Source organism: Pseudomonas sp. D3, assembly GCF_029320995.1.
GTDB classification, from domain to species: Bacteria; Pseudomonadota; Gammaproteobacteria; order Pseudomonadales; family Pseudomonadaceae; genus Aquipseudomonas; species Aquipseudomonas paraveronii.
This window is the reverse complement of record NZ_CP119772.1, coordinates 5,933,677-5,991,347: the sequence shown is the minus strand read 5'-3', so window position 1 is coordinate 5,991,347 and position 57,671 is coordinate 5,933,677. Positions and strand designations below refer to the sequence as shown.

Below are 57,671 nucleotides of genomic sequence, written 5' to 3'. Positions count from 1 at the left end.
CCTGGTGCCGAAGTTCATGGTCAATGCCGACGGCAGCCTGGGCGCGCGTAACCCGGTGAGCTGTGGCTCCATCGAACACAAGATGGGGATTCAGGCCTCGGCGACCTGCGTGATGAACTTTGACCAAGCCGTGGGTTACCTGGTGGGTGAGCCGAACCGTGGTCTGGCGGCGATGTTCACCATGATGAACTACGAGCGCCTGGGCGTGGGTATCCAAGGCCTGGCGTCCGGTGAGCGGTCCTACCAGAACGCGATTGAATACGCGCGCGACCGCCTGCAGAGCCGTGCGCCGACCGGCGCGCAGGCCAAGGATAAAATCGCCGACCCGATCATCGTCCACCCCGACGTGCGTCGCATGCTGCTGACCATGAAGGCGTCGAACGAAGGCGGCCGTGCATTCTCCACATATGTGGCGATGCAGCTGGATATCGCCAAGTTCAGCGAAGATACCGCCGCCCGCGAGCGCGCGGATAGCCTGGTAGCCTTGCTGACCCCGGTGGCCAAGGCATTCCTGAGCGATCTGGGCCTGGAAACCACGGTGCTCGGCCAACAAGTCTTTGGCGGCCACGGTTACATCCGCGAGTGGGGCCAGGAGCAATTGGTGCGTGATGTGCGCATCACCCAGATCTACGAAGGCACCAACGGCATTCAGGCCCTGGACCTGATGGGACGCAAGATCGTCGGCAGTGGCGGTGCGTTCTACACCTTGTTCGCTGATGAGATCCGCCAGTTCACCGCCACTGCAGGCGCGGAGCTGGCCGAGTTCACCACGCCGCTCAACGCCGCAGTGGATAGCCTGGATGAATTGACGGCCTGGGTGCTGGATCGCGCCAAGAGCAACCCGAATGAAATCGGTGCGGCCTCGGTGGAGTATTTGCATGCATTCGGATACATGGCCTACGCCTATATGTGGGCAATGATGGCCAAGGCGGCGCTGGGCAAAGAGGCCGAGGAAGACTTCTACGCCAGCAAACTGGGCACTGCGCGCTTCTACTTTGCCCGTCTGCTGCCGCGTATTCACTCGTTGAGTGCGTCTGTAAAAGCCGGTAGCGAATCGCTGTTTTTGCTGGATGAGTCCCTGTTCTAAGGGTGTAGAGGCTTTGTAAGCATTCTCTTACATGACGTGCTGCTAATCGTCCTCTATCGCCAAATTGGATCCACGGATAATCTACTTCACATGGACGTCGCGCAGGAAGCGCAAAGCAACAACACGGACACGTAGGATTCTGCCAGGATGGCGGAGTGAAAGGGATGTCAGGGAAACAGTCTGCAAAACCCCGCCTCGGCGGGGTTTTCTTTTGCCCGCGAAAAAGTCAGGCCGGCACCTGCGGGGCATTCATCACGTCCTCCAGCAAGGTGCGCAGCAACGCCAACGTCGCTTGCTGGCGCTGCACATCGCGGCAGACCAACCCCACTTTCAGCGGCACCCTGGGTTCACTCAAGGGTTTCCACAGCAGCGCCTTGCTGTTGTGTTCGTCCTGGGAGCGTCCCGGTAGCACCGTGGCCAATTTGGTATGAGGCAGGCTGTCGAGAATCCCCACCATGGTATTCAACTCCGCCTGTACCTGCGGGCGCCGCCCGAGGTTGGACAACTGGCTCTGCCAGATCTGCCTGATCTGAAACTCCTCCCCCAGCAGTAACATCGGCAACTCGGCCGCCTGTGTCAGGGAGACTTTCTTGAATTCACGCAGGGGGTGATCCTCCGGGATGACCACCTTCAGCTCATCTTCATACAGCAGCACGCCGTGCAACCCCGGCTGGCGGGGTGGCAGGTAACTGATGCCGATGTCCAGCGAGCCGTTGAGCAGGCGCCGTTCAATTTCAATCCCGGTCAGTTCGTAGATTTGCACCACTAGGTGCGGCTGGGCCTTGCGCACGCGCTCCAGCATTTGCGGGACCAGGCTGGTGTGTACGGTTTGCAGCACGCCGATGGCCAAGGTGCGCAATGCCTGGCCCTTGAAGTTGCGCAATGCCTCCACGGCTTGCTGCATGCCATCGATCAACGGCAAGGCGTGGTTGTATAACGTATGGGCTGCGAGGGTCGGCAGCAGGCGCTTGCTGCTGCGTTCGAAGAGGCTCACATCGAGGTTTTGTTCGAGCTGGCGGATCTGCTGTGACAGGGCCGGTTGGGAGATCGACAGACGCTCAGCGGCACGGCCTACGTGGCCTTCCTCATACACCGCGACGAAATAACGCAGTTGCTTAAAATCCATAAGTAATTCTTATCGAAAAAGCTGGAAAATCGAAATGGCCGATGGCCCCCGAGACGCCTAGTCTAGCGCCTATCCACAAGGCTTACAGGGCCAGATCGGGCGATGATTAGCGTTTATGTTGATGGTATTTGCATAGGCAAGACAAAAAACCTCCAGGCAGGTTTTACGGGGTACACCGACCACGGCATGCTTGCCATGGGAGAAAAAGTGTGAACCTGTTCAATTTGCGCCGCTCGGCGGCCAGTCTGGATGACTTGATCCTGGATGCTTGCGGCGAAGATTTTCCCAGTGAATGCTTGATGCCTACCGTAGCGCGCCCCCCGCAGGTCTTCGTGCGCGGTCAGGGTTCCTGGTTGTGGGACAGCGATGATCGCGCCTATCTGGACTTCAGCCAGGGCTGCGCGGCCAACAGCCTCGGCCACAGCCCGCAGGTATTGATCAGGGCCTTGGCCGATCAGGCCCATGCGCTGATCAATCCCGGTCACGGTTTGCATAACCGCCCCCAACTCAACCTCGTCGACCGCCTGTGCCACCGCACCGGCAGCGATCAGGCGTATTTGCTCAACAGCGGCGCGGAAGCCTGTGAAGCGGCGATCAAACTGGCGCGCAAGTGGGGCCAGCTGTATCGCGGTGGCGCTTATCGCATCATCAGCGCCAGCAACGGTTGCCATGGGCGCAGCTTCGCGGCGATGTCGGCTTCGGCGAGCAGCCGCGAAAACCGCTTTGAACCGCAGCTGCCGGGCTTCAGCCACGTCCCGCTCAACGATCTGGCGGCGCTGCACGCGGCCGTTGATGCGCAAACCGTTGCCATCATGCTCGAGCCGATCCAGAGCGAAGCCGGCGTTATCCTCGCGACCGAGCATTACCTCAAGGGTGTCGAGCGACTGTGCCGCGAGCTGGGTATTTTGCTGATCCTCGATGAAGTGCAAACCGGTATCGGCCGTTGCGGCACCTTGCTTGCCGAAGAGCACTACGGTGTGCGCGCCGACATCATTACGCTCGGCAAAGGCCTGGGCGGTGGTGTGCCGCTGGCGGCACTGCTGGCGCGCGGCAAAGCCTGTTGCTTCGAAGTCGGTGAGCTGGACGGCACCCATCATGGCAATGCGCTGATGGCCTCGGCCGGGGTGGCGGTACTCGATACCGTGCTGGGGCACGGTTTCTTCGAGCATGTACAAGAGTCTGGTTGCTACCTCGGCGAAGGTCTTGCCCGCCTGTCTTACCGCTACAGCCACGGTCAACTGCGCGGCCACGGCCTGATGTGGGGACTGACGTTATCGGATGATTCTGCAGACGCTGTGGTAAAAGCCGCTCTGGACGAAGGACTTATCCTCAACGCCCCGCAACCCAACTGCCTGCGCTTCACCCCGGCCCTAACGGTGAGCAAAAGCGACATCGACGAAATGCTCCTGCGCCTGACTCACGCTTTTTCCCGGGTGCGTACCGCACAGGTGCAATGCCGCAAGGGCATCGCCGTTTGACCCCTAATTCCTGAACCGTCTCGCGGTATACGCGGCGCCCCCAGCTTGTTTGTTTTGGCTGGGGGCGTTTTTTTTTGTTCAGAGAAGGGTGGCCGCAGTGCCAGATCCCACTGAACCCTCACGAACGTCCAAGGTCGATTAGCTAGACGGCTCACACGAGCCGATTTTCAGGAGCTGACCCCATGGACATCATTCGCATCATCATCGCCATCCTGTTGCCGCCACTGGGTGTGTTCCTGCAAGTGGGTTTCGCCGGCGCGTTCTGGCTGAATATTCTGCTGACCTTGTGCGGTTACTTCCCAGGCATCATTCACGCGGTGTACATCATCGCCAAGCGCTGAGGCCCTCAGCCTTTTGCGATGAGCCGGGAGTTGCGCTCGTTGCGAAAGGCCAGTTGCTCGATGGTCTGGGTGGCGTGTTCGGCGTCTTCCCGGGCTTGAAGGATGATGCCGTGGTGCTCGGATTTGCTGCACACCGGGTCGGCGTTGCTCGCATCGCCGGTCAGCATGAACGCCTGGCAACGGCAGCCGCCGAAGTCCTTCTCCTTTTCATCGCATGAGCGGCACGGCTCCGGCATCCAGTCGTAGCCGCGAAAGCGGTTGAAACCGAAGGAGTCGTACCAGATGTGCTGCATGCTGTGGTCACGCACATTAGGAAATTGCACCGGCATCTGTCGGGCACCGTGGCAGGGCAGGGCGGTTCCATCCGGAGTGACTGTCAGAAAGATGCTGCCCCAGCCGTTCATGCAGGCTTTCGGGCGTTCTTCGTAGTAATCCGGGGTGACGAAAATCAGCTTGCACGGGTGCCCTTCGGCTTCGAGCTTGGCGCGGTATTCGTTGGTGATACGTTCGGCGCGCACCAGTTGTTCCTGGGTCGGCAACAACCCCACACGATTGAGCTGCGCCCAGCCGTAGAACTGGCAGGTGGCGAGTTCGACAAAGTCCGCCTCCAGTGCAATGCACAGCTCGATGATGCGGTCGATCTTGTCGATATTGTGCCGATGAGTGACGAAGTTCAGCACCATCGGGTAGCCGTGGGCCTTCACCGCGCGAGCCATTTCGAGTTTTTGTGCGAAGGCCTTTTTCGAGCCGGCCAGCAGGTTGTTCACCTGTTCGTCGCTGGCCTGGAAGCTGATCTGGATATGGTCCAGACCCGCCTTTTTGAAATCGCTGATCTTCTGCTCGGTCAAGCCGATGCCGGAAGTGATCAGGTTGGTGTAGAAGCCCAGTTTGCGCGCTTCGGCAATCAGTTCGGCGAGGTCCTGGCGCACCAGCGGCTCACCGCCGGAAAAGCCCAACTGCGCGGCACCCATCTCGCGTGCTTCGCGAAACACCTTGATCCATTGCTCAGTGCTCAGCTCCTTGCCCTGCTCGGCGAAATCCAGCGGGTTGGAGCAATACGGGCACTGCAGCGGGCAGCGATAGGTCAGCTCGGCGAGCAGCCACAGCGGCAGACCGATGGCCGGTTGTTCAGGCAAGCGTGATCCAGTGCTGAGCACGGGCGACCTCCATGAATTGCTCGATGTCGTCACCGAGCTCAGGCACACCAGGGAATTGTTCATCCAGCGCGACGATGATCGCCGTGACGTCGCGCTCACCGTCGATCAACCCGCCAATCAACGCGGCGCTGTCGTTGAGCTTGATCATGCCTTCCGGGTAGAGCAGCACATGGCCTTTTTGCGCAGGCTCGTACTGGAAGCGATAGCCCGGACGCCAGACCGGTGTTCTGCTGCGATCAAAGCTCATAGGGTGATCCCTTTATGCCAGACCCGCTGCTCGGTCACGCTGTGATACGGCGGGCGATTCAGTTCGTAGGCCATGCTCATGGCATCGAGCATGCTCCACAGGATGTCCAGTTTGAACTGGAGAATTTCCAGCATGCGCTCCTGGCCTTCACGGGTGGTGTAGTGCTGCAGGGTGATCGCCAGACCATGCTCCACATCGCGGCGGGCCTGGCCCAGGCGGGTGCGGAAATACTCATAGCCGGTGGGGTCGATCCACGGGTAATGCTGCGGCCAGCTGTCGAGACGCGATTGGTGGATCTGCGGCGCGAACAGTTCGGTCAGCGAGCTGCTGGCGGCTTCCTGCCAGCGCGCACGGCGGGCGAAGTTGACGTAGGCGTCCACCGCAAAGCGCACGCCGGGCAGCACCAGTTCCTGGGAGCGCAGTTGGTCCGGATCGAGGCCGACGGCCTGGCCCAGGCGCAGCCAGGCTTCGATGCCGCCGTCTTCACCGGGGGCGCCATCATGGTCGAGCAGGCGCTGAATCCACTCGCGACGGATTTCGCGGTCCGGGCAGTTAGCCAGGATCGCGGCATCCTTCAGCGGAATGTTCACCTGATAGTAGAAACGGTTCGCGACCCAGCCCTGGATCTGCTCGCGGGTGGCGCGGCCTTCATACATCGCCACGTGGTACGGGTGATGGATATGGTAGAAGGCGCCCTTGGCCCGCAGGGCATGCTCGAACTCGGCGGGCGTCAACGGTGTGTCAGTCATGTCGTCTGCTCCTACAATTCAATGCTCATGCCATCGTAAGCCACTTCGACATTGCGCCGCACCAGCTCGGCCCGCTCGGGAGAATCTTCATCGAGGATCGGGTTGGTGTTGTTGATGTGGATAAGCACCTTGCGCTGCTTAGGCAGGTGTTCCAGCACTTCGAGCATGCCGCCTGGTCCGTTCTGCGACAGGTGGCCCATCTCGCGGCCGGTGCGGGTGCCGACGCCACGGCGCTGCATTTCATCATCGTCCCACATGGTGCCGTCCACCAGCAGGCAGTCGCTGCCGGCCATGATGTCCAGCAACGGCGCGTCAACCTTGCCCAGGCCCGGGGCGTAGAACAGTTTGCCGCCGGTGCGCAGGTCTTCGACGATCAGGCCGATATTGTCGCCGGGGTGCGGGTCGAAGCGGTGCGGTGAATACGGAGGTGCGGCACTGCGCAGCGGCAGCGGGGTGAAGCGCAGGTTGGGGCAGGCCGGGATGGTGAAGCTGGCGTCCAGCTCGATGCGGTTCCAGGCCAGGCCGCCGTTCCAATGGGTGAGCATGGTGAACAGCGGGAAACCACTGCTGAGGTCTTCATGGACCATGTCGGTACACCACACCTGGTGCGGGCAACCTTCACGCAGGCTCAATAGGCCGGTGGTGTGGTCGATCTGGCTGTCCATCAGGATGATCGCGCTGATGCCGGTATCGCGCAGTGCGCGGCCGGGTTGCATCGGCGCGAAGCCCTGCAGTTGTGCGCGGATATCCGGCGAGGCATTGCACAGCACCCAGTTCACGCCATCGTCGGAAATCGCGATGGATGACTGGGTACGCGCCTGAGCTCGCAGGCTGCCATCACGAAAGCCTGCGCAGTTCGCGCAGTTGCAGTTCCACTGCGGGAAGCCGCCGCCGGCGGCGGAACCTAGAATCTGGACAAACATGGCCGCTCCATCAAGCAAAGCTGAAAACAAAAACGCCCCGGACGGGCCGAGGCGTTGTATTACCCAGCCAATCAGCGGCTGGCGAAGTACATAGTCACTTCGAAACCGATGCGCAGATCAGTGTAAGCAGGTTTGGACCAAGTCATATTCTTACTCCTACGAAGGGATGGGGCGTTTACTACCAAGTAATACATATAGTCCACCTCCAATCGGAGATGTTCAGATGTGCTCGTAGGAATATTACGCATTTTTTTCCAAGTTAGCGCTGTCTTGGTGGAAAAAGCCTATTGCAGGGGCGGCAATGATCAGCCCGCCGATTGCCAACCCTCGCCAATGCGCGGGCCGTTGGCGATACAGTGCCAGCCGCCTGCAGCGTCCCGTAACTGTTGGGCGGCGCGTTGCAAGTCCTCCCGGGTTAGGGCTTGGATTGCGTGTTGAAGCAGCGCGAGATAATCCGACGGATGGCCGGCCAGGCGCGCCTGCCACAACAATTCGGCGGCCTGGGCGATGGGCAGCGCCTGCGCCGTGAATTGTTGCGCCAGCGCCGGGTGGCCGAGGTTGTCGCTGGCGTCGATCAATGCCGGCAATTGTGCGAGGAAGGTCCGCAGGTGCTCCATGATCCCGTCAAGGGAAACACTGGGGGATTGCACGCCAAACAGCAGGCCTGTTTGCCCATTGATCTGTCGGACGCCGCTGAACACCGCGTAGCCGATTTGCAGCTCTACCCGCACACGTTGGTAGAACGGCCCTTGGAGCAGGTGCGCCAGCAGGCGCCACGCGGCTTCATCTGCCAGGGACCGCGTCGGCGTCGGGCAGAACAGCAGCAACGCTGCGTCGAGGGCATCGGTATTGATCTCATGCCATAGATGCTGGCCGCTGAGGCTGGCGAATTCGCCTTCGAGCGTGTCCGGTTGCCCAGGCAAGCGGGCGGCGGCAGATTTGAGCGCCGCTTCGCAGTGGGCGGGCAGCCCAATGCCCAGGCCTTCCCAGCGTGCGCGTGTCCACGACATCGAGGGTGCTTGGGTGTGCGGCTGCACGCCGGCACAGCACGCGGGCAACGCCTTGAGCAATTGCCGAATGGCAATCATCGGTGTGGCGGCAGGGCCTGGCCGCAGATCATCTTCAGGCGGGTTCAGGCTGCGTGCGAGCTCATCGAGTATCGCCGGCATGGGCTGGTGAAGACCGACCATTTTCACCCGCCAGTCATTGCCGATCGAGTCGAAGGATAAGTCGACACCTGCCTGGCCGGCATTTTCGCGCAACGGCTGCAGGGCGTTTTCCAGTGCCGTTGGAAGCGGACAATCGAGCCGCCAACGCAGGTAGAGCGCGCCTTCATCATGCTCATCGGCCAACGCCGGGCTGAACGACAACGCCGACAGTTCTCGCCGCCCCCGGGAACGGTCCTGGGCAAAAGTGCGCAGGCCCCGGTGGGCACTGGTCTGGCCGCGAATCAGGCCGGCGCACTCGTCCTTTACGGGTGGGCGCAGGAACGGATTGTTGGGCGGCAGTTGCCACGCCTGTCGGCAGGCTTGCAGCGGCAGGGCGTCGAGCAGGGCCTTGAGGGCCGCAACGTGGTGCTCCGACAAGGACGTTTGCAGCTCTTCGCTGTCATGCCTGGCCAACGCGAGGGCGCCTTGGATCTGGTGTTGACGCGCGTTGAGCAGGGCGAATTCCTCGCGCAGAGAAGTCCAGTCGCTGTGTGCGAAAAAGCTCAGCCAGTCGTACAACAGTGCTTCGATCTGCGTCGCCGCGTCGCTTTGCGCGCCGAGGGTAAAGTCGAGATCCAGTAACGCTTGCCCGGCGAAGTGGTAAAGCACGGACGCCTGCAGGGCGCTGGCCAGTTGGCGCGCTTGCAGTTCCGCGCGCAGCCCGCCCGGCGCCGAGGCGTTGAGCCAGAGACAGAGGAAATCCAGGGCTTCCTTGGGGGTGTTGACGCTGATGACATGATGCAGATGGCCGTTGGCGCTGTGTTGAAAACGCGGTGTATGAGCGGGCAGCAGGGCCGGAGGGGCCGCCTGCGGGTGCCGCGGGCCGGCGTTCAGTTGCTCACCGAAGCGCCGCGCCAAGCGTTCCAGTTCTGCCAGCGGTTGCGGGCCGGCCAGGCTCAACGTCATTTGCCCCGACGGGTAGAAGTGTTGGTGGAAATCCCGCAACGCTTGCTGAAACGCCTGACGTTCCACCGGCAAGCTGTCGCGATTGCCCGCATGGAAGCCCCTAAGCGGATGATCGGCTGCCAGACCTTCCAGCAGCGCGACCTGTTGTTGCGCGCTGGCATCCTGGGACCAGGCGACAAATTCCGCGTGCAGCACTTCGCGCTCGCGCAGTTGATCGTCCAGCGCCAGGCGCGGATGGGTCAGCATATCGGCCAAGCGTTCCAGACCGTCGGCGAAGGTCGGCTGCGGCAGCTCAAAGAAGAAATCCGTGGTGCGCTCACGCGTACTGGCATTGACCTGGCCACCGTGGCGCTGCACGTAGGCCATCAGCCCTTCTTCGGTCGGAAAACGCTCAGTGCCAAGAAACAATAAGTGTTCCAGAAAGTGCGCCAGGCCGGGCCACGCCAAAGGCACGTCATGGCTGCCGGCCGCCACCCGTAAAACAGCGGCGCAGCGCTTTAAACGCGGGGCATGGCGCAGGGAAACCCGCAGGCCGTTGACCAGGGTCAGGTGAAGGTGATGAGGCTGGGCCGGCGCAGGCATGGGCACTTCCGATACGAGGGAAGTGCCTATGCTAGCAAACCCTCCAGATCAGGGCTTGTGCAGCGTGCCGTACAGTTCGGGGCGACGGTCTTGCAGATAGTCATTGGCGGCGCGGGCATCGAGAATCGATTGGTGTTCCAGCGTGCCGACGATCAAGGCTTCATCCAGGCCGGCCTGGGCGATTCGCTGACCATCCGGTGCGGCGATGCTGCTTTGCCCGCAATACTGAATCTCGCCTTCGTGCCCGCAGTAGTTGGCGTAGGCCACGTAGCACTGGTTCTCAAAGGCCCGCGCCCGCACGGTGACGTCGGCGACAAAGTCGAACGGCACCATATTCGCGGTGGGCACCAGGATCAGATTGGCGCCGGCCAGGGCCAGGCGCCGGGTGTTTTCCGGGAACTCCAGGTCGTAACAGATCAGCACGCCCAGTTTCCAGCCGTTGAGTTCCACCAGCGGAAAATCATCGCCCCCGGCACTGAACATCGAATGGTCGAGGTCGCCAAACAGGTGCGTCTTGCGGTAGTTGCACAGGCGCTGGCCGTGGGCGTCGATCAACTGCACGGCGTTATAGATCTGCCCGTCTGCGGCCCGCTCCGGGTAACCGTACAGGATCGCTCGTCCGGCACTTCGCGCCAGTTCGGCAATCGTTCGCGCTGACTCGCCATCCTGCGCCTCGGCCAATGCGCCCACAGCTTCGGCGCCGATGTTGTAACCAGTGAGGAACATCTCCGGCAGCACCAGCACGTCGGCGCCGGACGCCTCGTGCACGAGGCGGTGCAGGCGCTTGAGGTTACCGGCCACATCCAGCGGCAGCGGTGGGCATTGGTACAGGGCGACACGCATGGCTTGGCTCCTTAATCGGCCAGGGCAATCGGCCCGATTTCATCGAACACATCACCCGGCCCTGGGTTCTCTGGGTGAGTGTGGCCGCCGAAGTGGGTCATGATGCCCCAGACGGCGTTCAACGAGGTTTGCACCGCGCCTTCGACCCAGGCAGGTGTCCAGGATACGTCATCGCCGGCGATAAAAATCCCACGTTGCTCGGCGGGCATGTCCTTCTGCATGAAGTGCGCGTACATCCGCTGGTTGTAGCGATAGTGGCCGGGCAATGCACCTTTGAAGGCTCCGAGGAAATGCGGGTCGGCTTCCCAGGACACAGTGATCGGGTCGCCGATGATGCGCGCCTTAATGTCGACTTTCGGGTAGATCTTGTTCAGCGCGTCGAGGGCCAGCTTCACGCGTTTATCGATGGGCTGCGGGAGCATTTTCAGCGCATCGCTCATCCACGAGTACGACAGGCAGATCACGCCCGGCTTGTCGTCGCCGTTGTCGAACAGGTAAGTGCCACGGGTCAGGCGATCGGTGAGGGTCATGCTCATCAGGTCGCGGCCGGTTTCTGGGTCTTTGTCTTTCCAGAACGGGCGGTCGACCATCACGAAGGTCTTCGACGATTGCATGTAGCGGGTGCGATCCAGGGCCATCCACATTTTTTGCGAGAACAGGGTTTCGTCGCATTCGATCTGGGTGGTCAGCAGCCAGCTTTGGCAGGTGGTCAGCACGGCGGCGTATTCGCGGGTATCGCCGTAGTTGTCGGTCACGGCGAAACGACCACCGGCCGCGTGGGCAATGCGCTTGACCCCGGCCCGTGGCGCGCCGCAGTGCAACGAACTCAGGCTGGTGCCCGCTGGCCAGTGGGCGCAGCGCTCCGGCACATGGCGCCAGATACCCATGGGCACCTGTGCCACGCCGCCGACCACCAGGTGTTGATGGTCGTCGCAGTTGGTCATCACCACACGGAAGATTTCCAGCATGGAGTTGGGGAAGTCCGAATCCCAGCCGCCGGTGCCGAAGCCGACTTGACCGAACACTTCACGGTGATGGAACGACAACTTGGCGAAGGCCTTGGAGGTGGCGACGAAGTCGTAGAAGGTGCGGTCGTCCCACAGCGGCACGAGTTTATTCCACAGCGCTTTGAGGCGCGGTACGTCGCGGTCGCGGATGGCTTGCTGGATATCGCCGAACTGCGAGCCGGCTTCCAGGGCGTCGGCCCAGGCGTCAGCCACTTCCTGGAACAGCGCAGGCAAGTCGGACAGTTTTTGTGCGTAGTGGGTCTGGCCTTCCAGGTCGATGACCGTGCTGCCGGAAGCCGGCGTCAGCGGGTTGGGGAAGGGTTTGGTGTCCAGGCCAAGTTTGTCGACATAGTGGTAGAACGCGGTGGACGACACCGGGAAACGCATACCGCCCAGTTCGGCGATGATGCCTTCGGCCCCTTCAAATGCCTGGGAGCGCAAGCGCCCGCCCATCTTCGAGGCCTCGTACACCACGGGCTTGAGGCCCAGCTTCATCAACTCATAGGCGGCCACCAGGCCGGCAATCCCGGCGCCGACGATCGCCACTTCGGCGCCATGGTTGGCCGCCGGAATACTGCCCAGGCCGGCGGGGTGCTCGATCCAGTCATCAAACGCGAACGGGAAATCCGGGCCGAAGATGGTGATCGGTTTCTTACCGTCGGCGGGGTGGCGATTGGTCTTGCTGATGCTGCTGGACGGAATGCTCATGGCTGACCTTACTAGCGGCTCGCGGGACGTGCCCGCTGAGTATAGGAAAAGATGGCAGCCAGTTTAGGGAGCGTAGCGTTCGTTAATAAGACGCAAAGTGTCGTCGAATTGAATTGTTTTCAGTCAAAGTGACGAGCTTGCTGGTCAGATTGGTTGTCTGCGATCGAGTTTGTTACTGAGGATGATCGACGTGGTGGTTTTTTCCACGCCTTCGACGCTGCCGATTTGATCCAGCAATTGATCGAGCTGTTCCGGCGAATCGGTGCGCAGCCATGCTACGTAATCGAACTCGCCGCTCACCGCGCACAGTTGCTGAACCTGGGCCATCGCACTGAGCTTGCGCAGCACGTCCTTGCCCGAACGCGCCTGCACGGTGATGCCGACATACGCCTGCAAACCGCCATCCACCACACGCTGGCCGAGACGCACGCCATAACCGGTAATCACCTGGGTTTTCTCCAGGCGTGCCAGGCGCGACGTCACCGTGGTGCGCGCAATACCCAACTGCCTGGCGAGCATGGCCACGCTCTCGCGGGCGTTGATCTGCAACGCGGCGATCAGTTGGCGGTCGATTTCATCGAGGACAGGCAAGGGCAGCTCCGGTGCGGACGGATAGGGGGCATATGTTACAGGCTTGCGTGGTCTTTTCATCGCCGGACACATTCGGTTCAAGGGCGACGTGGGAGAGCAGGCGACGCTGTTCTTGTTTGACCCCTGCGGCAACGCGTTGGAGTTCAAGGCGTTCAGGGATATTGGGCGGTTGTTTGCGAAGTGAGTCTGTGGATGGATGTGCTGGCTAAAGCGGCAGCGCCAGAAACGCGAAAGCCGCGCAATGCGCGGCTTTGGAGTTGGTGGGCCCACACGGACTTGAACCGTGGACCAAAGGATTATGAGTTTGGATGTAATACGATAAGCCCAACGTTAGCATCCGAAGTTAACCGTAAAGTAGGAATAGTTAAATTCAATAATATCAGTAGGTTAGCGTATTTTTTAGTAATACTTAAAAACCAGTCTGTGTACTGCCAGTGTACCTGCCAAGGGGACGGTATAGGATGCCTTTCTATCAATCTTCCTTGCGCATTGTGATACGGTCAAGGCAGTGAGAGGAAAAGGTTCTGATGGAGATTCCTATGGTCGAGTGGCTATTTTCAGGTATCGGGGCGACTCTCGTATCCGATTGGTTAAAAGAGCGGCGAAGTCGAAAGCAAAATCTACCTTGCTCGCAAAACACACCTCCGCTTGTACTGACGGACTCATCGTATGCACTGTCGATAGGCGAAAAAGTAAGGTTTATCCGTACCGAACTTTTGAATTTGAGCTTGAGACAGTTAAGTGAAATATTAGAGATTGAAAAGGTTTCTAATCTTGAAAGCTATGAGTTAGGCGTTGAAGAATTCCCTCTTCTAGTCTTGAAGAAATTCGAAAGCTATTTTTCTATAAATCCAGGGTATTTGGATGGAGTCAGCGAAGGGGTATTTTCGAGTTTTCATTTATGTAAATTTGAGGTTGAACGTTACCTCTCGCAAGGTTACGAACCCATTATACTATGCAGTCCTAACGACAGAAGTGAGCTATTTTGTAGGGTCGCGTTTAAGAAGAATGATGGCGCATTTTTGAAAGTTGTAGTTGGAGATTTGTTGTGCTCTTTCGCCTCTAGTGGGGGAGGGCAACTGAATATCCAGATACTGATTCACGCTTTATTGGAGCGGGGCGCTTCTTATAAAGATGTGAGAGTTTTAAAGGTTACGAGCCGTGCTTGGGAGCTAATGAGGCGGGGAATTTATTACAATCAGGATGATTTTCATCGTTCGGCGGATTGGGAATGCCAAGATGTCTTCGTCAAGTGGTTTAAGGACAGCGAAGAATCTAATAAACTCTGGAACTTTAGATCTTTGGGTAAATGATTTACGGTAGGTCTTGCCTACATGTGTAAGGTAAGCTAGTGCACGAGCTTAGGGGTTCGTGCTAGCTTACCTGTAAACATGTCTTAAGTCGGAATTACGCCCGTAAAGCGCACGTTCTCACTTTTACCGTTTTCTTTCGCCCATTTAAGAATTGTAATTTTTAGGTTTTCCAGATAGTCAGGATTAGCGATAAGAGCTTCTCTTGATATGGGGTCGTGCTCGTCCCCATCTATCAGATCGTTGAGCAATTTTTGCACTATTAAACCTTGTTCGGCGTTTTCGGTAATATTTATATAGGCGTTAAGCGGTTTGTCCTTTGACTCGTCTTCACCACCAAGGAATCGTTCGAAATCAGGAATGCTTACTCTGTGGCGGATCGTTATTCCAGATTCCCTGGCGTCTATAATCGCGTCACGAATTTTTTTGTTTTCCGTCCACATGCCATTTTTCGTACCATTGCTTTTAAACGGTGGGTCACAGTCGTGAACTATCCCGAAACTTATCTTAAAGTGCTTCATTACCTTAATAAGTGGTAAGAGTATAGCTTTTCCACGAGCCCGTATCACTGTGATTTTATCCATCAACTCATGTTGCCGCTCGATAATCGAAGCCATAAAAGCGGCATGCTCGGTATCTCCTTCGACGAGGACAGGGTACGACCCGAAGAAAACTTCTGCAAAGCTTGGGTCTATATGCTGCAATGCTTGTAATCTTTGTTTTTCATTTCCATCAAATACGACATTGTCTGAACGGTATGTTTTAGGTGAGATTGGTGAGTCGTCGTTGTGATCTTTACGTTCTAGCCTTACAACGGTTGTATGATCCTCAAACGGATTCACGAAGTAGGGCGAATGGGTTGTCATCAAGACTTGCCAGTCAGGGCTGGCTGCAAGCTTGTAAAGATGCCGCTGTGCCGCGCGGGCCGCCATAGGATGTAGAGCGTTTTCCGGCTCGTCGATTAGGAGTAAATATCCCGGAAGTGATGGATCGTCTGGGCTTTCAGGAATTGGAGCTCCTGCAGTGTGAGCAGCTAAATGGGCTTTGAGTTTTGAAAGCTCTTCATCGATTGCATCTGATTGTTCTTGCGTTATCTTCTTTGCTGCTTTTTTCTTTGTTTCTTCAGTTATATTTCTTTCGAGACGTTTTTGAAATTCCCCACGAATTTCCTTTTCCCGCGTTAGTTCATTGTGAACCTGTAGCATGGACCAGAACAGTGCCCTTCTAGCTCCAGTGCCTTGCTGACTAAGTGAAGTATCAGCTTTTCCATCTGCTATACGTAATCCGGAACCTTTTTTTATAATATCTTCTATCTTAGGCGCGAGAGGGGCCGCTGCGATATTTAGTCTCACTCCAAGAGATGGGAAAACACTTTGAAAGCCGGTTGTTACTTGCATTGCAATCTGGTTAAAGTCCTCTTTGTGTGCTTCGCTCAGGCGATCTATATTTGCAGAGACGCTTTGTATTGCTTTTGACAGGTCTGACTCTGCGTTTAGTCGCTCTTTTTCTAATCTTGTCAATAGTGGGGTTAACGCAAGCGTAAGCAACATCTCTTCTGTTTTCTCGGCGTCATCAAGAGACCCAATTCTTAATGGACGAGGTAACCTTGCGGTGAAGACATTATCTAGGCCCGAAGCATTTTTATCTGGGTCCCAGTCGCCAGTACCTTCCGCTCCAGCTTTAGGGTTCCAAGTAGTTCGTGTCTTTTGGTAGGTGGGGCCTGCCCATTGCCATCGGCTCCTAACAATTCTTAGTCCATCATCATCTATTTTCCAATCTTCATGTATATTTCCGATTCCGTCTGGTATATGCACATCAAGAATTACCTCAGAGAATTCTAGCTCCTGAGCATGTTGATGACGGTCTCTTTGTATCTCAAAAGCGGCGGAGCCTTTTGCAAGTTCATAAGCGCGAAGAATAGTTGATTTTCCTGCGTTGTTTCGTCCTACAAGGCAGACTACATTGTCCAGTGCAATTTCTACTCCATCATTTCCGATACACCCAATATTGCGTACGGTCATCCTTACCAGCTTGGATCGGTTTCTCTCATCAGCCACGCTAAATATCCTTTTATTGTTTGCTTGTGCAGTGAATGTCGGCAGGTGTTTAGGCGTTTTGACCTTTTCTCTAACGGTCTTTTTACGTGATGCCCGGATTAAGGTAGTACAGTATTGTTTTTTCGTCCAATTTGATCGATAGAGTTGGTTTTATATTTTTATATTATGTGTGTTGCATTTATTCTGGTTGTTTGTTTTTGTAGTGAGTTAATTGTGTTTTATAAGTGTAATATCCGTGGTGTGATTTATGCCGTAAATGAATCTGGCTGTATTGAGGATCTCAAGGAAAAGTTTTTATGAATATAAAAAGATTGCATTTGTTGAGTAGCAGTTTGTTCGTAATTCAAACTTGTTTTTACAGAAAAAGTCAGTTTTTCGCTGTGGATCATTAGTGCTGTAAGTGAAGTAGGACCTAAAATTTAATAGGGAGGATTCTTAATCACTCCTTTAGTTAGGCGCGCTTCTGTGGTTTCAGTCTGGACGACAGAGCTTTCGTGCCCTTGCGTAGGGGCCGAACATTCTTAAACTATTCAAGTCCGGACCCCGTATGTCCCCTTTCTCCGAGGGAAAACGTCATACGTCAATTCTCATTGGCGTCGAGGGCTTTATCTCCTATAGTGGCATTGTGTCATGCCCGGGTCGGTCGTTTAGTTTGTCGAGCTGATTGACGCAGACGACCGTGACTCCTTTTTGTGGTGGCGATTGCTTCGGGCCTTCACAAAATATAATTCGATCACTTTTGGAGCTTTCAGCGTATGGATACAGGTAAACGTAAACTTAGAATCTATTTCTCGGATTTTTTTGATGTTACACGTGAACAAATTGATTCTTACGGAGCCTTCAACGTCTCCTTAATTAATGACCTCCCATTATTTGTAGACCCTTTTCTTCTATTTAATAGCGATGAAGAGGTTTTTCAAAATCTTCATGCTGAAATTATTAAATATATGTTGTTTTTGAAGTGTAAGTCAGCTCTCGATTTACCGTCGGGTTTAGTGAAGTCGTGGTATATGTTTCCGGAGGTTAAGGAGAACTGGTTTGGATTCAGTAAGTCTGGAAATAGTGGTCGGGGTTTGGGGCCTTCTTTTGCAAAGTCATTGCAAGTAAACTTTAAGGATGTTTTTTCAGATTTTGGTAGTGAGACAGCTGGGGCAACTCATCTTGGTAAGCTTACGCTTGTAAAGCATGGTGTTGGCAAGGATCAGATAAGTGACTTTACCTGTAATTTAATACACGGTTTTTTGGCAAGCTATACTGAGAAGTTTGCATCAAAATATATTTCTCCTAATAAATTGCAAAAATTCTCTATACAGAAAGCCGAATTCAACTATGTCACTGAAACTTGGAAGGCAAAGCAGTATATTCTGCCACGATATGGTTCTGAGTACGTATTGCTCACCCCTATCGAGATTCTGACTAAAGATGAAGCTTGGATCTCTCATAAGGGATTTATTGAGGATTTCAGTCAGGTTGTGAGTTGTGTGCCCAATGATCAATTACGCGATCAAATAAATTTGTATATCACAAAGGTTATGCCTGCTGACCCCACTAAAGAAGAAAAAGCAGTCGCTTTTGAAAAGACGATATAGAAGTACCCTAAACTTATGGATGTTTATGTAGGACTAAGAGAGGCGGATAGGGATGCGGCGAGCACTTCTAGTTTAGAGAAGGTTTCTGTCGCACAAAAGCTTTTCGAAGAGCACTTACGTAAGCTGGTCGACTTATTGGATAAAACCAAGTTTTATGATGCTGAGCCGAACAGTTACGAAGCAGGTATGCAAAGAGTTCAATATCTTAAGCATGTGATTGAGAAGCAAGATGGCTATCGTCTGTTCTACGTAAAAAATATACCGATTTCTCGAGAAAGTGATTTGCAGATCATGTTTAAGCTGACATGGTTTGCTTCAAAGTTTAGTTCTGATGCTGAAGTGAATAACGGTCGGGGTCCCGCTGATTTTCTAGTTTCTTATGGTAGCCAAGACAAATCTATAATTGAATTTAAGCTGGCGAAAAATTCTCATATGGAAAAAAACTTGAGGAATCAGGCTAAAATTTATAGTGATGCCTCCAGGGCTACAAATCCTCCGATCATGGTCATTTTGTATTTTAACTTTTCTGAGCGGGATAAAGTTCAAAGGATAATGACAAAAAATGGGTTGGGTGATACGAAGCATATTGTGCTAATTAATGCGATGCCCAGAGAGTCTGCTTCTAAGGCCGAAAGTAGTGAGTGAGGTCTCATAGATGCGCTTATGAATGAAAATAAGCTACTGTCGTAACCTGGATGCCTATTAATGGTAGAGCTATCTCCACTTAGTAGGCATCGCGAAATCTATTTCTCAACTCTAGGTCAAGAGTTTTCTACTAGGTTACTCTTTAGCTTCCATCGGCTTAAACTTGCATCTTGCAGCGCTGAAACTATTTCTGTGTGGCAGTAAATATAAGTAGAAAGCTTCTGAATTTCTTTAATGGCCACTTCTTGGCTTCCACCCTCATTCATTTTTTTAGCTATCTGGTTCAGGTTTCTTCCGATTGATCGGAGTTGTCCCGAAGACTCCCAAAGCGCCTTTGTGGCCTCCATCGTGAATTGGGGCTGGTTGGTTAAACTTGCTCGAACGCAATTGATTACCCACCGTTGAGGAGAGCATCCCTCGGCCTCTGAGCGTGCCGATAGCTCATGGTGCTCACTCGGTGTGAATCGAACCTCCAGCCTTTGTTTCTGACCTTCGTCCGGCTCGCCTGCGATTTGTCCTGATATCCAACTATGAACGTCTTGGGGCATCTCATCTTGGATGACGTAGCGCATTAGCGCTCGGATCATGCCGTGTTGGGAGCTCCCTTTTTTCTCGCAGTGTGCTTCCCACTCTGATTTCAAATCATCCGGTATGCGTACCCGGTAAACGGCGCTATCCCTCGTGGCGCCGATGCTAGCTTTGCGCGGCATGTGCATTCCTCTTTCGGTATCAACAGCTCACTATATACGTAGTGAACCACAGTTTACCGGCGAGCGCCTATCCTGCACTAGATCTCCATGTGCTTGAATCCTTGTTCATGAACAAGCTTTTTCCGGTTCGATGCGCGCACGCCAGCAATGAAAATATGAGCATCTGTGGATTTCACTTCACTGGGCGTGTTCTTGCCGCGAGGTCGCTACAAATTCTTCCAGATCAATCTCGCCGCTGATGTAACGCTCGCCGAGGAGTTTCATACCGCCAGTGATTTCAAATGCAGATAGGTTTGCTGAGGCGTTGGCAAAGGCTACGGCTTCCCTTCGCTTGCTCCGCTCAGCCTCCGAGAGTTGATATGCCTTGGGATGGTCAATTCCAGCTGACAGTTCGATGTTGTTTTGATGTTGATCGGTTTTTTGGTCTTCCGAACTCATAGTGGTTCCTGATGGTTTTTTGAGAATTCTTGATCGTGTAAAGGATAGCGGTCTGAGGCAGTCTCAGCAGTGAGTGATCTTGGTTGGCCCCTACACGAACGCGAAGCTCGCGTCTGCGAAAGTACCAAGATTTTTGCTGGATGTGGTGTCAAGGGCGGCACCGGAGGCCGCATGCGGAGCGGAGCCGAAGGCGAGCACCGAACGGGTGAGGATGACGGGCGTAGCCGTACCCTTGACTCCACAGGAAGCGCTCAGCCTATCGCTAGGGGTAGGTCAAGGGCTCCGCCCGCCGTGCCTGCCCCGCAGCCAGTCCGGCAAGTTCGGACACGGGATGCAACCGAAGGGGTTGCCCAAGCGGAGCGCGGAGCTTTAAGACCGGTGTTCAAACATTTCCATCGTTTGGATTACTGACCGGTGCAAGCGTCTTCTCCGGTGCCTTACTGGGGAGAACCTCGGTTAGACTAGTGGTTCTTCAAGGAAGCTTTTCAAAGGAGTGAATCGGTGCAAACCAACCAAACCGTCAGTTGCCCACATTGCATGAACAACGTTCCATGGGGCGCCTCAGTTTGTAGAGGCTGTCATGCTGAAATTTCTTATGGCACCCCTCGGGCAAGTATCGTCGTTTTCATTATCGTTTCGGTGGCAGCAGGCTGGTATGCGGCGAAGCTCGTTCACGATCACCTGTCTACCAATTCGACAGTGTTGTGGGTTGTTTTCGGGATTGTCTTCGCACTGGTAGGCGTTCTGTCCATAAAGATCTGTAAGCGCCTTTATACCGGCAGGACCTGGTTTCGACGGATCTACCGGACCAAGTGACCATCCGTCCCGGGATGGTTTTGCACGCATGAGTTATCAAAACAAGAACGCTGAAACTGTCTTGTTTTTTCGATTAGTTCATTAGATTCATAGCGTTAACGTTCTTTCATATCCCATCCCCCCGCCCTTCCCGCAAGCGGGAAGGGAGCGAGTCGCCCTCTGTCGTCAAGGGTACAGGGGAGGCCTCCGGCCTTGATCCCCTACACCCATGCCGTGAGCGTTGGTCGCTCCTCCCGCGTCAAGGGGCCGAGTCCTCGTCGCTCCGCTCCTGCGGGCCGCACCAACCCCTTGACCCGTCATCCGCTTGCTGAAAGTACTCAGAAAAAGACCCCGTTGAAACGAGGTCTGATCAGTCGTGAGTCACGAGCTACTGATTTACTTTGCCTCCAGTAGCACTTCCCCAGTTTTTGCCCATGTTCTGCATGACGTGTTGTCGGTACGCTGGATTCCAGGCTGTATTCCCAGCGGCGAGGTGGTTCAATCGTCCAGCTGTGACCATCTGGCCCGACTGCATGTCACGGCGCGTTGACTGCCTGTTGAGGCCCTTGGTGATTGGTGCCATAGCGCCGTTTGCGATTCCGCGTAAGGTCAGTGCCGCACTCGATATACCTCCCGCAAGGCCTCCTGCAACGCCATGGGCTTGATACATCATGTAGAGCACGACGATGGTTGTAACCAGTAGCTCCAGAAACGTTGCGATTGGGTAATCGGCTGGGTTTGCCAATATGCTGGCAGTTATCGAGGAAAAGTATTTGATCCCAAAGCTGAGAACCGTACTAACCAGTGCCGTTTGCATGATGTAAGTGATGACCTGGGCAAACCAGCTATCGAACCACTTGGACGTGAACTGTCCAAACAGCAGCATCATGATGAAGACTGGCCCGATTCCGAGCATGATCGACAGCATGCCTTTTGCGACAATAATCATAGCTCCTGCCGGAACTGCGATGAGCAGCGTAGCGGCATAGACGATCAGGGCGTTCAGCCCATCCCACATAATCATTCCGATTTCGTAGGAGTGGCGTTGCCCCATTTTCGACAACATGTCTGCACCTATCTGCCAGCCGTCCGACATTGCCTTGTCAATGACTTGGAAAACCGAGTCTGAGGTTGATAGATCACTCGTCGCTGTAAAGGCGGCCGTGACTCCTGTTTCAAGCCCCCTCAATGCCTCTACTACCCACGACATGTAGGTGTCGGCTTGCATGGCCAACCCGCTGATGAGCAGGAATTTTCCGCAGGTTTTGAAAAAGTGAGAGGCCGACTGCTCAATCGTTCCGGTGATCATCATGTAGCCGACCATCGTCAAATATAGCGTCCCGCCTATCGTCACGGTGAGCGTGAAATCCTCAATCACTCGGCTCGAAGTGATGTTGATGAACGTATGAAGGGTTTGATCCATTGACCCTCCGATCCATTCAAATATTCCTGTTTTGGTCGCCATTCTATTTTCCCTGAGAAGAGAAATTCATCGGTTCACGCTGCTTGTATTCACGATTCTCAAGCACCAATGCGTTTGCGGCAGTTTTGGCGTTGACGCAGTTCGGTGTCAGAGCAAGCTCGCCAGGGTTTGCCTTGCACCTTTCCAGAACCTTAAGTCTTTCAGGCGCGTTTGCTTTGTACCAATCAAGCGTCTGCACGGGCTCTTGTTTGCCGCAGCCTGAGAGGATGGCAGTGACGATCATTAGGGACGCGGAGGTAGTCAGGAGGGATTTCATTTTTCTTCCTTGGATTGAATGACGTTGAGGGTCCGTTCAGCGCTCGCTGGTTTTGCAATATCGACTTTGTCGGTGTCCATGGTAAATGCTAATTCGGTCGCATCAATGATTTGCATCGCTGCCAAAGTGCGCAGCACGCTTTCCCGGGTGCCTGCCCAGCTACCGGCAAGCCGGTGCAGGGAATTGTTCAGAATGGTGATAGATGCTCCAAGACTACCGGCTGCCAGGATTACGCCAAGCAAAGGAGGTATCGGGGCTGATTGACGGGGAAGGGTTATGCCAAACCAGTCAAGAAATGCCATCGAGAACGGCACCAACGCGAGAACAGCAGCCATGATGTCCCGATGGAGTAGTGCAGGTGCGCGCCGTGAGAGTTCACGCATAAAGCCCATCCTATCGGCGCATATCCAAAATCTACGGATGGATATGATCAGGAATGTGCTTAGGACGAGCATTGGTAGGTAAACATATGAAATCATTGTAGTGCTCCATCGAGTATGTCCGGATGCAGGTGTGTGTAACCTTTGCTCTGGTGCTTACAGTGTTTAGCTATAAAGAAGGCGGAGATACAAGTATTGGTTCTGACCAGTTGGCTGTAATTGGTATTTTATTGTTGACTCCTTTGGCTAGGACCAAAGCCTCCGGTCGACCATGATTTGGTCGGAAATATAGGGGATATTTGCTAGCTCATCCAATGCCATCTCTACCGTTCTGAAAAATAACTGACGGTTCTCTTCATCGGTAATGGTGTGGTCAATTACTCCATCGGAAACGCTGAGTGCAAATCCGTTTTTGTAGTGGGCGCGTAAAATGACTTGAATGTTGCCAGTTCTTTCCAAGCTATCGCAGTAGTTCTCAAGTTGCTTAAAGTGAAGTGACATTGTAATTCTCCCTTGCTGTTGTGGTAGGGCCATTTATTGATTTGAAGGTTTGATCAGTGTTTTTCTTTTTAGATTTTCTAGGGCGCTTGCACCAATCTCACTTCGAGGTTTTAACTCTTTCACCTCTTCAGCAGTGCGTTTATTGGATATTGGCTCTGGTTTGATCGGTTTTGCTAGAGGACAGAAACTCCCCTTTTTATAGTTATTGATTAGTCCGTAGAACCATCTTGAGGATGTTCCTTTGATTCTTCCGGCGCTTAACGCTGCTGCCAGTTCGTCAAGCATTAATTGAGCGTCTTGGTATGGCACATCCTGAAGAAGCTTGATGATCCACACGCGGTCACTGGCTTTTAGCCTTGCCGGGTATTGCAGCTCATTCTCAGTTCGTTGTTGTATTTCTATTGTTGGTTCTGTTGGTAGTTCTTGGGATGGCACCGCTATGTCATCCCCTGTGTGACTCGCTGCTGTCTGGGGCCGGGGTGTCATGGATGTCATCCTCCCCATGACAGCATTGTCAGTGGGGGGTAAGGCGGTTAGCGCGGCAATACATATGAAATATCTATTCGTCGTCTGGCCGCCATCGTTACGATATTCTTTTTGAATAGTTAGTAGACCTGCTCGTTCAAATTGCTTAATTTGGCGCTGAACTGTTCTGGAAGAAATAAGGCAAGAGCTTGCTATGGTTTTTATTTTTGGCCAGCACTTCCCCGTTTCGTCCGCATACCTCACTAATTCAAGCATTATGAGTTTTTCGGTAGGAGAGCCAAATCGACGTGCCCATACCAAGTTATTAAACGTGTGGCTCATTGCAGACTGTCCTGAGAGCTCACCTCAATATCTAAGTTCAGCGCGTCATTTATTTGCATTGTCCTAAAATATACGCGGCGGCCGATCCGTATCATTGCAGGTTTGAGTTTTCGAGAAATGTCGGTGTCTGAATATAAAGAGACCCTTACTCCATCAGGCGAGCGGCCTAGTAGGGTAGCAATGTCTGGGATGCTCATCAGCGGGCCAAAACGATTAAGTAGATACTCTTCAGTTGTCATGTGTAAGTTCGCAGTTTTTGGAGAAGGTCTGCGAATTCTTGAGGGGGATTGGCGTGTTGTCAAACCGGCTGACGCGTAGAAACTACCAATATATAGTATCTTGGTTGACTGCTTTATGCGTCTTGGTAGTCTTAAGTTGGCTATGTTGGTTTTGAAATTGAACGGTGGCTTTCTGATAAGGCCTATATGTAACGGGTGTTTGCTAGGGAAGGTCTGAAGTAAGCAGCCGTTTTTAACGGCCTCGCTGTTTTAGGTTCAAAAAACGCCGACTTGCTCGGAAATCAGGCCTTTCCTCCTCTCAGTTCGCGTTTTTTTGCGAGATAGCACCTTTTCAAGGCTCATTGTCCGCATCACAGGCGCACCTCGCCTGCATTCAACAGCCGTTTTCGCATCATCCACAGGTTCGACAAGGCAAACAGTGTGGTCTGCTGCGCAGTGTTTTTAACCAAGCCTCGGAAGCGGACTTTCGTATAACCAAACTGGCGCTTGATTACCCGGAATGGATGCTCAACCTTGGCTCGTACTTGTGCTTTCGCGTATTCGATTTTGCGGCGCACACGACCGATCAGGCTCTTTTTTGCATGCTTCTTATAGCTGCTTGGGCGCGCGGCAATCGACCAGATCATCTCGCGATCCTGATGCTCGGGACGCTTTTCTACACCGGTGTAACCGGCATCGCCAGAGACGTAAGTTTCCTCGCCATGCAGCAACTGGTCGACCTGGGTCACGTCCGCCACATTCGCCGCCGTGCCCACTACGCTATGCACCAAACCGGATTCCGCATCGACACCGATGTGCGATTTCATCCCAAAAAAGTACTGATTTCCTTTCTTGGTCTGGTGCATTTCAGGGTCGCGTTTACCGTCCTCGTTCTTGGTCGAACTGGGTGCATGAATGATCGTCGCATCGACCACTGTACCTTGGCGCAGCAGCAAACCACGATCACACAAATAGCCGTTGATGACCTGCAAAATACCACCGGCCAGCTCATGCTTTTCCAACAGCCGGCGGAAGTTGAGGATCGTGGTTTCATCCGGAATCCGATCCAAATGCAGCCCGGCAAACTGGCGCAGAATCGTGGTTTCGTAGAGGGACTCTTCCATCGCCGGGTCGCTGTAGCCGAACCAGTTTTGCATCAGATGAACCCGAAGCATGGCCATCAACGGATACGCCGGACGACCGCCTTCGCCCTTCGGATAGTACGGCTCGATCAACGCAATCAGACCTTTCCAGGGCACAACCTGATCCATCTCAATCAGGAAACGCTCGCGGCGGGTCTGCTTACGTTTGCCTGCGTACTCGGCATCAGCGAAAGACATTTGCTTCATCGGGGCTCAACCGTTCAGTTCGTGGGACAGGCGTATTTCACCAGAGTTGGAAGTCTTTTTCAGAGTTTCCCTAGTGTTTTTTGGTTTTTCTATGATGCGACTATAAAATAGTCGTATTTTTTTCACGATTTTTTACAAGAACTGAGTCACCTTGAGATTTCGTCCAGCTTATCCACCAGATCCTCAGCTCGAAGATGGGTATATCGCTTGAGCATCTGCATTGACTTATGACCACTGATTGCCGAAACCTCTTGATCAGATAACCCGGCTTCGACAAGCCGATTCACTGCTTCGTGACGCAGGTCGTGAAACCTAAAATCAGGCAGATCGAGTTTTTTCTTGAGCTGTCCCCAAATCTTGGTGAAGGTTTACGGCCGACGCTTCCCGTCCTTTCCGGGTTCACCGAAAAATACCAGATTGCAGTCGTTTGGCCGCACCGGGTTGCCCATCGCGGTTTTAATACTTCAGTGGCGCGCTTGCTCAGTGGAACGGTTCGAGAGCCGTCGTTCTTCGTGTCTGAGAGACGTATGACACGCTATGCCAAATCTATCTGAGGTCGTCGCAGGGATGAGAACTTAGATGAGTGCCTACCCGCTTTCAAGGCTCGGTGTCAAACTTGGTGGTGACACGAAGCGTCCGAGATAAAGTTCTAATTCTGGTTGCCGCAGGGAGTGTGCAAGTGAGCGAAATAGCTGAAAAAGTAGGGGTTTTGTCCCTTCAGGTCTCTGATCGGATGATGGGAGCCTCAAGGGCGTTATGCACCATCAAATTCTCGATGGATATGAACTCCCGGCATTATTTTGAGCAGGAGTATCAAAACGACTGGATGGACAGTGGTGGTACCTGCGCATTTTGGGGGCATTCATTTCTACGCATGGTGGTGCCTTTTCTCGACTGGGAGGAATCCCAGTCGGAGCGATTCAAAGCCCTTGTTGATCCTCGCTATGTCCTTGGTGCAAGCATCAAGGGGAAGCCTAAAGACGTTCCTGAAAAGGAGATAGCGGAGAAGATTGAGAGCTACTCGACTAACTTCACATGGTCCAACAAGGCTCTTTATACCTGGTACAAGCCCTTGGCCATATTGACTGCTCATGAAGGTAAGCATCGTGTTGCATTCATGCGTACGCATGGTAATAAACCCATTGCTGCATGGGTTGATGAGCAGAATTATCCTGCTCCCGAACGAATTCAGCTCATAGAGCCAGCAAAGCGACAGGATGAGTGGTTCGCTCTGTTAGACGGGCGCTACCTGCAAGTACTCCAGAGACCCTATACCTCGGTAACGCTGCTACGGGAGTACGGTGTGGCGTCCTTCAGATGGCATCAATTGAAGGATCTTCCATCTGAAGACCTGGTCAGAAACACGGTTTACCACCGTCGACTGCACAAAAGACAGGAAACGAATAGCGAGGCTGATCGAACCCTGGATCTACTTGAACTTGTCGCTGTGGTCTCGGCCCCCATACCTGAGAGTAAAAGCGTCCGTCTCAACCTATTGATGCTGGATAATCTGAGGTTCGAAGCGCTCCGATATGCTCGATGGCCAGGTAGCCTGTTGGCTCTGAGTTTGGCTGCCAAGCTAGTCGACGGTGTGTTTGAGCTTTCCGGATTTGATGAGGTTGCAAACGGATTATTTTGCGCAGCCTCCGCTTTGGCATTCGCGCCAATGCTAATGGAGTGGAAGCGGCGGAGGTAAGCTTAGCCAGCTTGCTTTCGGTGGCACGATCTACTGTGACAGAAGTGTGAGCTGTTACGTTTCGGAAAGTTTATATCAGTGATTTCAGACACGAAAAGCCGCCTTTTATAGCCAGTTCTTTGTATATTTACGGTTATGGTGCCCAACTGCATAGACTTGACCACCCCATTTGCATTGCTACTGACCAGTCAATTGTATTCGTGGCGACCAACCGGTTACATTGTATTTACCAACACACGCCGCAGCGACGACCGTAAGAGAACGTCCAGAAGCGGGCTGTAACGCAGTGGGAAATAAATCTATCCCCTTTCTGCTCCTCAAAAACTTCTATCTTTTTAAAGACTTTTTTCGACGAGCTGACTCCTAAGGAAATAGAATGTTTGCAGCATTTTCATGATTGGAGCCAATTAAGTTAATATATTCCAGTTTTGTCGCAGGCGGCACTATCCAGTCAACAAGCTCTATGCTACTGAAATCCCCAATGTATAGTTCGATTATTTCTCCGGGAATTGCGCCAAGCTGATGCTTTATGGCTCTTCGCATGTGGCCAGTCGGCTCAACTTTGAAGTTGCCGTTCTTCACAATGTCGCGAAAGTAGACATCTACATGATGGTCGACTTGTCCATGTTCGAACCATTGATATTTTGGCGGGGCAGAATAGTCAACTTCGAATCCGGATTCAGTTTCTACGTAATCAAAAAAAGCAGTGGCTGGATGGAATTTATTTGGGAACTCTAGGATAGGGGTTGGTCGAGTAACGCGAAACTTCAAAAGTGCAAAATAAGTTGTTGGGCTAGGGTTGCGGTAGCAATATTCGCCGGCATAAAAAGCACTTTGAGATATCCATAAGTTGTCGCGGCTTTTTAAGAGTTCATTAATATTTGCGATGGGCGACTTTGAGCGGACTCCTGAGTATAATATTGTGCCGGTTTCAACGGTGCAGGGTGTCGCACCGATTTTATTCCAGATTTCCATTATGGATCTGTGTGTGTTGGAGAAGTCTGGAATTGATTTTGTTGGAGTGTCCCTACTCTGTTCTATTTTGCTGGAGGGGGAGTCGTCAATTTTTCGTAGTTCAGAGGTAGTAGGCGTATTAGATTTTTTTGTCTTGAAAAATTTTAGCAAGTTCATTATGCAGACACTACATTGATGGATGCGGTTATGAAAGAGAGACTCCAAGAAATGGCCACCCCCTCCCCTCGGTAGGGTGGCCCGTGGAATGCTAAGGTCAGCGCTCCTCGTCGATAATGATGCCTTCCGGAAATTTTTCTTTTACGCGAATTTTGTCGCGTTCAACCTTTACCGAAAAGGCTAGTTTGCGCAGCTCTGGCGCTTGCCTGACTGGAAGGCTTTCGATCTTCGAAATTTCTTTATCACGCTCAGCGCTTGGCAGCGACTCACAGAGCTTGATCCTTATCTCATCAAAAAGTGATACGTCGTAGAGATCAAGGAATTTTATTTCGTGGAAATTCCAGTAGTCACTTTCTATAAGTTCAAATTTTTCTTTTGACCACCCGCGCACGATTGATGGTGCGAGCCACCAGTTGCCGTCACAAATCATACACGTCTCTATGAAGTTTAACGTGTCAATGTCTGTGCGCACCTTGCCGAATAGCCTGTCTGTGTACCTTGGATCACAAACGATAATCATCGTAGGGGAGCTTTCTGAGGGGATGACGAATACAAAGGTGTCAAAAAACTCGCCATCTTCCCAAAGAACAAATTTCTTTTGTAGTGCAACCGGGCACGGAAAGTTTATTCGGCGAACGAGAACATGTGCACTCATGCCCGCGACAGTGGAAAAGGGCGTGAGCTGTAATCTGTTGCCGGAAGGCAGTTTCTCATCAGCATTTTCATAACCATCTATCAAATCATAAGACAATGCCAATGCGCGAGCAGCACTGATAGGCTTGCTTAATTCAAAGTGCTCATTAAAATTTTCGTTGTCGCCTGCGTGCCGTGCGCTGGTCAAATAAGCTTTGTCTTCGAATACGATGCTTGCAAAAGATCGGTATAGCTGAAGAAACACATCGCCGAATGTATTGATGCCTGACTTGTCGAGTGCGGAAAATTTCGAATCGTGATTTTTGCAGAAGCCTTTGAAGGTTGTCGCTTTTTCGATTCCGACTTCTTCGAACTTGATTTCTTTATACAGTTCTCTGTCGGAGCGAAAGGGCTGGGCATGAATAAGAAGTCCATCCTCTGCGATGGCGCGAAGCGCATGCTCTTTAGAAATTGCGTGCGCATGAATTGCCGGCTCGGAACAATTCGGGTACATGCAGGTATGACGAGTTTTGCTCGCTAATAACTTTTGAAGTTTGTTGTGGAACTGAGTAGTCATATCGAGGTGCTTGTCCATTTTATTTCCTTATTAAACGTCAAGGTTTCTTCATCGTGGTTGCTGTGGTTTTTTAATGCGGCTTGGGTTCATAGAAGAGTGCATCCATCATCGCCGCTCTTGCCTTCCAAGCCCTCAGATCGGCATCCTTCGTTGGTGGTTTGGACTTCCACCATGATGTATCCATTATCCTTTCCACGATCTCGTCCCAGTAACGGTTGTAATCGAGTAGGTCGGCGCGGTTGATTCCCACATCTTTGGCTAATCGCTTCAGGTTCGCACTGTCCACGCAGAGAAACTGATCAGGTCGCTTCATACTGAGCAAGCGTGTGGTGGTTCCTATTCCATCACCGCCGTTCGGAAATGCCTTGCGGAATTCTTTGATGAAGCGCTGATATTGCGCTCGAGTGACAGTTCCGGAGCTGGGTATTGCATCCAGCGCGTTCGACAAATGCAGGGGATGTTCGATTACGACATTCTTGAATATGCCCGCACCTTGCATGGAACCAAACCAGGCCGCCGATTCCATAATTTGATTGGGGAGTCCCGCGATTACTCGCCGGCTTTGGGAGTCGATGTCCTTGAATCGGGACGCACTTGCGAATGCTTGTTGAATCCAATCAAGAAGGTCCAGGCGTTCGTTAAAGCCGTGCTGCTTATCCTTTTTGATCTGTGCAAGGTAACTGTCCCAATCCATTCCCATTACGACGGATTCGATAGCAGGCTTGCGCGTAGTCTGTTCGCCATATTGATTCATTAGTTTGCGAAGCTCCGGCTTTTTCGATTCCCGGAGGTGGCGGTACCGTTCTGCCTCAGATCCGGTAACAGTTCTGGCGTATTGTGCGTAGCCACTAATCAGAGCCTGCAGTTCCAGAAGGTTGAGGCCATCATCTTTCGTTAGTAATGTACAGAGTTCAGTATTTTGGCCGAAGGCACCTGCCGTAAAGTTGGCACTGCCGATCAGCGCTTCCCAGTAATCATCGCTCCAGAATAGATACACCTTGGGGTGAAACACACCATTGGTCTGCAATACGAACTTCACGCGATCACTGTCAACGAAGTCATCAAGGACATTCGCGTCGGTTTGATAGAAATGTGTACCGATGACCGCGACGCGAATCTTGTCCCTGTGTTCGAGCAAAAGCTTGTAGGAAGGAGTTGAGGCCGACGCCCAGGCCACCCCGAGGGAAATACTGGAATGGGATTTTATGAGCCGTTGAAACTCCAGCTCCAACGCTTTGGCAGTAGTAATAAGCTTCATAGCTTCCTTTCTAAGCTGCGTCATCGTCGATGAAAGAGGTGTTCACGCGCAGTAGGAAGAAGTTTACCCAACTGAGGTGGTGAATTGCCATCATCCTGAATCGCCCCGAGCTTCGTAGGCACGTTTGAGTGCCCGCTGTTGGCCGATCTCAGCCGGGTTTTGACTGCCCGTTATAGGTCGATTTCTGCCGGTCACGACCGGCAGCAATACCCAGCTCCCCGCCGCTCACGGTCACGAAGCGTGCTTGTCTAAATGCAGTCTGTAGTGGTCAACTAATCCCGGACACGACGTTAAGTTTTTCCTCGGCCCGCGCTGGTGCCAACCCCTCGTTGAATTGGTGAGGCCGAATCCAGTTGTAGCGATGCATCAAAAAATGGCTGATATCGCGCTGTGCTTCCTGCGCAGTTCGATAGCCCACGGTCGGTATCCATTCTGTTTTCAAGCTGCGAAATACGCGCTCCATCGGTGCGTTATCCCAGCAGTTTCCTCGTCGACTCATGCTCTGGCGCATGCGGTATCGCCACAACCGCTGGCGAAAGAGTCGGCTTGCATATTGCGATCCTTGGTCCGAGTGGAATAGCAGATCCGAAGGCCTGCCACGCTGCTCGTAGGCCATATCCAACGCTTTGATCACCAGCTCAGCGTCTGGCTTTTCCGACAGCGCCCAACCCACGATCCGACGCATACAAAGATCCAAGACGACAGCCAGGTAATGCCACTTTCCTTGCGCCCAAATGTAGGTGATATCGCCGCACCAGACTTGATTGGGCGCTGCCACATCGAACTCGCGGTTCAATGTGTTCGGGATATCGAGTCTTTCTACTGTTGCTCGTTTGTAGGCATGGGAGCCGGGTTGTTTGCTGACTAAATCAAGCTCGCGCATCAAGCTACGCACTTTGAATCGACCGAGTTGCTCACCGTCTTCACGCATCAGCGACAGAATGCTACGACTGCCCGCAGAGCTGCGACTTTGCGAGAACAGCTCACTGACGCGACTACGTAATCGAAGCCGTTCAACATCGGGCGTGCGGCGCCGCAGGCGCTGGGCGTAGTAACACGAGCGAGTGACGTCAAACACCTTGCACAGCCAATCAACCGGCTCATGGGCGCTCAACTGGTCAATCAGCGCGAACGCTCGTGATCTTCCGACATCAAGAGCGCGGTAGCCTTTTTTAGTATTGATTTCTCTCGCTCAAGCCGAGCAATCCGGGCTTCCAGCTCCTGAATTTTTTGCTGCTCCGACGTCAGTGCCTTGCTCTGCGGAGTGATGCCTTTATGTTCTTTCTGAATCTGGTCAACCCAGCGGCGCAATGCCGACTCACCAATGCCGAGTGAACGGCTGGCTTCGATGTAGCTGTAGTTTTGTTTGAGCACAAGGTCGGCAGCCTCGCGCTTGAATTCAGCGGAAAAGGAACGGCGTTGTTTGGTCATCTGACACCTCGATCTGGCGAGCATTCTCGCCTAAATGGGTGTCCGGTTTCATTAGACCACTACAGTCAGGTGGTCAAGTGGAGTGCAATTTCGCATACAGAAAAGCTCCGAATGCGAGGGGGGCGTGGCCAAAATCCTCCGTTTAAATTAGCAAGCTTCAGCTCAAGGTCTCGTTATTTTGTCCAGTTTACTGACGAGGTCTTCGGCTCTCAGGTGCGTGTAACGCTTAAGCATTTGCATCGATTTATGCCCACTGATAGCTGATACCTCTTGGTCGGACAGTCCGCCTTCGACAAGCCGACTTACTGCTTCATGGCGCAGGTCATGAAACCTGAAGTCAGGTAGGTCGAGCTTCTTCTTGAGCTGTCCCCAAATCTTGGTGAAGGTATACGGCCGACGCTTCCCATCCTTTCCAGGCTCACCAAAAAACACCAGATCGCAGTCGATTGGTCGCACCGGGTTATCCATCGCAGCTTTGAACACTTCAGTGGCGCGCTTACTCAGTGGAACGGTACGCGAGCCGTCGTTCTTTGTGTCTGAGAGACGTATGACGCGCTTTGCCAAATCCACTTGGGGTCGCCGTAGGGATGAGATCTCTGACGAGCGCATACCTGTTTCCAGAGCGATGCAAACAATCCAGCCCAGCATAGGGTTGCTGTGTCGATTCACGGCCGCGAGCAGAAGGCGTTCTTCCTCCGGTGATAACCTTCGGTCACGACCATCCCCAGGACTTGGCTTACGGATGTTCAGCACTGGGTTGAACGTCAGACCCAAACCCCACTCCTGAATCGCTACCGTGTACAGGTGGCTCAATAGGGCCAGTTCGAGGCGCACGGTGTTGTTGCTGATGGTCCCACCACGGCTGGGTTCGTTCAGGCGCTTGTCACGATAGCCGGCGATGATTTCAGCGGAGAGGGCAGCCAGTGAGTATTTGCCCAGGTGCTCGATGAGTTTCTTGGCTTTCGAGGTTTCGCCACGCTGAGTGGTGGGCTTCTTGGTGGGGGTTATGTCGCTCAGGTAGCGCTTGAGTGCAGCCTCTAGCGTCATTTTCTCCGAGCCGCTACGCCGGATGTACACGCCACGCACCATTTCTTCTTCGGTACGCCTCGACCAGTCCTCCGCATCACGCTTTGTGCGGAAGGTTTTGGCGACAGTGGGCCAGCCATTTTTACGAATGAGTGCCTTCCAGGTGCCGGAAGGGGTTTTGACGAGAGTAGCCATGAGAGGGGGCTCCTAGGCGGCTGGCGAACCAGCACTGTACCTAAATTGTACCCTTGGACCATAGGACTGTATCTGTGATGGTTCCGCCAGAAACGCGAAAGCCGCGCAATGCGCGGCTTTGGAGTTGGTGGGCCCACACGGACTTGAACCGTGGACCAAAGGATTATGAGTCCTCTGCTCTGACCAACTGAGCTATAGGCCCTTAACAGGTCGCGGATTATAGCGATGGTTTCTCCACTGTGCTATCCGAAAAATCCTGAACCTTCATACGAAGAAACGTCGCGGCAAAAAGCTCCGGTGGCAGGGGCAGGCTGACGATGTAGCCTTGCATCTGTTCGCAGCCTTCGGCGGCGAGGAAGGTTTGTTGTGCGGGGGTCTCCACGCCTTCGGCAATGATGGTGAATTGCATGCTGTGGCCCAGGGCAATGATGGCGCGCACGATCGCCACGTCGTGGGGGTCGTCGGGCAGGCCGCGGATGAAGGATTGGTCGATTTTCAGGAAGTCCAGCGGCAGGCGCTTGAGGTAGCTGAGGGATGAATAACCCGTGCCGAAATCATCGATCGCCAGTTGTACGCCAAGGTGTTTGAGCTGGTGCAGCACGTCCAGCGCTTCTTCGGCCTGGCTCATGATGAAGTTTTCGGTGATCTCCAGTTGCAGGCAGCCCGGTTCGAGACGGTAATCGCGCAGTAACTGTTCGATGCGTGACAGCAGGTTGGGTTGGCGCAGTTGTGCGCCGGCGAGGTTGACTGACAGCGGGCCGAAGCGCTCGAAGGCGGTTTGCCAGGCGTGCATTTGTTGGCAGGCCTGTTCCAGGACCCAATCGCCGATTTGCAGGATCATGCCGTTCTCTTCGGCCAGGGCGATGAAGTGTTCGGGCGACACGTCGCCGAAGGTCGGGTGGTGCCAGCGGATCAGCGCTTCGGCGCCGATCAGTTGTTGGGTCTTCAGGCTCAATTTGGGCTGGTAATACAGGCTCAGCTCATCGCGCTCGATCGCCCGGCGCAGTTCGTGTTCCAGCGCCACGCGTTCTTTGGCCTGGGCGGTCAGGTCGCGGGTGTAGCCTTCGACACGGTTGCGGCCCTTGGCTTTGGAGCGGTACATCGCGGCGTCGGCGTTTTTGACCAGGGTGGCGACGTCCATGCCGTCCTGCGGGTATAGGCTGGTGCCGATACTGGCGCTGATAAAAAACTCGTGTTCGCCCGCCTGGAATGGCGGGGTGAAGCAGGCCAGTAGTTTATTGGCCAGGTACTGGGCGTCGCTGGCTTGCTGCAGGCCGGGCAGGAGGATGATGAATTCGTCGCCGCCCAGGCGGGCGACGGTGTCGATGTCGCGCAGTTGCTCCTTGAGGCGCACGGCGATGTTCTGGAGCAGCAGATCGCCGATCGGGTGACCGAGGCTGTCGTTGATGTGTTTGAAGCGGTCCAGGTCGAGGAACAGCACGGCGCCCTGGTTGCCGCTCTCCTGTTGATTGGCGAGCGCGGCCTGTAGCCGGTTTTCAAACAGCGTTCGGTTGGGCAGGCCGGTCAGCGGGTCGTGATGCGCCTGGTAGTCGAGGCGCGCTTGGGCGTGTTTCAGGCTGGAGATGTCGGCAAACACCGCGACGAAGTGCGTGATCGCCTGGTCGCGGTTGCGCACGGCGCTGATGGTCAGCCAACTGGGGTAGACCTCGCCGTTCTTGCGGCGGTTGGCGATCTCGCCTTGCCAATGCCCATGGGTGGTCAACTGGTGCCACATCGCGGCATAGAACGCGCTGTCATGCAGGCCGGAGGCGAGCAGGCGCGGGGTGTGGCCGAGGGCCTCAGCTTCGCTGTAGCCGGTGATTTCGCTGAAGGCGCGGTTAACGGCGCTGATGTTTTGTCGGGTGTCGGTGATCAACACGCCTTCGGCGGTGCTTTCGAAGACGGTGGCGGCCTGTTGCAGTTTTTCCTGCATCTGTTGGCGTTCGGTGATGTCCCGGGCGATGGTCAGCATGCAATCGTCATTGCCGATGGGCAGCGGGCTGCTGGACACCTCGCAGAGCCGAATCTGCCCGTCGCTGCGGCGGATATGGCAGATGAAATCGCGGACAGACCCGTCGCGTTGCAGCAGCTCCAGCATGTGTGTGCGTTCGTTGAGGTCGACCCAGATGCCCAGGTCCAAGGTCGACTGGTCAAGGGAGGTTGCGGCGGGGAAGCCGGTAATGCGGCTGAACCCCTCGTTGACCTCAATCAGCAGACCGTCGCTCTGACGGCTCAGCAGCAAACCGTCGGGCGAGGCGTGGAAGGCCTTGGCGAATTTTTCTTCAGACGTTTGCAACTGTTGCTGGGTTTCCTTGAGCTCGGTGATGTCGCGCACCACCACTACCAAGGCTTCGGTCGTGTCGAGCTGGAATGGCTCGGCGGAAATCAGCCCGGTAAAGGCTTGGCCGTTGCTGCGCAGGAAGGGCATTTCCAGGTTGCGAATGCTGGTGGACTGCACCCGTTTCAACAGCTCCAGGCCGATGCCCGGGATACCCCAGATATTCAGCGTAGTAGCGGTTTTACCGATCACGTCCTCGGCCTTCAGGCCTACTTGATCCTCAAACGCTTTGTTGACCTCCAGCAGGCAGCCATCGGACATCCGTGCGATCACCAGGATGTCGGGGCACTGCTGGAACACCGAGGCAAACTTTTGCTCGGATAACTGCAACGCCTCTTCCGTGCGCTTGGCTTCGCTGATATCGATCATCAAACCGCGCAGCACCGGTTCATGGCCGTGTTCGATCAGGCTGACAATGTCGCGTACCCACAGGCACCGGCCGTCGGCGGTGATCACTCGGTAATCGACGCTGTGATCGCGGTTGGCGCGGGTTTCGCGGTAGCAATAGGCTTCTGTGCGCGTCAGGTCGGCGGGGTGAATGATGTTGCGCCAGAAGCCTGGAATCAGCCAATGGGCGCTAGGGTAGCCGAGTAATTCTTCGGCATGCGGCGACACGTAGCTGTAGGTGAAATCGGCAATGCTGGCCTCCCAGGCAATGGCGGACAAGCTTTCCACCAGGCCGCGATAGTGATATTCGCTGCTGCGCAATTCCTGCTCGAGGGCGACACGCCGGGAAATTTCTGAACTGAGCCGACGATTGATCCTAATCACGATGACCAATACGGTGCTCAGCAGCAGTATCGTGGGCAGGCCATACGTCAGCAGATCCGTCCAGAACGTGTGGTGATCGGTGAGGCTGCCGCCCCAGTGTTGCTGGATCGCTTGCGTTTCGTCCGGGCTGAGGTCGGCAAGGACCTTGTCCAAAATCCCCACCAGCATTTTGTTGTCACGAGGCACGCCCATTGCGAGTTGGTAGCGGTAGGGCGTTTCACCGCTGACGTACAAGCCATCGAGCTTGAGCTGGCGCAGGCTCCACACGATCGAGGCCAGGTCGCCGACCACCGCGTCCACTTCATCAGTGGCCAGCGCTTGCAGGGTCGAGCTCACATTCGGCATGGCCACCAGGTTGAGGTCGGGGTGGTGGGTGCGCAGCAATTCATGGGGCGCGTAGTTTTCCACCACGGCAATCTTGAGCCCGTAGAGGTCCTTCAGGTTGCGCGGTTGCGCACCGCCTTCATGGGCGAGGATGACGATGGGGAAATCCAGGTATGGCCGCGTGAACGCCATATAGGCCTGGCGCTCGGGGGTGGACATGATGCCCGGCAGCAGGTCGAGCTGGTTGTTGCGGGCCTGCTCGAGTACAGCGCTCCAGTTTATCGGCTCGATCAGCTTGATCCTGACGCCCAGGCGGTCCTGGATAAGGCGCACGTAATCCGCCGCCAAGCCTTGGTAGCGACCATTCTCGTCGCGGTATTCGAAGGGGGGCCAGGAGGCATCCACCCCCAGGCGCAGCTCCTGGTGGTCCGCCAACCAGCCACGCTCATCCTCCGTGAGAGTCAAGGCGCCAGCCGTTGCGGTCCAGGTCAGCAGCGACAGCAACAGCACAGTCGGCAATCTGGGCATAACGGTCTCGTTATGGCACGGGGAATGTTTCGAGTGTAGACGGGCATTGCGAGGATGGGGTGTTGCGCGGGACTGAATCTATAGAAAGTAATCTATAGAAAGCAAAACCCCCGGCTTGGGCCGGGGGTTCTGGGATCACTCGTCGAGGAAGGAGCGCAGATGCTCGCTTCGCGTCGGGTGGCGCAACTTGCGCAGCGCCTTGGCTTCGATCTGACGAATCCGCTCACGGGTCACGTCAAACTGTTTACCGACTTCCTCAAGGGTGTGGTCGGTATTCATGTCGATGCCAAAACGCATGCGCAGTACCTTGGCTTCACGGGCAGTGAGGCCGGACAGTACGTCGCGAGTCGCTTCTTTAAGGCTCTCAACGGTGGCGACATCGATTGGCGACTGCATCGTCGAGTCTTCGATGAAGTCACCCAGGTGGGAGTCTTCGTCATCACCGATCGGGGTTTCCATGGAGATCGGCTCTTTAGCGATCTTCAATACCTTGCGGATTTTATCCTCAGGCATTTCCATGCGTTCGCCCAGCTCTTCCGGGGTCGGTTCGCGACCCATTTCCTGCAACATCTGCCGGGAAATACGGTTGAGCTTGTTGATGGTCTCGATCATGTGCACCGGAATACGGATGGTGCGGGCCTGGTCGGCGATCGAGCGAGTGATCGCCTGACGAATCCACCAGGTGGCATAGGTCGAGAACTTGTAGCCGCGACGGTATTCGAACTTATCCACAGCCTTCATCAAGCCGATGTTGCCTTCCTGGATCAGATCGAGGAATTGCAGGCCACGGTTGGTGTACTTCTTGGCGATGGAGATCACCAGACGCAAGTTCGCTTCAACCATCTCTTTCTTCGCGCGGCGGGCCTTGGCCTCACCGATCGACATGCGACGGTTGATGTCCTTGATCTCGGCAATCGTCAGACCGGTTTCGGTCTGAAGTGCGGTCAACTTGTGCTGGCAGCGGATGATATCGGGCTGCAGGCGACCAATGGCTTCAGCGTATTTCGCCTTGCCCTTGGCCAGTGCGTCGGTCCAGCTTTCGTCAACTTCGTTGCCCGGGAACTGGCGCAGGAAGTCGGTACGCGGCATGCGCGCATCACGAACGCAGAGCTGCATGATCGCCCGCTCTTGTGCGCGCAGACGCTCAAGGGCACTGCGAACGCGTTCAACCAGGCCTTCGAATTGCTTCGGCACCAGCTTGATCGGCATGAACAGCTCAGCCAGCGCCGCCAGTTCGGCAATCGTCAGCTTGTTGGAGCGACCGTGCTTTTTCAGGGCTTTGCGGGTGATTTCCATTTGATCGGAAACCGCACCGAAACGCTGGGCAGCGACGATCGGATCTGGACCGCTTTCGACTTCATCTTCGTCATCGGTGCTGGCTTCAGCGTCGTCCTCTTCGGCATCGTCGTCCGCTTTCACGGCTTTCGGGTCGACAGGCGGCGGCACTTCGGCAGCAGGTGGCGCAATGCCGTCGTCCGGGTCGATATAACCGCTCAGGACGTCGGACAGGCGGCCACCTTCGGTGGTGACGCGAGTGTACTCGGAGAGAATGTGGTCAACCGTGCCAGGGAAGTGCGCGATTGCGCCCATCACTTCACGGATACCCTCTTCAATACGCTTGGCGATTTCAATTTCGCCTTCGCGTGTCAGCAACTCGACGGTACCCATTTCACGCATATACATGCGCACAGGGTCAGTCGTGCGACCGATGTCGGTCTCCACCGCGGCCAACGCGGCAGCGGCTTCTTCAGCTGCTGCCTCGTCGGTATCGGAGTCGGCCAACATAAGGGCGTCCGCATCCGGAGCACTCTCGTGTACGGGGATCCCCATGTCATTAATCATGCGGATGATGTCTTCCACCTGCTCTGGATCTGAAATATCCTCAGGCAGGTGGTCGTTGACCTCTGCGTAAGTCAGATACTTCTGCTCACGACCCAGGGTGATCAACTCTTTGATACGAGACTGCTGTTGCGCTTTTCCGGACATAACACCCTATCCACTGAAGGTCTTGGCGGGCAAAAAACAAGCCGAGGATTATACCCGAGCTACGACCTCACGCGCCAGTTAAGGTCGGGTTTGATGCGGAAACATTCTGTTTTAAGAGGTCGCGCATCTGTTTTGCTATCTGAATTTGCTCTTCAGCCGATAATCCCGGCTGCCTCGCTCTCTTGATGAGTTCATCGAGGGTCTGCGTGTGCTGACCCGCAGATAACCTAGTAATGGTGTCTAAAAACTGTTGTTCAAGGTTATCGCCGTCAATTAGCCACTCCTTTTCCGCGAGGGCTTTCAACAAACGACCTTGTTCGGTGCCATGCCAGCGGGCCATCAGTTGGATGGAGTTTAGCTTAGGATTTTTCTGCACGGCCTCGATCAGTGCGATCAGGACCTGGGCATAGGTGTTGCTCTCGTTGGCAAAGTGCTCGGCACTCTCCACCTTGCCCGCCAATTGCGGATGGTGGATGAGTGTGCGCAAGGCAATCAGCGTAGGTGCTTCTACGGCCACCGGGGTGCGCGGGGCGTAGGCCTCGTCGCGATCACCCCGCTTGCCGTTTTTGCTCCAGGGTTTCTTGTCCCATTTCTTGCCGCCGGCGCCGGGCTTTTTCGGTGTCCACTCCTGCTGGGGCGTGTAGGCCTCCTGCGATTGGTGGAAGTCGGAATAGTCCGGCATGGCGTCGTAATCCATGCCTGGGTCGTAGGCGGGCGGTGCGTCTTGCGGCGCGCTGTGGACCAGTTGGCTGACCGCTTCGCCGCTCAGTCCGGTGATTTCCAGCAGGCGCTGACGCATCAGGATGCGCAGGTTGGCGCCCGGCACTTTGTCGATCAGCGGCGCTGCGAGGGTGGCCATGTGCGCCTTGCCTTCGAGGGAGCGCGGGTCGGCTTCTTCGGTCAGTTGTTGGAAGAAATAGTCCGCCAGCGGTTGCGCATGTTGATTGATGCGCGCGCGGAAGGCGTCGGTGCCTTCGGAGCGGACCAGGGTGTCCGGGTCTTCGCCTTCGGGCAGGAACAAAAAGCGTGCGCGGCGTCCATCCTGCAGGCACGGCAGCGTGGCTTCGAGGGCGCGCCAGGCGGCGTTGCGGCCGGCCTGGTCGCCGTCGAAACAGAACAGCACGCTGGGTACTACACGGAACAGGCGCTTCAAGTGTTCTTCGCTGGTGGCGGTGCCCAGGGTCGCCACGGCATTGCGCAGGCCCTGCTGGGCGAGGGCGATCACGTCCATATAGCCTTCAACCACGATGATTTCGTCGAGGTTGCGGTTGTTCTTGCGCGCTTCGAACAGGCCGTAGAGTTCCTGGCCCTTGTGAAACACTGGGGTTTCCGGCGAGTTGAGGTACTTGGGCTTATCGTCCCCGAGTACGCGGCCACCGAAGGCGATGATCCGGCCGCGGCTGTCGCGGATCGGGAACATCACGCGGTCGCGGAAGCGGTCGTAGCGTTTGCCGGTCTCGGCGTTTTCCACCAGCAGGCCGGCGTCGATCATGGCTTTTTGCTGGAGGGTGTCGCTGCTCAGGTGTTTGTACAGGTTGTCCCAGCCCGGCGGGGCGAAGCCCAGGCCGAAGTCGCGGGCGATTTCGCCGGTCAGGCCGCGACCCTTGAGATAGTCGACGGCGGCCTTGCGCTGCGGATGGCTCTTGAGTGCCTGGCGATAAAAGTCGGCGGCGGCGGTCAGGAGTGGGTACAGCGGCGAATCGGTGGGTTGTCGCGGTTTGTGCGGGCGGCCACTTTCTTCGCGGGGGATTTCCATGCCGGCGGCTTTGGCCAGTTCCTCGACGGCCTGGGGGAAGTCCAGGTTGTCGTGGTCCATGATAAAGCCGAGGGCGTTGCCGCCCGCGCCGCAGCCGAAGCAGTAGTAGAACTGCTTGTCGGGGCTGACGCTGAACGACGGGGTCTTTTCCTTGTGAAACGGGCAGCAGGCGGTGTAGTTCTTGCCCGCCTTCTTCATTTGCAGGCGCGAGCTGACCACATCGACGATGTCGGTGCGGTTCAGAAGGTCGTCAATAAAGCTCTGGGGAATTAGCCCGGCCATGGCGTTCTCGTCATCACTGCGTGGGAATGAGGGCCCGTGAAGTGCTCAAGCGCACGTATCGTATGGCTCGACCATCAATCGTCTGCTTGGGCTGTCAGGAAGTGTATCTGCCGAACATTCACTGACGTTAATTTCTATTCAGTCTGTTCGGCGAAGAAATGTCGCCCCGGCGTCCGGTTTAGGCCAATGGCGGGCCTCGGAAGCGCATCGATGGGCACAGCCGACACAGTCGATCGTCTGCTTGAAGAAATTAAGTGTGCTCGTCAGTAGCCTTGTTAGGCTCGTCAGAAGAGACGCGCACCGCTGGCAGAAGAGCCAGTCCTGACGTGTGAAGCTGTGTCTCGGTCGCGTGTGCGGCGTCGACGATGAAGCATCAAGCGATATCCGCAAATGCCAACAGCCCGGCTGAGGGCCGGGCTTGGCAGAAGCTTGCTACGAACGTCTGTGTATTAGTACAGACGAACGGCGCGGCGCTGCTCGCGCTGAACTTTCTTGGCGTGACGCTTAACAGCGGCTGCTGCTTTACGCTTACGCTCAGAAGTTGGCTTCTCGTAAAATTCGCGGCTACGAACTTCAGCCAGAACACCGGCTTTTTCGCAGGAGCGCTTGAAACGACGCAGAGCTACGTCGAAGGGTTCGTTCTCTTTTACTTTGACGGCTGGCATCCAGAGCTACCTTCTTTCATTACCGGGAATCAACGTTCTCGTCGCAAAAAATTCGCGGCTGAGGTCGTCGGTTTTTAAGGGTTGCGGATGTTAACCCCTCATTGCCAGGAATGCAAAGCCTCTGATCGAAAACCGCTAGTCGGGAGGGGGTGTGGCGACTATTATGCGCGCCTTCGAATTCAGCCTCTACAAGGCGCAAACCCATGCTAGTACTGGGACTTGAAACCTCCTGCGACGAAACCGGTGTCGCACTTTACGACAGTGAACGCGGGCTTTTGGCCGATGCACTGTTCAGTCAGATCGACCTGCACCGTGCCTATGGCGGCGTGGTGCCGGAGCTTGCCAGCCGTGATCACGTCAAGCGCATGCTGCCGTTGATTCGCCAGGTGCTCGACGAGGCCGGCTGCGTGCCGACCGAGATCGATGCGATCGCCTACACCGCCGGCCCAGGATTGGTCGGAGCCCTTCTGGTTGGGGCTTCTTGCGCCCAAGCGCTGGCATTTGCCTGGGATATTCCGGCCCTCGGCGTACACCATATGGAAGGCCATCTGTTGGCGCCGATGCTGGAAAAAACACCGCCGCAGTTCCCGTTCGTCGCTTTGTTGGTTTCGGGGGGGCATACGCAGCTGGTTCAGGTCGATGGGATCGGTCAATACACGCTGTTGGGCGAGTCCCTGGATGATGCCGCCGGTGAAGCATTCGACAAGACCGCGAAGATGATGGGCCTCAATTATCCCGGCGGTCCGGAAATCGCGCGCCTGGCTGAAAAGGGGGTCGCCGGCCGCTTCACCTTCCCGCGGCCGATGTGTGATCGCCCGGGCCTGATGTTCAGCTTCAGCGGCTTGAAAACCTCCGCGTTGAATACCTGGCAGCACAGCGTCAGCGCCGGGGACGACAGTGAGCAAGCCCGTTGCGACATCGCGCTGGCGTTCCAGCAGGCCGTGGTGGAGACTTTGACCATCAAGTGCAAGCGTGCCCTGAAACAGGCGGGCATGCAGCGCCTGGTGATCGCAGGCGGCGTCAGCGCCAACAAGGCTTTGCGCGCGTCCCTGGAAAAAATGCTCGGCGACATGAAGGGCGATGTGTTTTATGCGCGCCCCGAGTTCTGCACTGACAACGGCGCGATGATCGCTTATGCCGGGTGCCAGCGCCTGCAGGCCGGTCAGCACGAAAGCCTGGCGATCAGCGTACAGGCACGCTGGCCGATGGAGCAGTTGTCACCGTTGTGAGCGCTCAAGGTGAGCGGGATTCATCGGCGGGATTTAAAAATGCCGTTCGCGCCCGGCAAACAGGTCGCGTAAATTGCCGCGATGGCGCCAGACGATCAGCAGGGTCAGCACGCTCATCGGCAACAGCGCCGCCGGTTCCTGCCAGGCCAGCAACGGCAGGGTGAGCGGCGTGGCGATCAGTGCGGCCAGCGAGCTGGTGCGGGTCAGGTAGAACGTCAGCAGCCAGGCGAGCACCGCCAGCAGCGCTGCCGGAGGGTAAATCCCCAGCAGCATGCCGGCCGCCGTGGCGACACCCTTGCCGCCGCGAAAACGAAAGTACAGCGGAAACAGATGGCCGAGGACGGCGCATACGCCAATCCAGGCTTGCTGTTGCAGGGTAAGGCCGGCGAGGCTGGCGATCAGTACGGGCAGCAGGCCCTTGCAGACGTCGCCCAGCAGCGTCAGGACGGCGAGCTTCTTGCCGGCCAGGCGCAACATGTTGGTGGCGCCGGCATTGCCTGAGCCACTCATTCGCGGGTCGGGATTTCCCGTCAGGCGGCTGAGCAAAATGGCGAAGGACAGCGAGCCGAGCAGGTAGGCGAGAATCGCCAGTGACCAAAACATGCTAACTATTCCGGGCGAGGACGCCCTGATTCTAACGGGGCATCGCGCCCTTGTCGTGCTGCGGAGAAGAGCTTGGACAGAGTGTTTATCGAAGGCCTGGAAGTCGACACCGTGATCGGGGCCTACGACTGGGAGCGCGGCATCAAGCAATGCCTGCGCCTGGACCTGAGTTTCGCCTGGGACAACCGCCCGGCCGCCGCGGGTGACGACCTCACTCTGGCGCTGGATTACGCCAGTGTGTCCGCGCGCATCCAGGCCTTTGCCGAGCAGTCGCAATACCAGTTGGTGGAAACCTTTGCCGAGCGTCTGGCCGAAGTGCTGATGAATGAATTCCAGATTCCCTGGCTGCACCTCAAATTGACCAAGCCGGGGGCCGTGCCGGCCGCCAAGGGCGTGGGCGTGGAGATCGAGCGCGGATGTCGCTAACTCAGATTTACCTGGGTCTTGGCAGCAATATGGAGCGCGAGCCCCATCTGCGTGCGGGCCTGGATGCGCTGGCGGGCTTCTTGATCGACGTGCGCTGCTCGGCGGTGTTCGAGAGCCAGCCGGTGGGCATCAAGAGCGGGCCGTTCTTCAACCTGGTGGTGTCGGCTTTCACCGATCTGTCGTTGATGGAGCTGGATCGCCGGTTGAAATCCATTGAGGCGGACAATGGCCGCTATGCGCCGGATCGCAAAGGCCTGCCGCTGGATATCGATGTGCTGTTGTACGGTGACCTGGTGGGTAACTTCGATGGCCTGGTCCTGCCGCGTGCAGAAATCCTGAAAAACGCCTTTGTGCTATGGCCGCTGTCGATGATGGCGCCGGATCGTGTACACCCTGAAGTGGGCAAGACGCTGGCTGAGCTGTGGCGGGATGCGCAGATCGATCAGGTGCTGGCGCCCGTCGGATTCGAATGGCAGGGCCAGCAACTTACACCCAGCACGCTCCTATAGGGCGTGTTGGTTCTTGTAGGCTTTCAATGTCTTGAGCCGTTCGCGCTTCAGGGCCTCGCCCAGTTCGGGGCCTTTAAAGCCCTTTTCCAGCAACGGCGCCACCGCGACCTCGCGCGCGGCCTTTGCGGCGCCGCGCAAATAATCAGCCTGTGGATAACTGCGTTGCTCGAAGCCTGTGCGACCTCGTGCGTCCATCTCGCAGGCGACCACAAACTCTTCAAAACGCTGCGGCCGACGGTAAACGTCAAAACTCTGCAGCAACTCCAGCAATGTCGAGGCTTTCAGCTCCAGCGCGCGATGACCATGGGTGTGGTATTGGCCCACCAGCAGCGCCAGTTCCTGGCAGTCCTTGGGCGCCTTGAAGCGTTCATTGACCGCTTTGATCAGCTTCAGGCCGCGCTGCTCGTGGGCAATATGCTGCGGCAACTTATCCACAGGCGTCAGGCCTTTGCCGACGTCATGCAGCAGGCAGGCCCAGCGCACCGTCAGGGGCTGATGATGCACGGCGGCCTGTTCGAGCACGCTCAAGGTGTGAACGCCGGTGTCGATCTCGGGGTGATGGGCTGCGGGCTGCGGCACGCCAAACAGTGCGTCGACTTCCGGCATCAAGGTTTTCAGGGCGGCGCAATCGCGCAGCACCTGGATGAACACCTGGGGTTGATCTTCCATCAGGGCGCGGGAAATCTCTTTCCAGTTGCGCTCTGGCGTCAAGGCTTGCAGTTCACCGGATTCGCTGAGTTGACGCATCAGGTCCAGGGTTTGCGGGGCTACCGTAAAACCCAGGTGGGCGTAGCGCGCAGCAAAACGCGCAACCCGCAATACACGTAGTGGATCTTCGGCGAACGCCGGGGAAACGTGGCGTAAAATGCGTGCTTCAAGGTCGCGCTGGCCGTGATAGGGGTCGGTCAGCCTGCCGTCGTCGTCCTCTGCCATGGCGTTGATGGTCAGGTCGCGGCGGATCAGGTCTTCTTCCAGCGTAACTTCGGGGCTGGCGTGAAACACAAAGCCGCCATAGCCCCGGCCGCTCTTGCGCTCGGTACGGGCGAGGGCGTACTCGTCGCCGTTTTTCGGGTCGAGGAATACCGGGAAGTCCGCGCCCACCGGTTTGTAGCCCTTGGCGAGCATTTCCTCGGTCGTTGCGCCGACGACGACGCGGTCGATATCGGTGACTTTGATGCCGAGAAGGCGATCACGCACCGCGCCGCCGACTGTGTAGATTTTCATGAAAAAGCCTCCATTAGCCGCACAGGATAACGCCTGTGTCCGGCCAATGGAGGCTTTGCCGTTTCAGAGATGAACGACGGCCAGGTCCAGGCGGCCGTAATCGTTGTCGTTGTGATCGCTGCGCGGCGGTACGTGGTGGGTTTTCATCACCTGATCGCCCTGCAGGGTTTCCAGGTGGATATCGAACCCCCACAGCCGATGCAGGTGCTTGAGCACTTCCTCAGTGGACTCGCCCAGGGGTTTGCGGTCGTGCTGCTGGTGACGCAGGGTCAGCGAGCGGTCGCCGCGCACATCGATGCTGTAGATCTGCACGTTGGGCTCGCGGTTACCCAGGTTGTATTGCGCCGCCAGGGTTTCGCGGATGGTGCGGTAGCCGGGTTCGTCGTGGATGGCCGGCACCGTGAGGTCGTCCTTGAGGTCGTCATCGAGGATGCTGAACAGCTTGAGGTCGCGAATCACCTTGGGCGACAGGTATTGCAGGATGAAACTCTCATCCTTGAAGCTGCTCATGGCGAACTTGATGGTGGAAAGCCAGTCGGTGCCGGCGATTTCCGGGAACCAGTGGCGGTCTTCTTCGGTGGGGTGTTCGCACATGCGCCGGATGTCGCGGTACATGGCAAAGCCCAGCGCATAGGGGTTGATGCCGCTGTAATACGGGCTGTCAAAGCCAGGTTGCAACACCACGCTGGTGTGGGAAGTGAGGAACTCCATCATGAAGCCGTCGGTGACCAGGCCTTCGTCGTACAGATCGTTGATCAGGGTGTAGTGCCAGAACGTTGCCCAGCCTTCGTTCATCACTTGGGTCTGGCGCTGTGGGTAAAAGTACTGGGCGATCTTACGCACGATGCGTACGATTTCCCGTTGCCAAGGCTCTAGCAGCGGCGCGTGTTTTTCCAGGAAATAAAGGATGTTTTCCTGAGGTTCGGCGGGGAAGCGTGCATTGTCCTTGTCGCTGTTTTTGCCTGCGCGTTTGGGAATGGTGCGCCATAGGTCATTGATCTGCTTCTGCAGGTGTTCTTCACGCTCCTTCTGGCGCAGGCGTTCTTCTTCAGCGGAAATCGGGTAAGGGCGTTTGTAGCGATCGACGCCGTAGTTCATCAGGGCATGGCAGGAGTCGAGTAAGTCTTCCACCGCATCGATGCCGTGGCGCTCCTCGCACTGCATGATGTACTGCTTGGCAAACACCAGGTAATCGATGATGGAACTGGCGTCGGTCCACGTGCGAAACAGGTAGTTGCCCTTAAAGAAACTGTTATGCCCGTAGCAGGCATGAGCCACCACCAGTGCCTGCATGCAGATGGTGTTTTCTTCCATCAGGTAGGCAATGCACGGGTCGGAGTTGATGACGATCTCGTAGGCCAGGCCCATCTGGCCGCGGCTGTAGGACTTCTCAGTGCTGAGGAAGTGTTTGCCGTAGGACCAATGGTGGTAGCCCAGGGGCATGCCGACCGAGGCGTAGGCGTCCATCATCTGTTCGGCGGTGATCACTTCGATCTGGTTGGGGTAGGTGTCCAGGGCATAACCGGCCGCGATACGGCTGATTTCCCGGTCGTAGGCCTGGATCAGTTCAAAGGTCCACTCGGACCCGGTGGAAATGGGTTGGCGTTTCTGCTCTTTGGCGGTCATGTCACTAACCTGCGCTGGAAGAGTTCACGGAAGACCGGGTAGATATCGCCGGCCGAGACCAATTGCTGCTGGGCGAATGTATCGGCGAAGGCTTCGCCGATGCGCTCGTATTCGAACCACAGCGCCTGATGCTCACGAGGAGTGATCTCGACATACGTGTAGTACTGCACGAATGGCATGATCTGGTTGATCAAGATATCCCGGCAGATCGGCGAGTCGTCGTTCCAGTTGTCGCCGTCGGAGGCCTGCGCTGCGTAGATATTCCAATCGTTGGCCGGGTAGCGCTCGGCCATGATTTCCTGCATCAGTTTCAACGCGCTGGAGACGATGGTGCCGCCGGTTTCCCGCGAGTAGAAGAACTCTTCTTCGTCGACTTCCCGGGCGCTGGTGTGGTGGCGGATGAAGACCACATCGATCTTGTCGTAGTTTCGCTTGAGGAACAGGTACAGCAGGATGAAAAAGCGCTTGGCGATGTCTTTGGTGGCCTGGGTCATGGAGCCAGACACGTCCATCAGGCAGAACATCACCGCCTTGGAGCTTGGGTTGGGTTGTTTGACCAGCAAGTTGTATTTCAAGTCGAAGGTGTCGAGGAACGGCACGCGGTGGATGCGCGCGCTGAGTTTCTCGATTTCCGCCTCGATTGCCTGGATATCGCCGAAGTTGTCCGGCTCTTCGCGCTTCATGCGCTCCAACTCTTCCTTGGCCTCTCTCAGTTTGGCGCGGCTGCTGCCGGACAGGGCGATACGCCGGGCATGAGCCGAACGCAGGGTGCGGATAATGTTGATTCGCGAAGGGTTGCCTTCATTGCTGATCCCGGCGCGCACGGTCTTGAACGTGTCGGTGCCGGTCAGGTTGCGCTTGACCAGGTTGGGCAGCTCTAGGTCTTCGAACATGAACTCGAGGAATTCTTCTTGGGTGATCTGGAACACGAACTCATCCATGCCTTCGCCGGAGTTACCCGCCTTGCCGGGGCCCTTGCCGCCGCCACCGCCTTGGGGGCGCGGGATATGTTCGCCGGTGGTGAATTCCTTGTTGCCCGGATGCACGACAGTCTGTTTGCCGCCCCGGCCGTGGTGCAGCACCGGTTCGTCGATGTCGCGTCCGGGAATGCTGATTTGTTCGCCATGCTCCATGTCGGTGATGGAGCGGCGGCTGACGGCCTCTTCAACGGCCTTTTTGATGTGGTCACGGTAACGCCGCAGGAAACGTTGACGGTTTACCGTGCTCTTGTTCTTGCCATTGAGGCGTCGGTCGATCACATAGCTCATGGGGAGCCCTCCGGGCAGCTTCACGTTACAAGCTTCAAGCCGCGAGCTGGAAGCTTAGAGACAAGCGGTCGCCTGCCAGGCCATGGGCCTGGCATTGCACACCTGTCGCTGCCTTACTGCGATTTGCGCACCCGCAGATACCACTCGGAGAGCAGCCGTACCTGTTTGTCGGTGTAGCCACGCTCGACCATCCGTGTAACGAAGTCGTTGTGTTTTTGCTGATCCTCCTTGCTGGCTTTGGCGTTGAAGCTGATGACCGGCAGCAGATCCTCGGTGTTGGAGAACATTTTCTTCTCGATGACCACCCGCAGCTTCTCGTAGCTGAGCCAGGTGGGGTTCTTGCCATTGTTGTTGGCGCGGGCGCGCAGCACGAAGTTGACGATTTCGTTGCGAAAATCCTTCGGATTGCTAATGCCGGCCGGTTTTTCGATCTTTTCCAGTTCCTCGTTGAGGGCCACACGGTTGAGGATTTCGCCGGTTTCGGGGTCGCGGTATTCCTGGTCCTGAATCCAGAAGTCGGCATACAGCACGTAGCGGTCGAAGATGTTCTGGCCGTACTCGCTGTAGGACTCCAGGTACGCGGTCTGGATTTCCTTGCCGATAAACTCGATATAGCGCGGCGCCAGGTATTCCTTGAGGAAGCGCAGGTAGCGTTCGCGGGTCTCGGCCTGGAACTGTTCCTGTTCGATCTGCTGTTCCAGCACATAGAGCAAGTGGACCGGGTTGGCGGCGATCTCGTGAGGGTCGAAGTTAAACACTTTGGACAGGATCTTGAACGCGAAGCGCGTCGACAGGCCGTTCATGCCCTCATCCACGCCGGCGGTGTCGCGGTATTCCTGGATAGACTTGGCCTTGGGATCGGTGTCCTTCAGGTTTTCGCCGTCGTACACACGCATCTTCGAGTAGATATTCGAGTTTTCCGGCTCCTTGAGGCGCGACAGCACAGTGAACTGCGCGAGCATCTTCAAGGTGTCGGGCGCGCAATGGGCTTTGGCCAGGGCGCTGTTGAACAGCAGCTTGTCGTAGATCTTGATTTCATCGCTGACCCGCAGGCAATACGGCACCTTGACGATGTAGATCCGGTCGATGAAGGCTTCGTTGTTCTTGTTGTTGCGGAAGGTGTGCCATTCCGATTCGTTGGAGTGGGCCAGCAAAATCCCGGTGAACGGAATCGCGCCAAGGCCTTCGGTACTGTTGTAGTTGCCTTCCTGGGTGGCGGTGAGCAGTGGGTGCAGCACCTTGATCGGGGCCTTGAACATCTCCACGAATTCCATCAGGCCCTGGTTGGCCCGGCACAGTGCGCCCGAGTAGCTGTAGGCGTCGGCGTCGTTCTGTGGGAATTCTTCCAGTTTGCGGATATCGACTTTACCCACCAGCGCCGAGATGTCCTGGTTGTTCTCGTCGCCCGGCTCGGTCTTGGCCACGCCGATCTGGTTGAGGATCGACGGGTAGAGTTTCACCACGCGGAACTGGCTGATATCACCGCCGAACTCGGACAGGCGTTTGGTGGCCCACGGCGACATGATGGTGTTGAGGTAGCGCCGTGGGATGCCGAAGTCTTCTTCGAGAATCGCGCCATCTTCCGTGGCGTTGAACAGGCCCAGGGGCGACTCGAAGACCGGTGAGCCCTTGATGGCGTAGAAGGGCACTTTCTCGATTAGTTGTTTGAGTTTTTCGGCCAGCGACGATTTGCCGCCGCCAACAGGACCGAGCAGGTAGAGGATCTGTTTCTTCTCTTCCAGGCCTTGGGCCGCGTGTCGGAAGTAGGAGACGATCTGGTCGATGCACTCTTCCATGCCGTGGAAGTCTTCAAAGGCCGGGTAGCGGCGGATCACCTTGTTCGAGAAGATTCGCGACAGGCGCGAGTTATTGGAGGTGTCCACCAACTGCGGCTCGCCAATTGCCAGTAACAAGCGTTCGGCGGCAGACGCGTAGGTGCTGCGGTCGCTTTTGCACAGCTCGAGATACTCTTGCAGCGTGAGTTCTTCCTGCTGTGTGGACTCGAAGCGTTGTTGGAAGTGGCTAAAGATACTCATGACGTCGTCACCTCGCTCGATACGTGGAGCCGACGCCGGATCAATCAGTCGATGCTGGCAGTCATTGACGATCGCCAATGGCCGTTTTCCCCCCAGAACACCCTGTAACGCTACCGATGACCCGCACGCCGGTGTACCGGCTCTCCCCTGATTCGGATGGCCTGCGCTTAAGGATAGTTCGGAATCTGCGAGGTAAAGGCGTGATACACAATTTGTTTGGCTGCGCCGTTCGTCAGAAGCGGCGCAAGCCCAAGCGTCACGCGGGGTAGCGGGGTGTGAAAAAAATTATTGCGAATCGCCAGCGGCAATTTCTGCAGGATAGGTCGTGCGCCACAGCTCAAAGCCGCCGTCCAGACTATAGACGTCGGAGAAGCCTTGGCTGATGAGATAGGCGGCCGCGCTCTGGCTGGAGTTGCCGTGGTAGCAGGCCACGATCACGGGTGCGTCGAGGTCGGCGGCGCGGATGAAGTCGGCGATGTTGTTGTTGTCCAGGTGTCGGGCGCCTTTGATGTGGTTCAGGGCGTAGGTCTGGGGGTCACGAATATCCACCACCACCGCGCCTTGTTCGCGCAGGGCCTTGGCTTGTTCGGGTGGGATACGTTTGAATTCGCTCATGGCGGGCTCCTTGGGCTTGGCGGCTCGCGGCGTCTAGCGCTTGGCGGCAACCGGCGGGGTAAGGGGAGTAGGGGAGGGGCACTGGCAGGTCAGACGCTCGCCGGTGTCGATGTTCATCAGGGTCATGGCGCCGCCCCACACGCAGCCGGTGTCGAGGGCGAACACGCCGGGTTCATCGCATTTGCCTTCGAGGGCCGCCCAGTGACCGAAGATGATCTTCGTGTCGCGGGTCTTGCGTTCCTTGTGGGCGAACCACGGCTTGTAGCCGGGCAGCGCGGTGTCGGCGCCTTCCTTGCTCTTGAGGTCCAGCTTGCCGTCGGCGGTGCAGAAGCGCATGCGTGTGAAATAGTTGGTGATCACGCGCAGGCGGGCGACGCCCGTCAGCTCGTTGTCCCATTTCACTGGCTCATTGCCGTACATGCCGTCGAGGTAGGCGATGTACCGGTTGTCATCGGCAATGGCGCTTTCGACTTCGGCAGCGCACTTGAGGGCTTTTTTCAGCGTCCACTGCGGTGGAATACCGGCGTGGACCAGCACCATGTCGCGGTGCTCGTCGTAGTGCATGATCTTTTGCCTGCGCAGCCAGTCCAGCAGGTCGACTCGGTCCGGCGCTTCGAGGATTTCCCGCAGGGTATCGCCCTTTTTCAGACGCTCGATGTTACTGCCAGCCGCCAGCAGGTGCAGGTCGTGGTTGCCCAGTACGCACACCAGGGAATCGCGCAGGCCATATAAGTAGCGCAGGGTCTCCAGGGATTCGGGGCCACGATTGACCAGGTCGCCCACCAGCCACAGGCGATCGTTCGCCGGGTCGAAGGCCACGCGTTCGAGCAGGCACTTGAGGGGTTCCAGGCAGCCTTGCAGGTCGCCGACCGCATAGGTTGCCATCAGTGCAGGGCTCCGGGCACGGCGAGACGAAATGGCTGGATGATCGCGTCGAACAGTTTGCCGTCGGTGGCTTTCATCTGATACGAGCCTTGCATGGTGCCGACCTTGGACGTCATCACCGTGCCGCTGCTGTAGGTATGGCTGGCACCGCTATCGATCAGCGGTTGCTGGCCGACAACGCCGGCACCACGCACTTCCTCCACTTGACCGTCACCGTCGGTGATCACCCAGTGGCGTGACAGCAGCTTGGCCGGCACCAGCCCGTTGTTTTTCACCGTGACGGTGTAGGCAAAGGCGAAACGGTTGTGTTCGGGTTGCGATTGGTCCGCCAGGAAGCGGGTAACGACGCTGACGTCGATCTGGTAGCGAGGATCGGACATGCAAGAGGCCTTAAAAGCAAAAGCGGAGGACAGCAGATGCGGGTCAGTCTAGGCCAAGAGGTGTGCACTAGGCCAGACATGCTGTCTGGCCGGGTGCAGGGTCGGGCTTCAGTCCGCGACGGGTGGAGGCTGGATCGCAAGCTGGTCGGCCAGGCGCACGAACGCGGCCAGGTCCAGTTGTTCCGGACGCAGGCTGCCGTCGACGCCGGCGGCTTCGATCTCGGCGTTGCTCAACAGCGCTTTGAGCGTATTGCGCAGGGTCTTGCGGCGCTGGTTGAAGGCTTCGCGCACGACGCGCTCCAACAGTTTGTGATCCTTGGCCGGGTGCGGGAGCACGGCGTGGGGCACCAGGCGCACGATGGCCGAATCGACCTTCGGCGGCGGGTTGAACGCGCCCGGGCCAACGTTGAAAAGGTGTTCGACGCGGCAGTGGTACTGAACCATGATCGACAGACGGCCCCAATCACCGCCGCCCGGGCCGGCAGCCAGGCGCTCAACCACTTCTTTCTGCAACATGAAGTGCATGTCGCGGATGATCCCGGCGTTGTTCAGCAGGTGAAAGATCAGCGGCGTGGAGATGTTGTACGGCAGGTTGCCCACGACCCGCAGGCTGTTGGGCGCGGCATTGAGGCTGGTGAAGTCGAACTTCAGCGCATCGCCCTGGTGCAGGATGAAATTGGACTTGCCGCCAAACTGCTGGTTGAGGATCGGGATCAGGTCTTTATCGAGTTCAACCACGTCCAGTTGAGCGCCGCTGGCCAGCAGGCCTTGGGTCAGTGCGCCCTGGCCCGGGCCGATTTCCAGCAGGCGGTCTTCGGGCTTGGCGTGGATGGAGCGCAGGATGCGGTCAATCACGCCAGCGTCGTGCAGGAAGTTTTGCCCGAAGCGCTTGCGCGCCCGGTGTTGGTAATGCTCGGTCATATACGGGTCTCGGCCATCTGATAGGCGGTTTCCAGGGCCACGCGCAGGCTGCCGGTGTCGATCTTGCCGCTGCCTGCCAGGTCCAGGGCGGTGCCATGGTCGACGGAAGTACGGATGATCGGCAGGCCCAATGTCACGTTGACTGCGGCGCCGAAGCCTTTGTATTTCAGCACGGGCAGCCCTTGGTCATGGTACATCGCCAGCACTGCGTCGCAGTGCTCCAGATATTTGGGGGTAAACAGAGTGTCCGCAGGCAATGGGCCGCGCAGGTCCATGCCGTCTTGGCGCAGACGCTCCAGGGTGGGTTCGATGATGTCGATTTCTTCATGGCCCAGGTGGCCGCCTTCACCGGCGTGAGGGTTGAGCCCACAGACCAGGATGCGCGGTTGGGCGATGCCGAATTTTTGTTGCAGGTCGGCGTGCAGGATGCGCGTGACGCGCTCCAGACGCTCGACGGTGATGGCATCGGCCACATCGCGCAGCGGCAAGTGTGTGGTCACCAGGGCGACGCGTAGGCCATGCGTGGCCAGCATCATCACGACTTGGGCGGTGTGGGTCAGTTCGGCGAGGAATTCGGTATGGCCGGAAAAGGCGATACCGGATTCGTTGATCACGCCCTTGTGTACGGGGGCAGTGATCATGCCGGCGAAGTCGCCGTCGAGGCAGCCTTGTCCGGCGCGGGTCAGGGTTTCCAGCACAAAGGCCGCATTGGCCTTGTTCAGTTGCCCGGTGACCACCTTGGCCAGCAGCGGGGTATCCCACACATACAGGCTGCCCGCAGGGGCTGGCAGGTCGGGCCAGTTACCCGGCGCAACGTCCAGCAACTTGACGGACACGCCCAGTTGCGCGGCCCGCTCAAGGAGCAGGTCGCGGCTGGTAATGACGATCAGGGGATGTGGCTGGGGTTGCGAGGCGAGCAGCAGGCACAGGTCTGGACCAATGCCGGCCGGCTCGCCGGGTGTGACTGCGAAACGCTGGGGTTTCACTGGTTGGCCTGGTTGGTGCCTGTTTGCTCGGCGCCTGGCAGTTTGTTTTCAACGTAGGCTTCGTCACGGATCTGACGCAACCAGGTTTGCAGCTCTTCATCGTACTTGCGGTTGCGCAGCACGGTCAGGGCTTGCTGTTCGCGGGCCTGGCTGGTGTTGTCGGTGGCGCGGCGGCCAAGGACTTCCAGTACATGCCAGCCATATTGAGTCTTGAAGGGTTTGGACAGTACGCCTTGCGGGGTCTTGGCCATCACTTCCTGGAACTCCGGCACCAGCGCTTTCGGGTCGATCCAGTTGAGGTCGCCGCCGTTGAGGGCAGAGCCTGGGTCTTCCGAGAAACTTTTGGCCAGGGTGGCAAAGTCTTCGCCGCTTTCGATGCGGTCATAGATCTTCTGGGCCAGTTCCTTGGTTTGCGCTTCGGTGCGGATTTCGTTTGGTTTAACCAGGATGTGACGAACGTGTACTTCGTCTTTCAGCGAGGTTTCGCCGCCACGACGTTCCAGCAACTTGAGGATGATGAAGCCGCCAGGGGTACGGGCTGGCTGGGTAATGCCGCCCACTTCCATGGCACTCAGTTCACGGTCAAACGGAGGTGGCAATTGAGCGGCTTTGCGCCAGCCCATATCGCCGCCTTCCAAGGCGTTGTCGCTGCCGGACTGGGCAATGGCCATTTGAGCAAAGTCAGCACCGCCCTTCAGGCGATCATAGATCGCCTGGGTTTTGGCGGCGGCGGCATTGAGCTGCTCGGAGTTGGCGCTGTCCGGTGTCGGGATCAGGATGTTGGCCAGGTGCAGTTCTTCGGAGAGCTGCATCTTGCCCAGGTCCGATGCGAGGAAGTTCTTCACTTCCTGCTCGGAGACCTGAACTCGCTCGGCCACACGGCGCTGACGCACACGGCTGATGATCATTTCGCGGCGGATCTGGTCACGTGCGTCCTCATAGGACAGGCCATCGTGGGCCAGGGCGGCGCGGAATTGATCGATGCTCATGTTGTTGCGTTGCGCGATGGTGCCGACGGCCTGGTTCAGTTCTTCGTCCGAAATACGGATGCCGGAACGGTCGCCGATCTGCAACTGCAGGTTTTCGACTATCAGGCGCTCCAGGACCTGTTGGTCCAGGACGCTGGTAGGCGGCACGCCACCGCCACGCTTGGCGATGGTTTGCTGAACTTCTTTGACCCGTTGGTCCAGTTGGCTCTGCATGATCACGTCGTTATCGACGATGGCCACGACCTTATCCAGCTGTTGAACCGCGGCATGCGCCGATACGGTACCCAGGAACAGCGCGCCCAGCACGAGCGGGCGCAGACAATCAGAAAGCTTGATCTTCACGTTCACGATAACCTTGAATGCCTTTGTCGAGGAAGCTCTCTACCTTGGCGCCGGTCAGGCCGCCGAGTCCTTTGAGGACGATCTGGAGGAAGAGCCCGTGGTCACCCTTTTCGTTAAGCGGGGCGATCTGGCTGTATTCGTCGTTGGAAACCCAGTAACGGTTGATGACGCGCAGTTTCCAGCAGCAGTTGTCGTACTCGAAACCACCGAAGGCTTCCAGGGTACGGTTGCGGGCGTAATCGTACTGCCAGCGGGTGATCAGGTTCCACTGGGGAATGATCGGCCACATCATCGAGAAGTCGTGTTGTTGGATTTTGTAGTAATCCTTCACGTAGTTATCTGTACCAGGAGTGCCGTAGTCGCCGCCAAACTGCCATTTGCCGGTCAGCTGGTTGTAGACCACCTGGTCATTGCGATAGCGATAACCGAGGTTGACGACCTTGTTCGGGTTGTCTTCCGGCTGGTAGTGGAACATCGCGCTGCCGGAACGTGGGGCGTGGCTTTCAGTGTCCCAGTTGTAATCGGCAGTGGCGCGCCAGTCGCGGTTGAAGCGGAACTCGTAGTCCAGGGCGATGGGCGATACGTTCGACTGCGCATCGGCGCGGTCGGCTGCCACGATACCCGGCAGTTGAACTTCGCGGTCCTTGAAGTACAAAGCCTGGCCGACGCTGACGCGTTGGCGTTCGAAGCCGTTTTCTTCGATCCAGCGGCTAGTAACACCCAGGGACAGTTTGTTCTCATCGCCGATCCGGTCGGTGCCGCTGAAGCGGTTGTCACGGAAGAGCGAGGCGTAGCTGAACGAGTATTCGCTGGTGTCGAAAACCGGGATGTCGCTCTGGTCTTTATTTGGCACATAAAGGTAGAACGCACGCGGCTCGAGGGTTTGGCGATAGTCTTTGCCGAACCAGTTGGTGTTGCGGTCGAAGTACAGGCCGCTGTCGACGCTGGCGATTGGCACGGCGCGGTCTTGCGAACTTTTGAACGTCTGACCGGCTGCAGCCATTTGCGTCTTGCCGGTACCGTCAAGGTCGAGGTCGTACTTGGTATAGACGTACTTCAACTTCGGCGTAATAAAACCGTAGGTCCAGTTCATCGGGTAGTCGACGGCGGGGGCCGCGTTCAAACGCGTACCGTTTGCACGGGTCAGGCCTGTGACGTATGTGTCCAGTCGAGCCGACTCTACGCCATTCTGATCGGTAAACGTGCCGTTTTCGAGGCTGCGTTCAAAGCGAACCGCCTCGGTCTCGTAGGTAAAATTCAACCCGCCCGGATGGTACGGCAGCGCACCATTGAAAGTGATCTGAGGCAACCGATCATATGGCGTGATCTGAGAGATCGTTGCCAACTGATAAGCCTGGACGTTCAAGCGCGCTTGGTAAGAATCGCCTCGATAAGCCACAGACCCTTGCTGGTTCAGGAAATCGCGACTCTGAACCCCTTCTTCATACGACTTCAAATCCTGGAAGTAGTAAGGATCGCTGATCTTGGTGTAATCCACCTGAGTCGTCAGACGCGAATCCAGCCCGCCCTTATGCTGCCAATTG

At 56.1% G+C, this 57,671-nt stretch carries 51 protein-coding genes, 1 tRNA gene and 2 pseudogenes (2 of these 54 only partly in view); 11 read left to right on the top strand and 43 right to left on the bottom strand.

Annotation, left to right across the window (positions count from 1 at the left end; genetic code table 11):
• Positions 1–1,087, top strand: partial view of an acyl-CoA dehydrogenase C-terminal domain-containing protein gene (locus P3S72_RS27835; RefSeq protein ID WP_276195170.1) — the 3' portion only. Its footprint begins 692 nt before the window's first position; only the last 1,087 of its 1,779 coding nucleotides appear in the window; its start codon lies beyond the left edge, outside the window; the stop codon is at positions 1,085–1,087.
• A gap of 226 nt (positions 1,088–1,313) precedes the next feature.
• On the opposite strand, the gene P3S72_RS27830 is transcribed toward P3S72_RS27835, so the two are convergent.
• Positions 1,314–2,213 (bottom strand): LysR family transcriptional regulator, encoded by a 900-nt coding sequence (locus P3S72_RS27830; RefSeq protein ID WP_276195169.1) that lies wholly within the window; start codon positions 2,211–2,213, stop codon positions 1,314–1,316.
• Positions 2,214–2,422: 209 nt separating this feature from the next.
• Here P3S72_RS27830 and P3S72_RS27825 point away from each other — a divergent pair, with 209 nt between their 5' ends.
• Complete coding sequence (locus P3S72_RS27825) at positions 2,423–3,691, top strand: aminotransferase class III-fold pyridoxal phosphate-dependent enzyme (RefSeq protein ID WP_276195168.1); 1,269 nt, start codon at positions 2,423–2,425, stop codon at positions 3,689–3,691.
• A 182-nt stretch (positions 3,692–3,873) separates the two neighbouring features.
• Positions 3,874–4,032, top strand: coding sequence for a YqaE/Pmp3 family membrane protein (locus P3S72_RS27820; protein ID WP_010207008.1), 159 nt, complete (start codon positions 3,874–3,876; stop codon positions 4,030–4,032).
• 5 nt (positions 4,033–4,037) lie between these two features.
• Here P3S72_RS27820 and pqqE read toward each other — a convergent pair whose 3' ends face one another.
• The 9 genes from pqqE to P3S72_RS27775 all read right to left on the bottom strand — a co-directional run bounded on the left by pqqE (position 4,038) and on the right by P3S72_RS27775 (position 12,953).
• On the bottom strand, positions 4,038–5,189 hold the full coding sequence (gene pqqE / locus P3S72_RS27815) for a pyrroloquinoline quinone biosynthesis protein PqqE (RefSeq protein WP_247404515.1): 1,152 nt from the start codon (positions 5,187–5,189) through the stop codon (positions 4,038–4,040).
• Positions 5,161–5,436 carry a pyrroloquinoline quinone biosynthesis peptide chaperone PqqD gene (gene pqqD / locus P3S72_RS27810; RefSeq protein ID WP_276195167.1) on the bottom strand — a complete coding sequence of 92 codons (276 nt, stop codon included), beginning with the start codon at positions 5,434–5,436 and terminating at the stop codon, positions 5,161–5,163. Before pqqD ends, pqqE begins: the two co-directional genes overlap by 29 nt.
• On the bottom strand, positions 5,433–6,185 hold the full coding sequence (pqqC, locus tag P3S72_RS27805) for a pyrroloquinoline-quinone synthase PqqC (RefSeq protein WP_276195166.1): 753 nt from the start codon (positions 6,183–6,185) through the stop codon (positions 5,433–5,435). Before pqqC ends, pqqD begins: the two co-directional genes overlap by 4 nt.
• A gap of 11 nt (positions 6,186–6,196) precedes the next feature.
• Positions 6,197–7,108 carry a pyrroloquinoline quinone biosynthesis protein PqqB gene (gene pqqB / locus P3S72_RS27800; protein WP_253399713.1) on the bottom strand — a complete coding sequence of 304 codons (912 nt, stop codon included), beginning with the start codon at positions 7,106–7,108 and terminating at the stop codon, positions 6,197–6,199.
• A 71-nt stretch (positions 7,109–7,179) separates the two neighbouring features.
• Entirely contained in the window at positions 7,180–7,254 is a 75-nt protein-coding gene (gene pqqA, locus P3S72_RS27795; RefSeq protein ID WP_003194766.1) for a pyrroloquinoline quinone precursor peptide PqqA, read from the bottom strand.
• A gap of 159 nt (positions 7,255–7,413) precedes the next feature.
• Complete coding sequence (gene pqqF, locus P3S72_RS27790) at positions 7,414–9,804, bottom strand: pyrroloquinoline quinone biosynthesis protein PqqF (RefSeq protein WP_276195165.1); 2,391 nt, start codon at positions 9,802–9,804, stop codon at positions 7,414–7,416.
• 48 nt (positions 9,805–9,852) lie between these two features.
• Positions 9,853–10,647 (bottom strand): carbon-nitrogen hydrolase family protein, encoded by a 795-nt coding sequence (locus P3S72_RS27785; protein WP_276195164.1) that lies wholly within the window; start codon positions 10,645–10,647, stop codon positions 9,853–9,855.
• Between the two features lie 11 nt (positions 10,648–10,658).
• Positions 10,659–12,341, bottom strand: coding sequence for an NAD(P)/FAD-dependent oxidoreductase (locus P3S72_RS27780; RefSeq protein ID WP_276198001.1), 1,683 nt, complete (start codon positions 12,339–12,341; stop codon positions 10,659–10,661).
• Positions 12,342–12,506: 165 nt separating this feature from the next.
• The gene (locus P3S72_RS27775; protein ID WP_276195163.1) at positions 12,507–12,953 is read right to left on the bottom strand and encodes an Lrp/AsnC family transcriptional regulator; all 447 of its coding nucleotides are present in this window, start codon (positions 12,951–12,953) and stop codon (positions 12,507–12,509) included.
• Between the two features lie 67 nt (positions 12,954–13,020).
• Here P3S72_RS27775 and P3S72_RS27770 point away from each other — a divergent pair.
• Both P3S72_RS27770 and P3S72_RS27765 read left to right on the top strand, forming a co-directional pair.
• Positions 13,021–13,137, top strand: a pseudogene (locus tag P3S72_RS27770) (glyoxalase); the annotation flags it as partial.
• A gap of 355 nt (positions 13,138–13,492) precedes the next feature.
• Positions 13,493–14,266, top strand: a complete 774-nt coding sequence (locus P3S72_RS27765) for a hypothetical protein (protein WP_276195162.1) — start codon at positions 13,493–13,495, stop codon at positions 14,264–14,266.
• An 83-nt stretch (positions 14,267–14,349) separates the two neighbouring features.
• On the opposite strand, the gene P3S72_RS27760 is transcribed toward P3S72_RS27765, so the two are convergent.
• A complete protein-coding gene (locus P3S72_RS27760; RefSeq protein ID WP_201142156.1) occupies positions 14,350–16,320 on the bottom strand; it encodes an AAA family ATPase in 1,971 nt (656 codons plus the stop codon).
• Between the two features lie 755 nt (positions 16,321–17,075).
• Between P3S72_RS27760 and P3S72_RS27755 the strand changes: the two genes are divergently transcribed.
• Both P3S72_RS27755 and P3S72_RS27750 read left to right on the top strand, forming a co-directional pair.
• Positions 17,076–17,909 (top strand): hypothetical protein, encoded by an 834-nt coding sequence (locus tag P3S72_RS27755; protein ID WP_276195161.1) that lies wholly within the window; start codon positions 17,076–17,078, stop codon positions 17,907–17,909.
• Between the two features lie 15 nt (positions 17,910–17,924).
• Positions 17,925–18,554 carry a hypothetical protein gene (locus P3S72_RS27750; protein WP_276195160.1) on the top strand — a complete coding sequence of 210 codons (630 nt, stop codon included), beginning with the start codon at positions 17,925–17,927 and terminating at the stop codon, positions 18,552–18,554.
• Positions 18,555–18,670: 116 nt separating this feature from the next.
• On the opposite strand, the gene mobC is transcribed toward P3S72_RS27750, so the two are convergent.
• From mobC to P3S72_RS27700, 10 genes and pseudogenes are all read right to left on the bottom strand, one after another.
• Complete coding sequence (mobC, locus tag P3S72_RS27745; RefSeq protein WP_103754737.1) at positions 18,671–19,264, bottom strand: plasmid mobilization relaxosome protein MobC; 594 nt, start codon at positions 19,262–19,264, stop codon at positions 18,671–18,673.
• Positions 19,265–19,441: 177 nt separating this feature from the next.
• On the bottom strand, positions 19,442–19,702 hold the full coding sequence (locus tag P3S72_RS27740; protein WP_276195159.1) for an antitoxin VbhA family protein: 261 nt from the start codon (positions 19,700–19,702) through the stop codon (positions 19,442–19,444).
• Between the two features lie 1,183 nt (positions 19,703–20,885).
• Positions 20,886–21,962 (bottom strand): type IV secretion system protein, encoded by a 1,077-nt coding sequence (locus P3S72_RS27735; protein WP_276195158.1) that lies wholly within the window; start codon positions 21,960–21,962, stop codon positions 20,886–20,888.
• A gap of 1 nt (position 21,963) precedes the next feature.
• Positions 21,964–22,236, bottom strand: coding sequence for an EexN family lipoprotein (locus P3S72_RS27730; RefSeq protein WP_276195157.1), 273 nt, complete (start codon positions 22,234–22,236; stop codon positions 21,964–21,966).
• The gene (locus tag P3S72_RS27725) at positions 22,233–22,619 is read right to left on the bottom strand and encodes a hypothetical protein (RefSeq protein WP_276195156.1); all 387 of its coding nucleotides are present in this window, start codon (positions 22,617–22,619) and stop codon (positions 22,233–22,235) included. Before P3S72_RS27725 ends, P3S72_RS27730 begins: the two co-directional genes overlap by 4 nt.
• A gap of 243 nt (positions 22,620–22,862) precedes the next feature.
• Positions 22,863–23,117 carry a hypothetical protein gene (locus tag P3S72_RS27720; protein ID WP_276195155.1) on the bottom strand — a complete coding sequence of 85 codons (255 nt, stop codon included), beginning with the start codon at positions 23,115–23,117 and terminating at the stop codon, positions 22,863–22,865.
• Between the two features lie 33 nt (positions 23,118–23,150).
• Positions 23,151–23,924 (bottom strand): helix-turn-helix domain-containing protein, encoded by a 774-nt coding sequence (locus tag P3S72_RS27715; RefSeq protein WP_276195154.1) that lies wholly within the window; start codon positions 23,922–23,924, stop codon positions 23,151–23,153.
• Entirely contained in the window at positions 23,921–24,163 is a 243-nt protein-coding gene (locus tag P3S72_RS27710; RefSeq protein WP_276195153.1) for a plasmid-related protein, read from the bottom strand. The genes P3S72_RS27715 and P3S72_RS27710 overlap by 4 nt, the downstream gene beginning before the upstream one ends.
• A 350-nt stretch (positions 24,164–24,513) precedes the next feature.
• The gene (locus P3S72_RS27705; protein WP_250690870.1) at positions 24,514–25,491 is read right to left on the bottom strand and encodes an IS5 family transposase; all 978 of its coding nucleotides are present in this window, start codon (positions 25,489–25,491) and stop codon (positions 24,514–24,516) included.
• Between the two features lie 146 nt (positions 25,492–25,637).
• Positions 25,638–26,095, bottom strand: a pseudogene (locus P3S72_RS27700) (site-specific integrase); the annotation flags it as partial.
• Between the two features lie 75 nt (positions 26,096–26,170).
• On the opposite strand from P3S72_RS27700, the gene P3S72_RS27695 reads away from it, so the two are divergent.
• Entirely contained in the window at positions 26,171–27,187 is a 1,017-nt protein-coding gene (locus tag P3S72_RS27695) for a hypothetical protein (RefSeq protein ID WP_276195152.1), read from the top strand.
• Between the two features lie 363 nt (positions 27,188–27,550).
• Here the strand turns inward: P3S72_RS27695 and P3S72_RS27690 are convergent, their stop codons facing one another.
• The 10 genes from P3S72_RS27690 to rpsU all read right to left on the bottom strand — a co-directional run bounded on the left by P3S72_RS27690 (position 27,551) and on the right by rpsU (position 42,088).
• Complete coding sequence (locus P3S72_RS27690; RefSeq protein WP_276195151.1) at positions 27,551–28,162, bottom strand: hypothetical protein; 612 nt, start codon at positions 28,160–28,162, stop codon at positions 27,551–27,553.
• Positions 28,163–28,415: 253 nt separating this feature from the next.
• Complete coding sequence (locus P3S72_RS27685) at positions 28,416–29,546, bottom strand: hypothetical protein (RefSeq protein ID WP_276195150.1); 1,131 nt, start codon at positions 29,544–29,546, stop codon at positions 28,416–28,418.
• Positions 29,547–29,598: 52 nt separating this feature from the next.
• Positions 29,599–30,786, bottom strand: coding sequence for a phospholipase D family protein (locus P3S72_RS27680; RefSeq protein WP_276195149.1), 1,188 nt, complete (start codon positions 30,784–30,786; stop codon positions 29,599–29,601).
• 268 nt (positions 30,787–31,054) lie between these two features.
• A protein-coding gene (locus P3S72_RS27675; RefSeq protein ID WP_276194115.1) for an IS3 family transposase occupies positions 31,055–32,217 on the bottom strand; the annotation gives its coding sequence in 2 pieces (ribosomal slippage) (positions 31,055–31,962 and positions 31,962–32,217; 1,164 coding nt in all).
• A gap of 162 nt (positions 32,218–32,379) precedes the next feature.
• Positions 32,380–33,438: a site-specific integrase gene (locus P3S72_RS27670; protein ID WP_276195148.1), complete on the bottom strand. Its 1,059-nt coding sequence runs from the start codon at positions 33,436–33,438 to the stop codon at positions 32,380–32,382.
• Between the two features lie 125 nt (positions 33,439–33,563).
• Positions 33,564–33,640: transfer RNA gene (locus P3S72_RS27665), tRNA-Ile, on the bottom strand.
• A 15-nt stretch (positions 33,641–33,655) separates the two neighbouring features.
• A complete protein-coding gene (locus tag P3S72_RS27660) occupies positions 33,656–37,399 on the bottom strand; it encodes a bifunctional diguanylate cyclase/phosphodiesterase (protein WP_276195147.1) in 3,744 nt (1,247 codons plus the stop codon).
• Positions 37,400–37,534: 135 nt separating this feature from the next.
• Positions 37,535–39,385, bottom strand: coding sequence for an RNA polymerase sigma factor RpoD (gene rpoD / locus P3S72_RS27655; protein WP_276195146.1), 1,851 nt, complete (start codon positions 39,383–39,385; stop codon positions 37,535–37,537).
• Between the two features lie 67 nt (positions 39,386–39,452).
• A complete protein-coding gene (gene dnaG, locus P3S72_RS27650) occupies positions 39,453–41,423 on the bottom strand; it encodes a DNA primase (RefSeq protein ID WP_276195145.1) in 1,971 nt (656 codons plus the stop codon).
• Positions 41,424–41,872: 449 nt separating this feature from the next.
• Entirely contained in the window at positions 41,873–42,088 is a 216-nt protein-coding gene (rpsU, locus tag P3S72_RS27645; RefSeq protein ID WP_002551877.1) for a 30S ribosomal protein S21, read from the bottom strand.
• Positions 42,089–42,291: 203 nt separating this feature from the next.
• Here rpsU and tsaD point away from each other — a divergent pair, with 203 nt between their 5' ends.
• Entirely contained in the window at positions 42,292–43,317 is a 1,026-nt protein-coding gene (gene tsaD, locus P3S72_RS27640; RefSeq protein ID WP_247395853.1) for a tRNA (adenosine(37)-N6)-threonylcarbamoyltransferase complex transferase subunit TsaD, read from the top strand.
• 33 nt (positions 43,318–43,350) lie between these two features.
• Here the strand turns inward: tsaD and plsY are convergent, their stop codons facing one another.
• Positions 43,351–43,920, bottom strand: coding sequence for a glycerol-3-phosphate 1-O-acyltransferase PlsY (gene plsY, locus P3S72_RS27635; protein ID WP_025857033.1), 570 nt, complete (start codon positions 43,918–43,920; stop codon positions 43,351–43,353).
• Positions 43,921–43,992: 72 nt separating this feature from the next.
• Here plsY and folB point away from each other — a divergent pair, with 72 nt between their 5' ends.
• Complete coding sequence (gene folB, locus P3S72_RS27630) at positions 43,993–44,346, top strand: dihydroneopterin aldolase (RefSeq protein WP_276195143.1); 354 nt, start codon at positions 43,993–43,995, stop codon at positions 44,344–44,346.
• A complete protein-coding gene (folK, locus tag P3S72_RS27625; RefSeq protein ID WP_276195142.1) occupies positions 44,337–44,855 on the top strand; it encodes a 2-amino-4-hydroxy-6-hydroxymethyldihydropteridine diphosphokinase in 519 nt (172 codons plus the stop codon). The genes folB and folK overlap by 10 nt, the downstream gene beginning before the upstream one ends.
• Here folK and P3S72_RS27620 read toward each other — a convergent pair.
• The 11 genes from P3S72_RS27620 to P3S72_RS27570 form a co-directional block, all read right to left on the bottom strand.
• Entirely contained in the window at positions 44,850–46,079 is a 1,230-nt protein-coding gene (locus tag P3S72_RS27620) for a multifunctional CCA addition/repair protein (RefSeq protein WP_276195141.1), read from the bottom strand. The genes folK and P3S72_RS27620 overlap by 6 nt on opposite strands.
• Positions 46,080–46,142: 63 nt before the next feature.
• Positions 46,143–47,705 carry a SpoVR family protein gene (locus tag P3S72_RS27615; protein ID WP_276195140.1) on the bottom strand — a complete coding sequence of 521 codons (1,563 nt, stop codon included), beginning with the start codon at positions 47,703–47,705 and terminating at the stop codon, positions 46,143–46,145.
• A complete protein-coding gene (locus P3S72_RS27610; RefSeq protein ID WP_276195139.1) occupies positions 47,702–48,973 on the bottom strand; it encodes a YeaH/YhbH family protein in 1,272 nt (423 codons plus the stop codon). The genes P3S72_RS27615 and P3S72_RS27610 overlap by 4 nt, the downstream gene beginning before the upstream one ends.
• 113 nt (positions 48,974–49,086) lie before the next feature.
• Complete coding sequence (locus P3S72_RS27605) at positions 49,087–51,009, bottom strand: PrkA family serine protein kinase (RefSeq protein WP_276195138.1); 1,923 nt, start codon at positions 51,007–51,009, stop codon at positions 49,087–49,089.
• Between the two features lie 285 nt (positions 51,010–51,294).
• Entirely contained in the window at positions 51,295–51,624 is a 330-nt protein-coding gene (glpE, locus tag P3S72_RS27600; RefSeq protein WP_247395845.1) for a thiosulfate sulfurtransferase GlpE, read from the bottom strand.
• Positions 51,625–51,657: 33 nt separating this feature from the next.
• Positions 51,658–52,509: a symmetrical bis(5'-nucleosyl)-tetraphosphatase gene (locus tag P3S72_RS27595; RefSeq protein WP_276195137.1), complete on the bottom strand. Its 852-nt coding sequence runs from the start codon at positions 52,507–52,509 to the stop codon at positions 51,658–51,660.
• The gene (apaG, locus tag P3S72_RS27590; RefSeq protein WP_247395841.1) at positions 52,509–52,889 is read right to left on the bottom strand and encodes a Co2+/Mg2+ efflux protein ApaG; all 381 of its coding nucleotides are present in this window, start codon (positions 52,887–52,889) and stop codon (positions 52,509–52,511) included. The genes P3S72_RS27595 and apaG overlap by 1 nt, the downstream gene beginning before the upstream one ends.
• A 108-nt stretch (positions 52,890–52,997) precedes the next feature.
• Positions 52,998–53,810: a 16S rRNA (adenine(1518)-N(6)/adenine(1519)-N(6))-dimethyltransferase RsmA gene (gene rsmA / locus P3S72_RS27585; RefSeq protein WP_017847810.1), complete on the bottom strand. Its 813-nt coding sequence runs from the start codon at positions 53,808–53,810 to the stop codon at positions 52,998–53,000.
• Positions 53,807–54,796 (bottom strand): 4-hydroxythreonine-4-phosphate dehydrogenase PdxA, encoded by a 990-nt coding sequence (gene pdxA / locus P3S72_RS27580; protein ID WP_276195136.1) that lies wholly within the window; start codon positions 54,794–54,796, stop codon positions 53,807–53,809. Before pdxA ends, rsmA begins: the two co-directional genes overlap by 4 nt.
• Positions 54,793–56,133 carry a peptidylprolyl isomerase gene (locus P3S72_RS27575; protein ID WP_276195135.1) on the bottom strand — a complete coding sequence of 447 codons (1,341 nt, stop codon included), beginning with the start codon at positions 56,131–56,133 and terminating at the stop codon, positions 54,793–54,795. The genes pdxA and P3S72_RS27575 overlap by 4 nt, the downstream gene beginning before the upstream one ends.
• Positions 56,108–57,671: the 3' portion of an LPS-assembly protein LptD gene (locus tag P3S72_RS27570; RefSeq protein WP_276195134.1), read on the bottom strand. The gene runs 1,214 nt beyond the window's last position; 1,564 of the gene's 2,778 nt are visible here — the last part of the coding sequence; its start codon lies beyond the right edge, outside the window; it ends in the stop codon at positions 56,108–56,110. Before P3S72_RS27570 ends, P3S72_RS27575 begins: the two co-directional genes overlap by 26 nt.

Excerpts from the sequence above, each read along its gene's own strand:
- P3S72_RS27830 (WP_276195169.1), bottom strand. The coding sequence starts at position 2,213 with ATGGATTTTAAGCAACTGCGTTATTTCGTCGCGGTGTATGAGGAAGGC.
- P3S72_RS27820 (WP_010207008.1), top strand. The coding sequence starts at position 3,874 with ATGGACATCATTCGCATCATCATCGCCATCCTGTTGCCGCCACTGGGT.
- pqqD (WP_276195167.1), bottom strand. The coding sequence starts at position 5,436 with ATGAGCTTTGATCGCAGCAGAACACCGGTCTGGCGTCCGGGCTATCGC.
- pqqC (WP_276195166.1), bottom strand. The coding sequence starts at position 6,185 with ATGACTGACACACCGTTGACGCCCGCCGAGTTCGAGCATGCCCTGCGG.
- pqqB (WP_253399713.1), bottom strand. The coding sequence starts at position 7,108 with ATGTTTGTCCAGATTCTAGGTTCCGCCGCCGGCGGCGGCTTCCCGCAG.
- pqqF (WP_276195165.1), bottom strand. The coding sequence starts at position 9,804 with ATGCCTGCGCCGGCCCAGCCTCATCACCTTCACCTGACCCTGGTCAAC.
- P3S72_RS27785 (WP_276195164.1), bottom strand. The coding sequence starts at position 10,647 with ATGCGTGTCGCCCTGTACCAATGCCCACCGCTGCCGCTGGATGTGGCC.
- P3S72_RS27765 (WP_276195162.1), top strand. The coding sequence starts at position 13,493 with ATGGTCGAGTGGCTATTTTCAGGTATCGGGGCGACTCTCGTATCCGAT.
- P3S72_RS27755 (WP_276195161.1), top strand. The coding sequence starts at position 17,076 with ATGGATACAGGTAAACGTAAACTTAGAATCTATTTCTCGGATTTTTTT.
- P3S72_RS27750 (WP_276195160.1), top strand. The coding sequence starts at position 17,925 with ATGGATGTTTATGTAGGACTAAGAGAGGCGGATAGGGATGCGGCGAGC.
- mobC (WP_103754737.1), bottom strand. The coding sequence starts at position 19,264 with ATGCCGCGCAAAGCTAGCATCGGCGCCACGAGGGATAGCGCCGTTTAC.
- P3S72_RS27740 (WP_276195159.1), bottom strand. The coding sequence starts at position 19,702 with ATGAGTTCGGAAGACCAAAAAACCGATCAACATCAAAACAACATCGAA.
- P3S72_RS27735 (WP_276195158.1), bottom strand. The coding sequence starts at position 21,962 with ATGGCGACCAAAACAGGAATATTTGAATGGATCGGAGGGTCAATGGAT.
- P3S72_RS27730 (WP_276195157.1), bottom strand. The coding sequence starts at position 22,236 with ATGAAATCCCTCCTGACTACCTCCGCGTCCCTAATGATCGTCACTGCC.
- P3S72_RS27725 (WP_276195156.1), bottom strand. The coding sequence starts at position 22,619 with ATGCGTGAACTCTCACGGCGCGCACCTGCACTACTCCATCGGGACATC.
- P3S72_RS27720 (WP_276195155.1), bottom strand. The coding sequence starts at position 23,117 with ATGTCACTTCACTTTAAGCAACTTGAGAACTACTGCGATAGCTTGGAA.
- P3S72_RS27715 (WP_276195154.1), bottom strand. The coding sequence starts at position 23,924 with ATGAGCCACACGTTTAATAACTTGGTATGGGCACGTCGATTTGGCTCT.
- P3S72_RS27710 (WP_276195153.1), bottom strand. The coding sequence starts at position 24,163 with ATGACAACTGAAGAGTATCTACTTAATCGTTTTGGCCCGCTGATGAGC.
- P3S72_RS27705 (WP_250690870.1), bottom strand. The coding sequence starts at position 25,491 with ATGAAGCAAATGTCTTTCGCTGATGCCGAGTACGCAGGCAAACGTAAG.
- P3S72_RS27690 (WP_276195151.1), bottom strand. The coding sequence starts at position 28,162 with ATGGAAATCTGGAATAAAATCGGTGCGACACCCTGCACCGTTGAAACC.
- P3S72_RS27685 (WP_276195150.1), bottom strand. The coding sequence starts at position 29,546 with ATGGACAAGCACCTCGATATGACTACTCAGTTCCACAACAAACTTCAA.
- P3S72_RS27680 (WP_276195149.1), bottom strand. The coding sequence starts at position 30,786 with ATGAAGCTTATTACTACTGCCAAAGCGTTGGAGCTGGAGTTTCAACGG.
- P3S72_RS27670 (WP_276195148.1), bottom strand. The coding sequence starts at position 33,438 with ATGGCTACTCTCGTCAAAACCCCTTCCGGCACCTGGAAGGCACTCATT.
- P3S72_RS27660 (WP_276195147.1), bottom strand. The coding sequence starts at position 37,399 with ATGCCCAGATTGCCGACTGTGCTGTTGCTGTCGCTGCTGACCTGGACC.
- rpoD (WP_276195146.1), bottom strand. The coding sequence starts at position 39,385 with ATGTCCGGAAAAGCGCAACAGCAGTCTCGTATCAAAGAGTTGATCACC.
- dnaG (WP_276195145.1), bottom strand. The coding sequence starts at position 41,423 with ATGGCCGGGCTAATTCCCCAGAGCTTTATTGACGACCTTCTGAACCGC.
- rpsU (WP_002551877.1), bottom strand. The coding sequence starts at position 42,088 with ATGCCAGCCGTCAAAGTAAAAGAGAACGAACCCTTCGACGTAGCTCTG.
- tsaD (WP_247395853.1), top strand. The coding sequence starts at position 42,292 with ATGCTAGTACTGGGACTTGAAACCTCCTGCGACGAAACCGGTGTCGCA.
- plsY (WP_025857033.1), bottom strand. The coding sequence starts at position 43,920 with ATGTTTTGGTCACTGGCGATTCTCGCCTACCTGCTCGGCTCGCTGTCC.
- folK (WP_276195142.1), top strand. The coding sequence starts at position 44,337 with ATGTCGCTAACTCAGATTTACCTGGGTCTTGGCAGCAATATGGAGCGC.
- P3S72_RS27620 (WP_276195141.1), bottom strand. The coding sequence starts at position 46,079 with ATGAAAATCTACACAGTCGGCGGCGCGGTGCGTGATCGCCTTCTCGGC.
- P3S72_RS27615 (WP_276195140.1), bottom strand. The coding sequence starts at position 47,705 with ATGACCGCCAAAGAGCAGAAACGCCAACCCATTTCCACCGGGTCCGAG.
- P3S72_RS27610 (WP_276195139.1), bottom strand. The coding sequence starts at position 48,973 with ATGAGCTATGTGATCGACCGACGCCTCAATGGCAAGAACAAGAGCACG.
- P3S72_RS27605 (WP_276195138.1), bottom strand. The coding sequence starts at position 51,009 with ATGAGTATCTTTAGCCACTTCCAACAACGCTTCGAGTCCACACAGCAG.
- glpE (WP_247395845.1), bottom strand. The coding sequence starts at position 51,624 with ATGAGCGAATTCAAACGTATCCCACCCGAACAAGCCAAGGCCCTGCGC.
- P3S72_RS27595 (WP_276195137.1), bottom strand. The coding sequence starts at position 52,509 with ATGGCAACCTATGCGGTCGGCGACCTGCAAGGCTGCCTGGAACCCCTC.
- apaG (WP_247395841.1), bottom strand. The coding sequence starts at position 52,889 with ATGTCCGATCCTCGCTACCAGATCGACGTCAGCGTCGTTACCCGCTTC.
- rsmA (WP_017847810.1), bottom strand. The coding sequence starts at position 53,810 with ATGACCGAGCATTACCAACACCGGGCGCGCAAGCGCTTCGGGCAAAAC.